A 56,607-nucleotide genomic window follows, 5' to 3' on the forward strand; every position below is an offset into this window, starting at 1 on the left:
ACATTAACCTGTCTTGCTAACAACACATGCTCCCTTGTCTGTGGCATAGGCCCATCTGTCGCTGCCACAACAAGAATAGCTCCATCCATCTGCGCCGCACCTGTTATCATGTTCTTTATATAATCCGCATGCCCTGGACAATCTATATGCGCATAGTGCCTCTTCTCCGTCTCATACTCAACATGCGCAAGCTGTATAGTTATACCTCTTGCCTTCTCCTCAGGTGCCTTATCTATATTCTCAAATGGTATCCACTCTGCCCACCCCTTCGTAGATAATACCCTTGTCATTGCACTTGTTAATGTGGTCTTACCATGATCAATATGCCCTATCGTCCCTACATTTAAATGCGGCTTCCTCCTCTCAAATTTCTGCTTAGCCATTTCCCCTTCCTCCTAATAGCAATTTTTTAATTTTCAAATTTTTTATAAATCCAAAATGGAGCCCACGACCGGACTCGAACCGGTGACCACTTCCTTACCAAGGAAGTGCTCTACCTCCTGAGCTACGTGGGCTTCTTAAAAACAAAAGCGGGCGACGGGACTCGAACCCGCAACCCTCAGCTTGGAAGGCTGATGCTCTACCACTTGAGCTACGCCCGCTTCTTTGTCTAAAATTTAAAAATGGAGGGGGGAGGATTTGAACCTCCGAAGGCAAAAGCCACCGGGTTTACAGCCCGGCCCCTTTGGCCGCTCGGGTACCCCTCCAGTTTTCTTATAAAATTAACTTAAATTTAATTTTTGTCAAGAGACCTTAAATTATTTTGACATCTTTTGAACAACATCCTTAAAGTATAAATCAAACACTACAGCTGTAGTTCTAAATGCTAAATGAGCAAATTTGGAATAAACAACTCCTAAAAATAACATAAAAACTATAACTAAATGTGCAAGATAAACCAAAGAAGTTATATTTTTCAAACCAGGAATAGAACGGATAATTTCTATACCAAAACCTGTTAAACCTAAAAACAAAATCAAATAAATTAAAAAGCTATCAGGATAGCTTGTTCTTAAACTCTTTTCTGCCTCAGCCTGACTCCTACCAACCATTATATCAATAATTCCATAAAGAAGTAAAATACCTCCAATATTACCCAACCATTTTACAGGATGAGTTAAAGGATTCCAAGGAGTATGAAATCCTAAAATATCAGCCATTACAAATACTATAGCTGTAGTTAAAGCTAATATAATAAAAGAATAAAGCAAAAATTTATGAGGATTTGCTCTCCAATTATTAGCATTACATTTCACAAATCTACTGTGAGATAAAATTTCACTAATAGCTGGAATAAAATAAGTTTTTAATATAGTCCACATTCCATATCTGTAAGCCTGAGGAATTTTATAAGTTTCTACATAAGCATTCCACATTCTGTTAATAGCTGAAAATAAAATAATAACTACAAAAGCTGCTAAAGGCAAAAATACCACATCTATCATTAATACTCTGGCAGGCAAGTGGAAAATCCATATATCATAGTGAGGTCCACCATAAGGAAAAGAGTTAGCATCAAAAAGATTGGGCATTCCTTGAAAAGTAGCTATCATACCAAGAAAAATGAAAAATAAAGCTATAAGTGGCAAAACAATCAATCCTAAGGGTCTGTTATAAAAAGTATGCAAGAACTTAAAAGGCACAGCTTCTTTTATAACTAAAAGCCTTAAAGCTGCCATAACATCACCAGGATTAGCTCCTCTTGGACAATACTTACTACAATCTCCACACTGATGACATAACCATACCGCAGGATCATTTAGTAATTTGTCCTTAAAACCCCATTGTGCTAAAATCATCTGTTTTCTGGGAAAAGGAGCTTCATCAGAAGATAAAGGACAAACTGTAGCACAAGTAGCACACTGATAACATTTCTTTAAAGTGTCACCACCTACTTCTTGTATCTCTTTAATAACATTTAAATTAGGATCTACCTTTATAGCCATAGTTCTCCTCCCTTTACCATCCTTTAAATGGATTTTCTTCAAACCCTTTTATTTCTTCATTAAATTCTTTCATTTTATTAACAGCTTCGTCAACTTCATCTATAGCTACTGTATGTAATGTAACTCTTTCTGACTCTAATGCAAGTTGTTGTAATGTCTCAGCTACATTTTCCATACGTCTGTTAGCCAATTCACTACCTTTTATAAAATGACACTGATAATTTTCTCCAAATTTACAACCCAATAAAAGAATACCATCATACCCTTTACTCATAGCATCTTTTACAAAAGAAACATTAACTGATCCTAAACATCTTACAGGTATAATTCTAAAACTAACAGGAAGGCTCTTCTTTTGATAAGCAGCCATATCTAATGCTGGTAAAGCATCATTTTCACATACAAAAGCCATCAGTCTATATAATCCATAGCCTTGTTCAGGCATCTCAGTAGCTTTTATCATATTGGTTATCATATCTATAGAGTAGTCTTTAAAACTAATAATTCTCTGAGGACAAGCACCAAAACAAGTTCCACATCTTCTACATCTGGTTACAAATTGAATTGGAAAGCCCTTTTCATCTTCATTTAAAGCACCAAAAGGACATTCTTCTGTACATCTCTTACACTGAGTACACATTTTTAAATCAAATTCTGGATAAGCATAATCCCAGGTTCTTGGATGTACAGCATGTCCTTCTTCAATAGCAACCAAGCATTGTATAGCCTTAAGAGTAGCACCACGAGCATCTTCTATGGCCTGCTGTATAGTCATAGGCTGATGAATAGCTCCCGCTGCATAGATTCCTGTTCTTCTTGTTTCATAAGGAAAACATATAAAATTAGAATCTGCATACCCGTAAAAGAGATTTAATTCCTCTTCTGGAAGACCTGGTCCCTGTCTGTATTCTAAATTAAGAACAGGTTCTTCTGCAGTAACAGGCACCATTCCTGTAGCAAGAACAACCACATCAACTTCAATTTCTAATCTCTCTCCTAATAAAGTCTCATCTACTACAACTTTTACTTTGCCATTTTCTCCTTCAGAAACACTTACCACCTTGCCTTTAGTTAAAAATATTCCTGGATCATCCTGTAAAGTTTTATAGAAGTTCTCAAAAATTCCCATGGTTCTCATATGATCATAAATTATAAAAGCCTTTGCTTCAGGATCAGCTTCCCTAATATATTTTGCCTGTTTTAAAGATGCTAAACAACAAAAACCAGAACAATAAGGCAAATGATTCTCATCACGCTGACCTGCACATTGAATAAAAAGAACACTCTTAATAGGTGCCCCATCAGAAGGTCTTACTAATTTATCCTCTTTTGCCATCTGTTCAAATTGAACATTAGTAACCACATTCTTAATTGTTCCATATCCTAAATCAGAAAGCTTACTTGCATCATAAGGCTTAAAACCAGCAGCTAAAACTATAGCTCCTATTTTCTCTTCTATCTCTTTACCACCCTGTTTAATTTTCACATTAAATAAACCTGGAGCTCCAGAAATTTGAGCTACTGTAGCTCCTTTATATACCTTTATTTTGTCATTGCTTTCTACTTGAGAAATTAGATCATTTACAATAGGGGGAACTATGTTTTTATAAGGAGGTTTTATTTCACAATGAGCTTTCATTTTAGCCACAAAACCACCGAGTTCTTTTTCTTTTTCAACCAAAACCACATCATGTCCAGCTTTAGCAGCTTCTAAAGCTGCAGTAAGACCTGCTACACCTCCACCAATTACTAATATGGTCTTAGAAATCTCCTCTTCAGGTTTATAAGGTTGTGGAAAATTATAGCTCTGAAGTTTAGCTACACCCATTCTAACATAATCCTTAGCTAAAGCCATAAGCTCATCTTTAAAAGTTACACCTTCTACATATTCAGCAGAATCATCTAAAACTTCTCCTTCTTCTCCTAAAGGAAATCTACTCCAAACAACTCCCTCTCTTAAACTTGTTCTATCTACAGCAACATTATCAAAATTAAAAACATCATAATTCACTCTTTGTGAACAGGCACAAATTGAAACAGCTTCCAAACCATCTTCTTTAATTTTCTGTTCTATAAATGCTCTTCCCTCTTTAGAACATAAAGCCTCTCTACTATATACTACCGCAGCTCCCTGCTCCTTAGCTGCATTTTCCAATTCTGCTATATCTAAACGCTCTCCTATATTACATGAGGTACATATAAATACACCTATTTTCTGCATTTTTTACCCCCTTTTTATAATTTGAATAGCTTTCAAAGCTGCCCCTGTTGCTGTCTCATTAGAAGTCATAACATCTAAAGGCATTTTAGCACATCCACATCCAATAATTCCTTCTTCATAGAAAACAAATCCGTTCTCATCCACTTTCAGACCAGGTATTTCCATTCCGGCAATACTTGGTTGCATACCAAGAGCTAATACTACCATATTAACTCTTTCATTTATTTTTTTACCAGAAAGAGTATCTTCTGCTGTAACTATTAAATCCTTAGTCTCTGGATCTTCTTCAATTTTAGCAACTTTTCCTTTTATAAAAGTGATTCTTGCTTCTTCTTGAGCTCTTCTCAAAAATTTTTCATATCTTCCAGGTGTTCTAATATCAATATAAAAAATCAAAGCTTCAGCTTCAGGATCTTGTTCTGCTAAATAAAGACTATGCTTTAAAGATGCCAAACAGCAAATATAAGAACAATAAGGTAAATGATTCTCATCACGAGATCCTGCACACTGAACAAAAGCAACCTTTTTAGGAGGTGTATTATCAGATGGTCTTAAAATTTTTCCTCCTGTAGGCCCCCAAGGAGAAGCTAACCTTTCCATCTGCATATTAGTAATTACATTAGTAAACTTTCCATAACCTAAATTATCAAGTTTGGTTGCATCATAAGGTTTCCATCCTGTTGCCCAGATAATAGCTCCAACCTCAAATTCTTTTATTTCTTCTTTCATGTCGGGATCTATAGCATTATATTTACAAGCTGCCATTATTCTTTCCAAATCTCCGGGAGCTAATGCATCCTTGTCAAGAACATATTTCATTGGAAATGCCATAGGATAAGGTAAATAAATAGCTTTGGTTTTTCTTAATCCAAAATCAAAATCACTCACCCTTTCTCCTTCACAAACTTTTTCACATTCTCCACAAGCAGTACAATTATCATTTACATAACGAGGTCTGATCTTGACTTTAACTTTATAATTTCCAGGCTCTCCAGAAATTTCCATTACCTCAGCCATAGTATAAACTTTGATACGAGGATTGGATTTAATTCTTCTAAAATTTATCTCCAAACCACATGTAGGAGGACATAACTTAGGAAAATAATAACGAAGCTGAGCAACTCTACCTCCTAAACTCGGCTCTTTCTCTATCAAAATAACTTCTGCCCCTACTTCAGCAGCCTCAACAGCTGCTGTAATCCCACTAATGCCTCCACCTACTACTAATATAGGTAATTGTCCCATAATCCCCTCCCTAAGACACTTTTTCAGAATAAATCTCCTTTTCCATAAGGAGATTTATTCTGAAAAAAATAAAAAAGAGGGGGCTATTAGCCCCCTCTTAAATATTATTATTTAAATTTACGGTCCAAGTGGATCAGGAATGATCTGAACATAAGGATATGTTTCTAAAGTCCACTCCTTGGTCTCAGGATCACAATGGGAAAGAGTAAAACATTTCCATTCATCATCTTTAAGTTCAGGAAAGTCTGTTCTATAGAAGTATCCAGGATAACGGGTTTCTTCACGGAAGAGAATATGCAAGAGATGAGCTTCAGCAGTCCATACACGATGAATATTTTCCCAAGCTCTCATAAGTTCATGAAGATCTCTGGCTGCAGCCATCTGCATATCTTCTTTCAACATTCTAAGAAGTTCCAATCCTCTTTCAAGCATTACCTTGTTGGTTTTATAGAAAGTAGAAGTTCCAGCTACATATTCATCCATAAGTTTCATAAGTCTTGCCTGAATATGACGAGGAATTAGATAATTGGGGTTGATTTCATAATGTGTAGAAGCATTCTTGAATTGTTCAAATCTATACCAAGGTGCATAAATTTCCTTCTTTAAATCTTCAGCATTTTCCTTAGGAGTAGGAGTATAATCTTTGTTATCAAGACAGAATTTAACCATAGCTTTTGCAGCAATTCTTCCTTCTACGTGAGAACCAGAAGAGAATTTATGTCCAGAAGCTCCTACAGTATCACCAGCGCAGAAAAGACCTTTTACTGTTGTCATTCTGTTATAAAGACCTATCTCTTTCCAAGGAGCTTTATATTCTTCAGGTACCCAATCTTCATCAGGGCCACATACCCAAGCTCCAGCACATCCAGCATGAGATCCAAGGAGATAAGGTTCAGTAGGCATAATTTCAGAAGGAACTTTTTCAGGTTCAATATTTAAACAAGCCCAAAGTCCAGCCTGAGTTACACACATATCTAAGAAGTCTTCCCAAGCTTCAGCAATAAGATGCTTGAACTCTTTTTTATCCATATTCTTTGCTGCTTCCTGAAGTGCCCATTCAGTATGGATATAAATAGGACCACGACCAGCTTCCATTTCAATAAGCATAGCGTGGTTTCTTAAACAGGTTCCAATAACAGAAGCTTCACTATAAGGAGCAAATTTCTTAAGTTCATCTTTATGTTTAGCAATATAATCTTCACCAAAAGCATTGCTTGCTCTGGCTTTAAAGAGCAAGAACCAAGCACCAACTGGACCATAACCATCTTTAAAACGTGCAGGGATAAATCTGTTTTCCATAAGAACAAGTTTAGCACCAGTCATAGCACACATAGCATAACCGGTTCCAGGATTCCATACAGGATACCAAGCACGTCCTTTACCTTCATCAATGGATCTTGGACGGAAAATATTAACAGCACCACCTGTAGAAAGTAAAGTAGCTTTAGCTTTTATAATGAAAATCTTATTCTCTCTAACAGAAAATCCTACTGCTCCAGCACAACGATTGGGCTCATTAGCATCAAGTAAAGGCCTCACAATAAAACATCTTTCAATGTATTCAGCATTTTCATAGGATTCAATAGCATTCTTAGCAGCTTCAGCTACAATTACCTTATAAGATTCTCCATTGATCATGATCTGCCAGCGTCCAGAACGAACAGGTTGAGCACCTCCCTTCAAAGTCAAACCTTTAGCCTTAGCCTCAGCTCCATCCAAGGTTTTTCCTGTATTAGGATCTTTTTTCCAGATAGGAAGACCCCATTCTTCAAAACAATGCACTGTATCATCAACATGACGACCAACATCAAATACAAGATCTTCACGAACAATTCCCATTAAGTCGCAACGAACCATTCTTACATAGTCATCAGGCTTATTTTCTCCAATATAAGTGTTAATAGCAGAAAGACCCATAGCAACAGCACCAGATCTTTCCATAGCAGCTTTATCACAAAGCAAAATTCTTAAACCATGAGGCTTAGCCCAACGAACAGCTTCTACCGCTGCTCCACAAGCAGCCATTCCACCACCAACAATTAAAATATCTGTTTCTTTTTCTACAATTTCAGGCTCTGCACATGGCAAACCAGAATTATAAAACCAAATCTTAGGCATAACTGCCACCTCCTTTTAAAATTTTAAAATTTTTTTCATTATTACACCAACCATTTAATTACACTATTTAAAACTTAGCAGTTTTACCAAGAGCAGCAACTTCAAACTTCTTGTTCAATACTGCTTCAGGTTTAGCAGGTTCTACACCATCTGCAGCCTCAGTAAAAAGCTGGTTGTTATTAATTAAAGATGGATCAGGATCAGGTTTCCCAACTGTAGGATCAGCAGAACCCTCAGGTGTAGTTCTAATCGGGAACTTAAATCTTACAACAACACCATTTCTAAACTTGATAGTCCACATAATGTCTGTGGTTCCACGCATAGGCTGGCAAGTTCCATTCAAAGGAGCAAAATCAGCATAATGTCTAACTGAAATAGCCCCCTGAGGACAACTCTTTACACAGCTATAACACTCCCAGCACTGATCAGGTTCCTGGTTATAAGCCTTCATAGCTTCAGGATCAAGAATCATAAGGTCATTAGGACAAATGTACATACATACAGTTCTGTCACCACCCTTACAACCATCACACTTTTCAGGGTTTACATAACTTGGCATAGCCAACCTCCTTTTTTGATTTTTATTCTACTATTTAAAAAATTTTTAAGATATTTATATAATTTTCAACCAATAAGTCAATTTCTATTTTAACTTATTTATCTTTAAATTATCCGAAATTATCAAATTTTTTCTCATTTTTTCTTTCATTTTTACATTTTTAAATTCTTAAAGGGGGAAACACCCCCTTTAAGAATTAATCAATATCACTAATATCAATATCAGGAGCAGGTAAAAATTCTGCTTCTTTAGCTGCAGCTTCTTTAATTTCGTCAATTCTACTAAGAACTCCTTTTACAACCTCCTCTCCTAATGTTTTCTGCTTAGCGATTTCCTCAAAAAGAGCTCTTTTAAAAGCTACAGGAGTATCTGTAATACAGGCACGTGAATCAATACGAGCAGTTTCAAAAGCTTTTAAAATTTCATCTTTCAACTCCTCACCAATCTTTACTCTTAAAACCTTTAACTCTCCACCAAACACAGCTTCAATTTGAGATTCAACCGGACTCCCTTTTATTTTGTTCAATCTATTTTCGTCTAAAAATACTTCTAAAATGTATTCCATGTTATCACCTCCTATATTTTTAAAAATTTGTTAGTCTAAATCAGGTAAATCAACTTCTAATTCTTGTTCTTTATAAAGGACGTATTTTTCATTTACAAATGGATAGTTAAATTTTCTCCACCATTTTACAATCACTTTAAATATCTCAGGTCTCATAATAATTGCTGGGGGCTGAACTCCTTCAGCTACCAATCCTCTAATTAAACTACCACTGAGTTTCTGCTTTTCTTTGTCATGACCACAGCTTTCACTATAAGCCATTTCCTTACAATGTGGACAATACCAAAATTCTCTCATATTTTGTGGTCTGATCTGCAATCCTCCTTCTACTTCATTGATAGGTTTGTCAAAACCATAGCTGGGAATACCTTTTAACCAAAGAATCTGTGTAGCAAATTTATCATAATATTCTCCTACTGCAGCGTGATCACGGCCAAACATATGATGAGTACAACCCATATTCTGTCTAATAATTCCATGAAGAATACTTTCTAAAGGATTACCATATCTCATATCCCAAAGAGTAAAGCTAACCAAATGACGAGTAGGCTTAATATATCCAGCTTTATTCACCATTTCATGAGCTTCTAAGATTGCTTCATCAGGATAATCTCCTCTTCTTTTAACACCAATAATAGCATTAACTAAAATTCCATGACAAGGCTCTACATCACCAGTAAAAGCTGCAGCTTTCATAAGCATCTCATGTCCAACATGAGGGACATTTCTGGTCTGGTGAGCAATAACTGTTCTCCAATTTCTTTCTTCAAAAATTTCCCTTGCTTTTCTTGGAGGAATCCAGAATCTATCAAATGGTGGCTTAAATACAGGTTCATTAATAATAGTATATTTACCAGCCAAAATGATAGGTTGATAACTTCTATAAATAACCCAACCAGGATGTTTATCATCAAATTTTTCTCTTACTACTTCAGGATTAGTTTCAGGAGTTCCAAAAGTTCTATTAGCTAATTCTTCAGGATCAATCTCATAAATTTCTTCTATATCTAACATGGCAAAAGGCTTTCCTTTAAGTCTAAGAATAAGTCTATCCCCCTCAGAAACTCCAAGCTGCTGAAAATCTTCTTTGGAAATATCAAATAAAATAGGATAAGGGAATACCCAGCCGCTTAATAATCTCCTCTTGGAAAGCACAGACTCTAACTCTGCAGAAGTCATGGAACCTTCTACAGGACTAAAAAATCCATAACATACAGACATAATCTCACGGTAAACATTTCTTACAGGAACTCCTCTTTTGTAATGAAGAGTGGGTTTGATGTCATAAAATTTACAATACTTTGTACAAGCTTTCAAATACTTCTTAGCAACCTTCCTATCCTTGATAACTCTTTCTACTAACTTCCCGCCATGAGGCATAGGTCTTTTAAAATACAACTCAGACATAGGGAACCTCCTTTAACATAATTTGTTTTACCTATTATTTATTTATTTTCAAATTATTAAACAATTAACCTCTAAAGTCAAAACCTATTAAAAAGTTTTATTTATAATTAAAAGCAAATAATGAGGGAAAAATAAGTTTTATACCTATTTTTTGTAAAAATTTTTTTAATTTTTTTATTTTTTATTGATTTATCTCTCTATAATTTTTATACTTTTCAAAATAAAAATTTTATTTTATAATGCAAAAAGAGGATTTTAAAAAATGAAAGTAATAACACCCTTAGAGTATTTAAAAACTGAACTTGAAAATATTGAAAAATATTTACAAACTTACTTAGACGCTCAGCATCCCTTTATTAACCAAGTTAGTGAGTATATAATTTTTTCTGGTGGAAAAAGAATTAGACCTTTATTAACTGTTCTTTCTGCTAAACTATTCAATGATAATTCTGATCTTACAAGTGTTTATAAAATTTCTATTCTTTTTGAGTATTTACACGCTGCTACTCTGCTTCATGATGATGTAGTAGATGAAGCCCAATTTAGAAGAGGAAGAAAAGCAGCAAGAAATCTCTGGGGTAATCAAGCTACTATTTTGGTAGGAGATTATCTTTATGCAAAGTCTCTTAAAATTGCAAGTTCTTTAAGAAATCCTGAAATTATGGAAGTTATTACTAACACCACTCTTCTTATGAGTGAAGGAGAAGTTTTGCAGCTTTTAAATCTGGATAACACCGAGCTTACAGAAAAAGACTATGAAGATGTCATTTTTAGAAAAACAGCTGTATTAATCTCTGCCTGCTGTGAAACCGGGGCAATTTTGGGAGGAGCAAATTCTGAACAAAGACTTTCTCTTAAAAACTTCGGCAAATATTTAGGTTTAGCCTTTCAAATTGTGGATGATCTCCTTGATTATCTTAGCACTGAAACAGGTAAAGATTTAGGAAAAGATTTTCAAGAAGGGAAAATAACTTTACCTGTTATTTATGCCCTTGAAAATGCTCCACCTTCTGAAAAAGAAAGACTTTTATATCTTCTTAAAACTCCTGAAACCACAAAAAAAGATTTTGAAGAAGCCAAAGCTATTATAGAAAAAAATCAGGGATTTCAAAAAGCTAAATTAAAAGCTAAAGAATATATTAATTTAGCTAAAAGTTCATTAAATAATCTACCCGCTAATTTCTATAAAGACCTTCTTTTATTTATTACAGATTATCTTTTAGAAAGAAAAAAATAATATGAGGTATAATTTAAAACTTTTGGTATTTGATTGTGATGGTGTGCTTTTTGACTCTAAATTAGCCAATACTTATTTTTACAATTATATCTTAGAAAAGATCGGAAGAAAACCCATGACTGAAGAAGAAATAGAGTTTATTCATATGCATTCTGTAAATGAATGCATAGAATTCTTGCTAAGAAATCATCCTGAAAAATTAGAATTAGCTAAAAAAATTCAAAAAGAAACTCCTTATACTCTATTTTTTAAATATATGGTTATGGAAGAAGGGTTAAAAGAATTCTTAGAATGGGCTAAAAACTATTTTTTTATTGCTCTTTGCACCAATAGAACTACCTCCACCTACCCTTTAATAAAACACTTCCAATTAGAAAAATATTTTGATTTTATAATGAGCGCAGATAAAATACCCAAAAATAATCCTTCTGCTCTTTCTACTATTTTAGAGTATTTTAAAGTTGAACCAGAAGAAGCTCTTTATATAGGAGATTCTAAAGTAGACGAAGCCTTATGTAAAAACTGTAAAGTAAAACTGGTAGCTTTTAAAAATCCTAAACTATCAGCTGATTTTTATGTAAATAGCTATAAAGAATTAAAAGAATTTATTGAAAAATCTTTCTCTTTCTCCAGAAAAGCATAAACTTTTCTAAAAATCTTAAAACCTTCCATTTTGAAATTTTTTAATTCCTCTTCTGGAAGAATTATATATAAGTTTTTTATAGCTCTTGTAAATGCTACATAAAGCAGATTAAAAATCTCAAGTTTTTGTTTAGCCTTATCTAAATACCATCCTATAATAGCCTCTTCTGGAAGTTCTTCCTTTTTGCCTTTATAGATCTTTCCATTATAAAATATCAAACCCAAATCAGCAGTATATTCCTTTTCTTCCCAGGTTAAAGGTAAAATAACATGTTTAAATTCTAATCCTTTAGCAAGATGAATGGTTAAAATTTTTATAGCCTCCTTATCTTTTGGAATTTCTAATTCATCTTCAGAATACTTTTCCCAATATTCTAAAAAGTCTTCTAAATCTCCACCCTTAGAAGATAAATCAAGTATTATACTCAAAAATTTGTATAAATAAGAAACTTCTTCTTTCTCTTTTAATCTAAAAACATTGGAAATATACTGACAAAGCTCATAAAAAGATAGAATTTTGCTTTTATTTAATAAATCCTCTATATAAACTTTCCAGAAGTCTTTAAATTCGGTTTTAACAAAATCTATCAAATTCAGATTAATTCCTCTTAATTTTGCTTCACAATAGCTCTTAAAAATATCCTCACCTTTTTGAGTAAATCCTCCATTTAAAAATCCTGCTAAAGCTATGTTATCTTCGGGATAGTTCAAAAATTTTAGCAAAGAAACAAAAGAATTTACAAGTTTAGATTCTTTCAATTTTAAAAAAGAGGTTCCTATTACTTTAAATCCTTGAGTTAATAAAAATGAGGAAAGTTCAGTAATTTCTTCATTTTTTCTGACTAAAATTGCTACATCCTCAAAATTTTCTCTATTTTTTAGTTCTTCTAATATGTTTAAAATTTCATCTTTTATCAAATCATTTAATCTGATTTTATTATACTTTTTAGAATCTGAAGAATTTATGGAATCTAATTTTATAAATCTTAAATTAACCTCTCCATCAAGATTTTGAGTTGGTTCTTGCTGAATATGTCTAAAATTTCTATCAAATTCTTCCAAAACTTTTTGTAAAACCTCTTCTTTTCTTTCAAATTTATCATTTTTACCAAAAATAATCTCAGCTAAAATTTCCTTTTTAAGTTCTTTGTTATTTTTAAGCACTGAGAAGAAAAGATTGTTGAAATTTACAAGATTGGAACAACTTCTATAATTTTTATTTAAAACTTCAACCTTCACAGAATAATTGGAAAATTTATTAAGAATTTCTTGCAAAAGAAAAGGATCACCGCCTCTCCATTGGAAAATAGATTGCTTAGGATCTCCTGCACATATTAAAAATTTATTTCTGCTTATCAGATCTTCCACAATAGGCAAAATAGCCTCCCACTGTAGTCTATCTGTATCCTGAAATTCATCTATAATTATTCCCTCTAAACTACCGAGTTTTACATAAATCCAAGGAATAAATCCATCTTGAGAAGAAATAAACTCAGATAATTTTTCCTTCCAAAGACCTATAAATAAAGTTTTTTCTTTATAAAAAATCTCTTCCAATTTATCTTTTACCAAAGAATAAAGGGTTAAATAATAGTCCTTGGAGTATTGAGATAAATCTTCCTGATTTACAAATTGGGCTATTTCTTTTAGATCTCTTTCTTTATAAATATTTATAGCTTCTATAAGTTCTTTTTTGTAAGTGATCTTATGTAAAATTGTTTCTAAGGATTTAACAAGCTTATTTTTGATATCTATTTTTAATTGCTTCTGGGTTTTTAAAAGATGCTCTACAAAACTTTCTAAAAAAAGAAACAGATTTTTATTTTGATAAGCCTCTTCAAAGACTCTTTCCAGAGCTTTTTCTATAAGGGATTCATCTATATATCTTTTTATTTGAAAATCAGAAATAAGATTCAATTCATAAGCCAATGCCTTATAAAGATTTAAAAGAAAACTATCTATGGTTTTTACCTGAAAATTATCGTAATTTAAGAAAATTTCTTCTAAAAGTGCTTCTGCTTCTTTTTCACTGAAGTTAAGCTCCTTTTTTAAGGCTTTACCTCTTTCTGTATTCTTTATAATTTCTTTTAAAAATTGAATTACTCTTTCTTTCATTTCAAAAGCAGCTTTATTAGTAAAGGTAATGGCTAAAAGATTTTTAAGATTGTTATTTGAAAGATCTTTTAAAAGTTTAAGATAATTAAGGGATAATTGATAGGTCTTACCGCTTCCAGCACTGGCATTATAAATAACTATATTGGCAGACATTAATTTTAATTGTATTATAATCCTATGGATCTTCAAGGTGGAAATAGATTCTTCTTTGATTTTGAAGGAGATGAAGGATTTCTTTCTGAAGAAGAGAGTCATCATTTATTAAAGGTCTTGAGAAAAAAGAAAAGAGATAAAATAAAATTAATAAACGGTAAAGGATTTGAATTTGAAGGAGAAATCACAGATATTTTTAAAAAAGGAAAAGTTTGGCAGGCTAAAGTAAAAATCTGCTCTGTTTTAAGAACAGAAAAACCTCATTTGAAAAAAATTTTAGCTTTTATACCTATTCTAAAAGGTGATAAAACAGAATTTTTAGTAGAAAAAGGAACTGAATTAGGAATTGGTAAATTTATACCTTTTTATAGTGACTTTTCCGTAGTAAAACCCTCAGAAAAATTGCAAGAACGTTTGAGGAAAAAAGCTATAAATGCTTTAAAACAATCTGGAAGACTTTTTTTACCTGAAATTTCTCCTGTGGTTAATCTTACAGAATTTTTATTAAAGAATGACTTTAATGATAGTTTAAAATTTTTTGGTTCTTCAGGAAAAAAAACGAGTTTAAAAGATTTAATGCAAAAATTGGAAAAAGCTCAGGAAATAATTTTAATATCAGGACCAGAAGGTGGCTTTAGTAAAAAAGAGGAAGAGCTTTTACTAAAAAAAACATTTTATCCTATTACTATTTCACCTTATATTCTAAAAGCAGAAACAGCTTCTTTAAGCCTTATGAGTATTTTTAGTTTCCTGGTTTTTGGAATTTAAAAAATTTTACTTGAAAATTTATAAAAGTATGATTTTATTATAAGAGTATAAATTTCAAAAAGAGGGGTTTTATGGGCGGACGTTCTCGTAAATCTATTTTAAAACAAAAGTTAGCTAAATATTATAGAGAAAGAGAAAATCCGTTAGCTTTATTAGCTCTTCAAGATGAGATTATAAAATTAAATCGAGAAAAATTAAATGCTTTAGAAAAAAATCTGGATTATTTAAGAAGTTTGGCAATTTCTGAAGAAGAAGAACAACCTATTAGTGTTTCTAAACTTAGTATTAGAAGATTTACAAATGAACCTGAAAAGAAGTTTGCTACCAGAGCTTTTTATGAGGCTTTATATCCTATTACTTTAGAATATAGATTTATGCCTCTTCAAGCCATTTTTATATGGTATCTTAGAGCTTTAGAAATGATTTATGGAGAAAAAATTCCCAAAATCCATTTAAATAGACTTCAGAAATGGATTAAATACTGGCTTTCAAGTCTTACTCCGGAACAGGAATTACAACTTAAAAGTGCTATTATCTCATGGATTTTAAATAGATTTACTTAAAAAATGTTTTTTATATTTTTATTCATCTTTTTTATATTAAATCCTTATTTAAGTTTTGCTTATGAAGTTTTTTCTATTTCTGTTCCTGATAATTATGGTTTGACAGGTAAAGAGAAAGTTTTTTACATAGGGGCTGGAGAACCAGCCTTTGGTCTTATTTATGACCTAAAACCCCCTGAAAAAGTTTTTCTCCTTTCTCCTAATGGAACCTTTAATAAATTAACTCTTCTTAGAGAGGAATTTATTGATAAAGCTCTGAATACTAAAAGAATAGGGTATAAAATAAAGATTATTCCTAAAATAAAAGGCGATTATTATATTTGTATTGAAAGTGATTATACCCTTACCAGAGATGGTATTTTAAATAAATTCCTGGTAAAAACCCCTTTTCATGTTGGAATTGAAAAGGGGTGGGATAATTCCTGTGGTTTTGATTTAGAAATAAAGCCTTATACCAGACCTTATGGTTTTAGAAAAAATGGAATTTTCTGGGGACAGGTATTTTATAAAAATAAACCATTAGAAAATGGAACTGTAGAAGCTGAAAGATTTAGTCCTGTCTTTTTAAGACTTGAAGATCTTCCTAAGGATTCTTATGGAGAAATAAATTATCCTTATCTTAAAAAGACTGTTAAAATTACCAAAAATGGCTTTTTTATAATGTCCTTAGAAGAACCTGGATGGTGGATCCTTACAGTAAAAGTTAAAAATGGTAAAAAATTTTATGCTAATAATATATACCCTGTAGAATTAATTCATCATTTTTGGATATATGTATTTGGCTATAAAAAAGAAATCCCTATTTATGAATACTTTCCCATCCCTAAATAATTTGCATTTTAAAAATTTTTGGTTTAAATTAAAAATCCAAATCAAAAACATGTAACTAAATTGCAAATTTCAAAGTTTAGATGACTTTTGATTTTCTTCTTCTTAATCCCTGGATTTATGATTTTGCAGCTTATGATTTCTGGCTTAAACCTTATGGACTTCTTTTTATCGGAGGCAAACTAAGAAAACTTGGATATTCTATTTATTATTTAGACCTTTTAGATCCTTTTCATCCAGAACTTCCTAAAAAACCTAAAAGAAAAAGTTTTGGGACAGGACATTTTTACAAAGAATTCTTCCCAAAGCCTGTTTATTTTCAAGATGTTCCAAGAAAGTTTTATCGCTATGGACTACCTCTTAAGATTTTAAAAAACATTCTAAAATCTATAAAATTTAAAGCTATTCTTATAACCTGCACCCTTACTTACTGGTATCCAGGACTTATAGCACTTATAAAGTTTTTAACTTCTCATTATCCTGAAACCCCTATTTATATAGGAGGCATTTATGCCAAACTCTGTTATAATCACTTAAAAAGTTTGATAGAAAATCATTACTCTGATTATCCTATCTTTATTGTAACAGAGCATCATGAGGATTTTCTAAATCAACTATTAAAATTGTATCCTCCTTCTAAAGAACCCCATAAGCATGACTATCCCATTTTTGATTTACAGAGCTGTATCCCTTATGTAATAATAATGACAAGTTTAGGATGCCCTTTTAATTGTCCCTATTGTGCTTCTAAAAGACTTTATCCTAAATTTGAACCAAGAAATCCTGAAGAAATTTTTAAGGAGATTTTATTCTGGCATAAAACTTATAAAGTAGTTGATTTCGCCTTTTATGATGATGCCCTTTTATTTAACTTTGAGAATCATCTCAGATTAATTCTTGAAAATATTATAAACCATAATTTAATCCTTCGTTTTCATACTCCTAATGCTATTCATGCCAGATTTGTTAATAAAGAGGTAGCTCATCTTTTAAAAAAGGCAGGTTTTAAAACTATTAGAATTGGGCTTGAAAGGGTGGAAAACCGTTTTGATAACAAAGTAAGCATTGAAGAATTTTTGCAAGCTGTAGCTTATTTAAAAGAAGCTGGCTTTAAAGAAAAGGAATTAGGGGCGTATTTTCTTTATGGTATTCCAGAGGAAAATTTTGAAGAGGTGAAAAAAGGACTTTTATTTTTGGCAGAAAAGAGAGTTCCTCCTTATTTAGCTGAATTTTCTCCAATTCCAGGGACTCCTTTTTTTGAAAAAGCCAAAATTACTTCCCGTTATCCTATAGATGAAGATCCTATTTTCCATAACAATACTATTTTCCCTGCTTTAAAAAGACCTGACTGGCAAAAAATACAAGAAATTAAAGCCTTGGCAAGAAAAATACGCCATTCTTTGTGTAATTAAAGCTTCATCCAGAGAAAAGCCCATTCTTTTTCGCTTTGTTTTTTTACTAATTGATATCCTAAATTTCTATAAAGTTTTTCTATTTTCTCTGCATCCTCATTTAAAATACCTGTTAAAAATACATGAGTTCTATCTTTTTTAGAATGCTTTTTTATTGAGGAAGCTAAATTTTTAAGCTCCCTATATCCTATATTTGCTAAAATAAGATCAAACTTCTCTTCAGGAATCTCTTTTTGAATGAAAAATTTTTCCTGCACCTGATTTAATTTTACATTATATTTACATGCTTTTATAGCTTCTTCATCTATATCCACAGCCCATATTTTGCAATTTGATATAAGTTTAGCACAGGCTATTCCAAGAATACCTGTTCCACATCCCAAATCCAGTATTTTTAAAAATCCTTTACCAAATTTTTCTGCATAATTTTCTATATTTTCAAGCATCATCTGGGTTGTGGGATGATGTCCGGTTCCAAAAGCTTGAGCAGGTTCTATAATTATAACTATTTCTTCAGAATAAGACTCATATTTTTCCCAAGGAGGAATAACTACCAGATTTTTCCCTAATTTAATAGGTCTAAAATTGGCTTTCCAAACCTCTGCCCAATTTTCTTCTTTAATAAGTCTATATTCTACCTCTATATCTAAATGTTTTGCTAAAAATTTTTCCAAATTATCTATTTCAGGGTCTCTTTCTTTTGCATAAATCTTAAAAATTATCATATTTTTTTCCTCTGTGATTTCCCAACCCTGAGTAAAATGTTCATATAAAAATTCTTCTATTAATTCTCCTAAATTATTTTTATTAGGTACCTTTAAAACAATTTCATAATACAATTTTCTCCTCCTGCAAAATTAGTAAACTTAAAATTATTTTTTTCAAAAAATGTATTATAATGTCTTTTTTAAATTATTTTAGCGGATTTTTAAATTAAAAAATGTCTGAAAAATTTAATAAAAAACTTTTTTATATAAGCTTTATTTATTTCTTTTCAGGGCTTCCTTTTGGTTTTTTTTATACTTTTATACCTGTCTTTTTAAGAACCAAGGGGGTATCTCTTGCCACTATAGGTTTTTTTTCTATAGCAGGACTTCCTTGGAGTTTAAGACTTCTTTTTGCTCCTCTTATAGACAGATATTTTTATAAAAATTTTTGGATGGGAATTTCTTTAATAGGAATTTCTTTAAATATTTTAGCCCTTTCTTTTTTTTCTCCTGCTGAGCATTTATTCTTCCTTTTTCTCTTGGGGTTAACCTTTTTTTCTACTTTATTTGATACCTCAGCTGATGGTTTTGTAGTAGAATGGATACCTCCCAAATTCTTTGGAAAAGCCAATGGTTTTCGTATTTCTGCCTATAGAGTATCTCTCATTATTTGTGGAGGAGGTGCTGTTGCTCTGAGTCATTATTTAGGATTTAAACCCATTTTTTATATAATCAGTATTACTGCTTTTTTAGCTGGTATTTTTTTAATTTTAAACAGTTTTTTAAAAACCCAAGCTAATAAAGGTGATCTTTCTTTAAAAGCTCAATTTATAGAACCTTTTAAAGAGATTTTAAAAAGAGAAAAGGCTTTTTACCTTCTTCTTTTTGTGTTTACTTATAAAATAGGAGATGCCCTTCTTGGAGCCATGGTTTATCCTTTTTGGGTAGATAAAGGATTTAGCAGGCTTGAAATAGGATTTATATCTGGAATGATAGGAAGTGTGTTAACAATTTTAGGTTCTCTTTTAGGAGGTTATCTTTCAAGTCTCTGGAGTATAAGGAAGTCTCTTTTTATCCTCGGATTTTTGCAATCTTTATCCAACTTAGGCTATGCTTTGGCGTCTCTGCCTCAATTTCCTAAGGAAACAGTTTATTTTGCTTCTTTTTTTGAAAGCTTTACAGGTGGACTTGGCACTGCTGCTTTTTTAACTTTTTTAACTGGTCTTTGTAAAAAAGAATTTTCCTCTACTCAATATGCGGTTTTTTCTACTCTTTTCAGCTTATCTCTTACCTTATCAAGAAGTTTAGCAGGATTAGGAGCTACTTACTTGGGATATACCTGGTTTTTTACCTTTACTTTTTTTGTTTCTTTACCAGCTTTTTTACTTATACCTATAATTACCAAGAATCAATAATTTTCATCAGTCCAGAATTCTTTTTTAAATCTTACAACCCTGTTTCTTCCAAGTTCTTTAGCTTTATAAAGGGCAACATCTGCATATTTTATTGCTTCCCATATAGCCGAGGTATCTACAGGAAATTCTGATACTCCTATAGAAATAGTCCTTTTTATTACACCTTGAGGTATTTTAAAATCGGTAGTTTCTATAATTTTTCTCAATTTTTCAGCTATTTTTACACTTTCTCCTTCTTTAACATCTACTAAAAGTATTAAAAATTCTTCTCCTCCAAATCTAACCACTATATCTGATTTTCTTACATTAGAAGCTAAAAGCCTGGCAGTTTCTTTTAAAATTATATCTCCTGCATCATGCCCATATTTATCGTTTACAGACTTAAAATAATCCAAATCACACATAAGAATACCCAAGGTTGTTCGTCTTCTTAAAACCTGAGCCACTAAATTTTCTAAAGTAGCTTCCAGAAAATGTCTGTTGTATAACCCTGTGAGTGCATCTTTGAAACTTTGTTCTTTCAAACTCTGAGCATATCTTTTAGCTTCTATTACAGGAATAGCTTCTTTTATAAATGCTTTAACCTTCCTTAGTTTTTCTTTTAACTGATTTTTCTCTTCTAAGGACTTGTTCTTGGGAATGTGAATTTCTATTATACCTATACATTGTCCTCCATACATCATGGGAATACAATAATAATCAAATTCATCTTTAAATGGAAAAATCTTGCAAATATCAGGAAATTCTAAAGAGGTTACTGTTTGTCCTGTCCTTTTGGCTCTACATCTATTAGCATTAAAAAGCTTTTCTGAGGGATAATCCAGATCTTCACGAGAAACATATACAGGTCGCATAGTATTTTGAGAATTGGAAACCTCGTAAATAATAACTGAATCAATATTTAATATATGTTGCAAATAATAACCCAATCTTTCATAAACCAGATCTGGAGTTTCATCATTTTCAATAGTATGCTTAAACAAAGCAAGTGTTCTAAAATTTTTAATAATCTCATTCACCTTGGTTATTAATTTCCCTATTTCATCTTGAGCTGGATATTCAAATATACAAGATTGAGCATCTTCTATCCAAAAATCTTCTTTTTCTTCCATCAAATTGTCCAGTCTCTCTGAAATCCTGTCTAAGGGTTTTTTCACCATATAATAAAATGCCCAAGTTCCCCATGTTAAAAATACAATCATTACAAAAAACATAATATATTTTAGATAGTTTAATATCTTTCTATACTTTTCTATACGTTTCTCAAAAGTGATTCTTCTATTGTTGAAAAATTTATTTATTTCTAAAAAATCCTTTTCTAAAGTTTTTAAATCATTTAAATCATAGGAAGATGTTTTTTGAGATAAGATGTTCCTTATTTCTCTAATATGAGATTCAAGCTGAGGATATTCATAAATAGCTTTATCCAAAACTGGTAAAAATTTTTTTAAATTCTCTTTAAGAGTAAAAAAATTACGGGAAGTTTTTTGTTGATTAATATAAATTAAAGCCTTAGTTGTTAAAAGTTCGTATTCGTAGGGAACTTGTTTTTGTAAATTTGTAGTTTTATAAAGTAAAAAATAAAAATAAAAAGCAATAAAAAGATTTATAAAAAAACAGGATCCAATAATAAACCCTACTTTCCAGTACAAAGATAAATTTAAAAACCAGCGATATATAGGATATATTTTAAATTTAAGTCTTGTCCAAGTTTTTGAAAAATCTTTAATTATATTTTTTTCCATAATTTTGGCATTTTAAAGCTATAATTTAAAAATTTCAAGAAGCATAACGTATTTTTTTTATTTTATATATTTCACCATTTTTTTAAACTCTTCTGTTCCTGCTCTTTCCAATACCTGGAAAATCAAGGTTTCTGTATCAGCTACCACTCCTCCTGCTAAAGATACAAGCATAAGCCCGGTTTCCCAATTTTGTTTTTTTCTACTACAAACAGCATCCTTGGGAAGATAAACTATATAATCTTTATTTAATAAATCTAAGGCAGTTTGATAAACGCAGATATGTGTTTCTATACCTGTTAAAATTACTTTTTTTCTGTTATTTTTCTCCAACTTTTCCATAAATTTAGGCTCTAAACAGGAATTAAAAGTTATTTTTTCTATGGGTTCATATTCGGGTAAAACTCTTTTGATTTCTTCAACAGTTTGACCTAATCCTTTGGGATACTGCTCTGTAAGCAAAATAGGAATATTGTAAATTTTGCAAAGTTCTATAAGAATAATATTGTTTTGTATTACTATTTTCGCTATATCTTCAGGCATAGCTTTTACAAGTTTTTCTTGAATATCTATTATAACCAAAATTACTTCTTCAGGTTTTAAAAAGTATTTAAATGGCTCCATAAATTCCTCCTCTTTATTTAAAAGTCTCTTCTTTTAATTTGGGTGCAAGTTCTTTTAAAGCTTTTTTAATCAATGTATCCAAAGTATCATCTTCGGTAAAGACTTTGTATAAAATTTTTTCAATCTCTCTACTATTAAAACCTAAACTAATAAGACAACCCTTAGCCTCTTCCAAAAGCATTTCTTTTTCAACAGGCAAGGTTATCCCTTTGAAAGGAGTTTTTATAAAAAGATTTTTAAGTTCTAAATAGAGTTTTTCTGCTCTTTTAGGGCCTATTCCTGGAACCTTAGCCAGTTCTTGAATATTTTTTTCCAGAATCAATCTTCTTAAAGTTTCAGGAGAAAAAACAGAAAGCATATTTAAAGCAAGCTTAGGTCCTATTTTGGAAATAGTATTTAGTTTAAGAAATAATTCTCTTTCTTCTTTTTCTAAGAAGCCATAAAGTTCTATATATTCATTTTTTCTTATTATGGGAACTATATAAAGCTCTATTTCCTTTTCTAAAAAATTATTTCTTATTAATTCTACTATATTTAAAGGAAGTAAAATTTCCCATGTTAAAAAACTCTGAGTTTGAAGAAGAAGTTTGTTAGGAGGATTTACCGCTCTAACATAGCCTTTAATAGCATAAAACATTTTAACCTCTCAACTCTAAAGCTAAAAGCAAAGCCAGGGCTAAGGCATCTATCTTATGATCATCCTCTTTTTGTAAAGTTTCCACTTCAAGGATTCCATTTTTAAAAAACAGATTAAAAACTCTGGAAATAGCATCTTTTTTAGCTTTTCCATTTTGAGTAAAAATTTTTTTAATCTCAGAAGGGTGATAAATTTTAACCGGTATTTTATATAAACCTGCAATCAGCAAAACTATAGCCTGAGCCTGTGCCAGTTTGGCTGAAGCAGTGGGATAAGTTTTAGCAAAAACCTCCTCTAAAGCTATATAATCAGGCTGATAATTTTCTATTATATTTTTTAAACCATTATACAAATAAACTAACTTATCACTTATATTTTTCAAATTTTTTGTATTAAAGGTTTGCCAATCTTTTAATTTATAAAAACTTTTTTCTACTTCTAAAAATGCATAAGCCAGATTGTTAAGACCTGGATCTATGCCTAAAATTTTCATTTATTTAAATTTTCCATTATATTTTCAGGGATATCAAAATTAGCATAAACTTGTTGCACATCATCATGTTCTTCTAAAGCTTCCATTAATTTTAAAAGTGTACCTGCTGTGGATTCATCCTGCACAGGAACGGTTGTCTTAGGAACCATGGTAACCTTAGCAGAAATTATTTTAATTCCAGCATCCTCTAAGGATTTTTTAATTTCTTCAAATTGAGAAGGTTCAGTGATTATTTCTATTTCACTTTCATATTCTTTAGTATCTTCAGCACCTTTTTCTATAGCAATTTCCAAAACTTTTTCTTCATCTTCCTTAGGAACCACTATAAGACCCTTCTGTTCAAAAATCCAGGCTACTGCACCTGGTTCAGCCAGGTTTCCACCGTGTTTACTAAAAAGGTGTCTTAATTCAGAAACTGTTCTTCTTCTGTTATCTGTAATGGCCTTAATTAAAATAGCTACTCCACCAGGACCATATCCTTCAAAAGTAGCTTCTTCATAATGAGTTCCTTCTTCTAAACCAAGAGCTTTTTTAATAGCCCTTTCTATATTTTCCTTAGGCATATTAACCGCACGAGCTGATTGAATGGCAGCTCTAAGTCTGGGGTTTAGTTCTGGATCTCCACCACCTCCTGTTCTAACAGCTACTATAATTTCTCTAATAAGCTTAGTAAAAAGCTGACCTCTTTTAGCATCTTGAGCTGCTTTTTTTCTTTTAATTTGTGCCCAATGGGAATGTCCTGCCATAAAATCACCCCTTTATAAAAATTTTTATTTTCTGAGAATTTTCTATAAGTATAATAGGTCTTGCTAAAATTTCAAATTTTATTAAAATATTAAAATGTATATTGTAAAATAGCCGAGGTGGCGGAACTGGAAGACGCGGCGGACTCAAAATCCGCTGGGGGATGACCCCGTGCGGGTTCGACTCCCGCCCTCGGCACCAGAAACAATCAGTATATTCAATCTTAAGAGTAAATTTTTATTCTCTAAATTCTATTATTTTTCTAACTTATATTATGGTACTTCCTTGCTTCTGAAAGCCATTCCATAAATAAAGCAAGAAAAACTGCCATAAAAAGAGAAGAAATAAATGTTACAGCAATTATGAGAACTCTTTTAGGCTTGTAAGGTTTATCAGGGATAATAGGATCATTCAGGGGCACAAGAACCTTCCTTACAAACTCCTTTTCCAATTTTAACCGCTCAATTCTTGCCTGTAAATCTATAATTTTCTCTTCAATTTCCACAGGATTAAAGCCAAGATACAGCTCTCTTTTATTCTCAAACTTATTATATAAAATTGTTCGTAATTTTTTTAGCTTCTCAATATTTCCTTCTATATTTTTTATACGTGTGTCTATCTCTCTCAACCGTTGATTTGTAACCATTTGAGTATATGGATTTTCCTTTATGTAAGATAGTACACTATTTATAACTTGTGGAATCAAAGTTCTATCATAGGTATATACTTCAAGAGAAAAAACATTTTTAGATTTATTTCTTCTATCAACCTTTAATTTTATCTCTTTTATCTTTTTAACATTTTCCAAAGATAGTTTCAACTCTTTACTAATTTCTTCGTATTCTTTATCTTTTAAAAGATTGTTTAAATAATTTACCATTGCCTTTATCTCTTCAAAACTAATACTTCCAGATCTTCTAAGAGCTATCTCTGATTTATATACAGGAGAAAGAAAAAAACTTATTATTCCAGCCAAAAATGTCACAATTACAACAAATCCCACTATGAATTTAAAATGTTTTTTAAGCTTTAAATATATTTCATAAAGATCTATTTCATCTTCCATGTAGGTTTCAAATTTGTTCTTCTCCTGCACCACTTATTCTCCTTAAAAAAATTAAATATTTTTTTATATTGGTTTTTTATACATCCATTCAAGAATCTTTTAAGTTAATTGTTTTTAAATATAACACATATTATTCATAAAACAAAATGCCACACCAAGATGTGCTTACAAATTTAAAATGTCACACTTGATTACTATTTTAGAATGTCACATTTGGAGTAAATTCTTCCTCCTAAAAAATGAATTAGCAGGAGGGGAAGTAAAAATGGAAATAGGACTGTCCCATTGAAACAAATGTTTCATTTAAAATTCCAGACACAATTCTCTTGACAACTGCCTTATAAGGGGGCTTGTTCCCCAGGAGGTTACTCCAATTTTTACCTTACACAAGATATTGTACACTACTTACTTAATAAGCTCCTTCTCTTTTCAAAACTACTTTGATAGTTTTAAAAAGTATAATTATATCAAGCCAGAGGGACCAATTAAGAACATACCAGGTATCAAGTTTTACACGAAAATTATAATCCGTATTACTTCTACCACTAACCTGCCACAAACCAGTAATACCAGGTTTAACCATATAATAAAATTCCGCGAATTCTTTATAATATTTATCCAGCTCTTCTTTAACCACAGGCCTTGGACCAACAAAACTCATATCTCCTATTAACACATTAATCACCTGGGGTAGCTCATCTAAGGAAGTTTTTCTTAAAAATTTTCCAACCCGAGTTACTCTCGGATCGTTTTTTAATTTAAAATAAGTTTCCCATTCTTTTTTTGCTTGTGGATCAGTTTCCAAAATTTTTTTTAATCTTTCTTCTGCATCTACATACATAGTTCTAAATTTTATTACTTTAATTTCTTTGCCACCTTTACCAATTCTTCTATGAACAAAAAACACAGGCCCTTCAGAGTCAAGTTTTATTAAAATACCTATTGCTAAACAAAAAGGAATAAAAATAGGCAAAATTAACAACCCCAAAGTTAAGTCAAAAATTCTTTTAATCATCTGATTTAATTTTGATTGTAAATTGTTATTTATTTTCAACAAAAACAATTGTTCCATAAAAAGATAGTAAATTTTGCTATTCATTAAGGCTATCCCTTTTAATTCTGGCACAACGAAAACCTCTTTTACATACCTTTGAACGAAGTTAACGAGCTTACAGAGATCTTCTTTAGAAAGCGAGGGAATGGCAATTATTACTTTTTGAACCTTGTCTTTTTCAATTATTTGCGGCAATTCTCTTATTTTTCCTAAAATTTTATAAACTTTATCGTTTACTTTTACATCTCTTTCTCCATTTTCCACTTTATCGTCAATAAAACCCACCAATTGATAGCCTAAATACCGATCTCCTTCTATCTCTCGAGCAACAGCTTTTCCAGCATTTCCAGCACCAATTATTAAAATTTCTTCTCTCCCAATTTTTAACTTACTCAACAGGATTTTTTCAATGTACCTAAAAAATGGAAATACAAATAATGCATAAAACCAAAGAAAAACTAATACCAATCTTGAAATTTTATCTGACATTTTTCCCAAAGATACTATAGCAAAGGTAACGATAGCTGCAATGGTTGTTGCCTTAACTATCTGACGCGCCTCTTCCCAAAAAGGTAATCGCTTAGTATAAAGTCCTTCATATCCTATAAAAAAAATATAAATTAATGGGATCCACCAAAGCTTTACGAAGTAAAACAGATGTAATGTAAAACTAACTTTAATATATTTTGATAAAGATAAATCTAAAACTTTCCTGGTGTAATAAGCCAAAAGAAGAGAAATATAGAAAGCCAAAGTATCAATTATTAAAAGGAGTAAACTCATTATCCCTCTCCTTTACTCACTTTCTCTAGGACTGTCCATCCATTTGTGTAAATTTTATTATAGCCTATCTTCAAATAAAATCACTATCTGGCTGTAGATATGTGGCCAATCCTTAATCTTGGTCCATTTACGTTCCAGCTCCATAGCTGCCATATATCTTCTGCTGCTTTCCTAAATTTGCTATTTACACTCTCTATAATATTTGTAGTATACATAACCCGCCTTATCTCTAACGGATATCTGAAAAATGCTGTAAGTGTATTCCAGTTTGTCTCCCAACTCTTTACCACATGTGAATAAGGAACAGGAAAAAAAATTGTGTAAAGGGGGAAGAAAGAGTAAATTGAATAAAAAAATTAAAAAAATAAAGTTTTAATAACGGGGGTTAAAAATACCTAAAAAATACTCCTATCCTTTCTCCGAAGACTGGTTAGAAGAAATTGTTAAATCTATTCAACAGCAAAAATCTCAAGGACTTAAGCCCATCCTTCTTTATCTCCTTCAGTGCCTTCTAAACTCCATCATGCTTAAAGAAAAAGAACTTTTCCTTAAATCTCACCTAGAAAACTCCTCAAATGGCTTCTACCACAGAAACCTTTACCTCTCCTTCGGTAACCTTAATCTTGAAATCTCTCGTGTCAGATTCGGCAACTCCTTCCGACCCTCTATCCTTCCCCAGGTTTTGAATTTATATTTTTTGATAATACTTTTCAACCTCTTGCCCAGAGGGTATAATTAGTGAAACACTATGCCTGAATCTCTTTTCTCATTCAAGAAACATCTTCAATAATTTATTAACTTCATTTCTCGCTTAATATCACTATCTATAAATAAACAAATCTTCTCAATCATACCAACATAAGGCAAAAATTTCGTCATATAAATACTCAGTTAATAACTTTTTCCGTCTATTTTAAGACTTCTTAGCTCCTGTCTTTTGATTATGAAAAAAAGAATATAGGTATTCATTTTCCATAATCTTATGAGGTTTAACTTAGGGCAAATATTCGCAAAGGAGCTTTATTTTTTCTTTTAAAAATCCGAAGTTTTGTTATAATATTTTACGTGTAAGAGTTTAGGCATAAGTAAAAAAGATTAGCAAGGGTTTAGACATTAAAATAACGGAGCGGAAAGAAGAATTAAGAACATTTGTTGATTTATGAGAATGTTTCAAGAGGGTATTGAAATTTTGATCAGAAATCGGGGTAGCTCTGGAACGAAAATTATAGAAAAAATAAAGACCAAATTATCTGGAGATATACATTTCAAAGAACTTGTCCAGGGTGGGTTAACTTTTCTTATTTTACGAATTCTTGGAATGGGGGTAGCTTATGCTTTTACTTTAACAGTAACAAGAAATCTTGGGGCTTCTGCCTGGGGTATATTTGCTTTAAATTTTACCGTTCTCCAGATAACATCTGTAATAGGAAGGCTTGGACTTGATACGGCACTCCTAAGATTTATAGCCGAGTATAACGCTCAAGGTAAAGGAAAAACCGCAAAATATGTATACTTTAAATCAATAAGCCTGGTTATTCCATTTTCCTTAACCCTTTCGGTAACTCTTTATTTTTTAGCACCTATATTGGCTGAAAGTGTTTTTAATAAGAAGTATTTAAATCCTTATATAAGACTGATGGCTTTTGGAGTCTTACCTTTCACATTGCTTTTTATAAACTCTGAGAGCTTGAGGGCGTTTAAGAAAATAAAAGAGTACACTACTTTTCAAAATTTATTTCCTTTCTTGGTAGCTCTATTTGTAGTTTGGACAAGTTTTACATTTCTAAACTTTAAGAAGACTGAACTTGTTCTGATTGCTTTTATACTTGGTATAGTTACATCCCTTATTTTTAGCTCAGTATTCCTCTGGAAGGAATTAAAGAAACTCAGCGGAAAGAAGGAAAATATTAACATAAGATATATACTTTCAGTTTCTTTTCCTATGCTCATGTCAAGCTCTTTAGCTTTTATAATGGCCTGGACAGATACTATAATGCTGGGTATTTTTAGAACAGAAGAGGAAGTGGGAATTTACAATGTAGCTGTTAGACTGTCCATGATTACAAGCTTTACTCTTGTAGCTATAAACTCCATTGCCGCTCCCAAATTTGCCGAGTTTTGGGGGAAGAAAGACATCAAAGGTCTTGCAAGAGTTGCCCAGCAATCAACAAAGCTGATATTTTGGACTTCTTTTCCGGTATTACTAATTTTTTTAATCTTTCCGAAACCGATACTTTACATATTTGGAGAGGAATTTAAAACTGGAGCATTAGCATTGATGATTTTAACAATTGGACAATTTGTAAATGCAGCTGCCGGGAGTGTAGGGTATATACTACAGATGACGGGTCATCAAAAATTTCATCAAAATGTTGTGCTGATAGGAACATTGTTGAATATACTACTAAATTGGATGCTTATTCCAGCATATGGAATTGTGGGTGCAGCTATTGCAAGTGCTATAAGTATGATTTTTTGGAATATAGTTTTTAGTGTAAAGGTTGCTTCTATATTGAACAAATCAATTTTTTATATCCCTTTTTATAGGGAAAAGTTCGATGACCAGTATAGTTGAAAAACAAACAAAAGCAATTCAAAATAATGGAAGGGTTAAAGTAATCTATATTGCTGGTGAAGGGAGAAGTGGAAGTACTTTACTAGAAAGAATATTAGGACAACATCCCAAAATATTTGCTGCTGGGGAACTTAAACATATATGGGAGAGAAGCTTTATAGAGAATCAACTTTGTAGTTGCGGAAAAAGCTTTTACGATTGTGATTTTTGGAAGCTTGTGAGAAAGAGATTCCATGAATATTATGGTGAAATTGATTATAAAAGCGTCATAGAAGCTTTTAAAAAGACCTGCAGAATTAGGCATTACTTGTTTAGAAAAAATCTCAACAATAAACATTCAAAATTTATAAATGGAGTTTATCTGGCATTGTATAAAGCTATATCAGATGTTTCAGGGAAGGAGTTTGTTATAGATGCTTCTAAACACCCTGTATTTGCTCATATATTGGCTCAAAATCCAGCAATAAAGTTATATGTAATCCATTTAATAAGAGATCCCCGAGCAGTAGCATATTCGTGGCAAAAGAAAAAGATTAGACCCGAAATAACAGATAGGGTTGAGTATATGCCCAGGTATTCTATAGTTAGAAGTGCGGTTTCATGGGGTATTGTTAATAAAATAAGTTATAATCTTTCAGAGTTTGATAATATCAAATATATCTTAATTAAATATAAAGATTTAATTTTTGATCCTAAAAATACATTATTGAAACTTTATAAGTTTTTAAACATTAAAGAAAATTTTGAGAGTTTATTTTTAGATGAAAAAACGATCTTTTTCTCGAAAAATCATACAGTAGCAGGGAATCCAATAAGATTTAAGGTAGGAAGAATACAATTAGAAATGGATAATGAATGGAAAGAAAAAATGCCGAGATATAAACAGCTTTTAGTATATTTATTAGTAGGGTTAATGTTTTCTCCCTGAATCAAAAAATTTTTATGAGATATTATGCAATTATTTGTAATTTTGATTAGCCTTTTTTATATTTTATATCCTTATCAAGATATATACATTTTAGCTAAACATATAAAACTATATTATTTAGTTTATGTTATATTGGGATACTTCATTTTGCTATTAACGATTTCAAATATAAAAATTTTTTTATTAGCAAAAAAATATTTTCAATTTTCAATTATTTATTTTTTGTTAATGATCTGGTTTATGCTTAGTATTACTTGGAGTGTAGATCCAAATAGGTCTATTTTTGTTTGGATAAAATATTTTATCTATTTTACAATAGGTTTTATCTTATTTATATTGTTGAGTATTAACTTTACGAAAACTATTGCTATTATTGCGAAATCAACATTTGTTTCGTCTATAATTATTTCTTTTGCTTATCTTTTAAAATTTGCTAAGTATGGAATTTTAATTTTAACTTCAGGAAAGGCTACAATGGCCAATATTGCTTCAATTGCATCTATAAATGTGGGTTTTGGTGGAGGAAGAAATCTTTTAGCATCTTGGATAACTTTTTCTCTCACATTTGCATTTCCTATATTGTACACTCAGGTATCAAAAAAAATTAAAATCGTGTTATTATTTGGAGTATTAGTCAATTTTATTGTAATTATACTTACTCTTTCTAGAACTTCTCAGTTAGCATTGTTAATATTTGCATTGTTACTAATTTTTTATAACGAAAAAAATATTTTAAAAAATTTATCTATAAAGATGCTATCTAGTTTATTTGGTTTGCTAATTATTATTATCTTCAATCCTATCAATTTAAGAAATTTTCTATTCAACAGATTTATCCTTGCTATAAAATCATTAGCAGGAGAGATAGAAGATTATGGAGTACTTGGAAGAATAGAGTTATGGACTTATGCAATTAAAAGCATAGAAGAAAAATTTTTTACAGGAACAGGAATCGGGACTTTGTATGGAGGATTGAATGAAATAGGAGGTGTTCAAAACTATCATAATGTATTTTTGCAATTTTTTGCTCAAATAGGATTTATAGGATTTATATTATTTGTAATTTGGACATTATGGCTATTTATTATGGCTTATAAACTTCATAAATTTTACTTTTTTAATTTTAGATTAAAGCTTATAGCTTACATAATATTGCTTAATTTTATTGTATATTATTTTAAATCATTGTTAATGTTTCAATATTTTGACTTAGAGATTTGGACAATTATACCAACTATTTTCGCACTTTATTATTTGAAAGAAAAAGTTCAAAATGAAAAGTATATGTGTTCTAATTCCTCATTTTAATGATATAGAAGGATTAGAAAAATCATTAGCTTCCATATCTGATTTAGAACCAGTAGATGTTGTAATTGTAGATGATGGAAGTAAGATCAAGCCTAATTTAGAGAATTTGCGAAATAAGTATAAACAAATAAATAATATCTACATATTAAACAACAAAAAAAATAGAGGGATAGAATACGTTTTAAATCAAGGTTTGCAATTTATCAAAGAAAGAAGATACAAATATGTAGCAAGGCTTGACTGTAGGGATATTTGTCATCCCGAGAGGTTTAAGATACAAAAGCAGCTTTTAGAAGAGAATCCAGATATATATCTTGTAGGAACATGGGTTGAGTTTGTTAATAAAAATGGTAAAAGAATTTTTTTCTTTACCCCCCCCACCGAACATGAGGAAATTAAAAAGAAAATGTTTATAAATAATATGTTTATCCATCCTTCAGTGATGTTTAGAACACAAGCAATTGATATTATTGGGTACTATCCAACAGATAGAAAAAATGCAGAAGATTATGCTTATTTTTTTAGATTTGTAAGGAATTTTAAAACAGCAAATATAGACAAGATTCTTTTAAAATGTGAGGTTAATCCTGCAGGACTTTCATTAAGTAAAAGGAGACTTCAGATAAAGAGTAGAATCAAAGTAATACTGGATAATTTTGATTTGTCTTTTTACGCTTTTTATGGGCTGTTTAGAAATTTGTTACTTTTGTTTATTCCGTATAAATTAGTAGAACTTTTAAAGAGGCAAAAATGAAAATCGTTCATATTGTTGAACCATTTGCTGGTGGTACTTATGATTTTTTAGTAGATTTAACTAATAATCTTTCTGAATATAGACATATAATTATTCATGGTAAACGGGAAAATACACCTGAAAATTTTGAAAAAGATTTCCCTCCGGGAACAGAATTTATATATTGGCAAAATGCTACAAGAGAAATAAACCCTAAAAAAGATTTAAATGCCTTATTTGAATTATTGAGTATTTTAAAGAAAATAAACGATATAGATATAATACATCTACATTCTTCCAAAGCAGGTTTTTTGGGGAGGCTTGTTGCAAGGATTTTGGGTTTATCAGATAAGATTATTTATACATCTCATGGAGTTTCTTTTCTTAGGAAAGATGTTTCTAAATTAAAACAGAGAATGTTTGTATATCTTGAAAAATTTGCTACAAAATTAGGTGGTAGAGTTGTTGCATGTTCAAGGTCAGAGGCAGAAGAGTTCAGAAAATACGGGATAAATGCAGAATACATTTACAATGGAGTTGATTGCGGATTTGTAAACTATAGAAGAGATCAAAATAAAAATATAATTATAATAGGAACCATCGGAAGAATAACCTATCAAAAAAATCCAATTTTATTTAATGAGATTGCTGAATATTTTTCTAATAAAAAGAATGTTAAATTTTTATGGATTGGAGACGGGGAATCAAAAGAAGAATTAAAATCCAAAAATATAGAAATAACTGGTTGGCTACCTAAAGAAAAGGTTAGCAATTATTTGAATAGCATTGATATTTATCTCTCAACATCACTATGGGAAGGATTGCCTTTATCAGTATTACAAGCAATGTGTAAAGGAAAACCTTTGGTTCTTTCTGATTGTGTTGGGAATAGAGATTTAGTTAAAAATAATGTTAACGGTTTTCTATATAAGACGAAAGAAGAAGCTATTAAAAATCTTGAAAAACTAATTTGTGATAGTACCCTTAGGTTAAAATTTGGACAGGCATCTTTAAATATTGTTAAAAAAGATTTTTCTGTTAAAAATACAGTAAGTAGGTATAAAGAGCTATATAAAAAGGTTAAAAATAGTAAAGATAGTTAACCAAAGAAAATTGAATTATCGTGATATTTCGTTAATTATGTCTTAAAAATATTTTATCATACTATCCCTTGTAACCAATAGATCAAAAAGTTTGCCGAAACAGATAAATTGAAAATTTGGATGTTGTTTGGAAGGAAGAAGTCTCTCCTATAGGACTGTACACCTATTTGTGTAAATTTTATTATAGCCTATCCTCAAATAAAATCACTATCTGGCTGTAGACATGTGGCCAATCCTTAATCTTGGTCCATTTACGTTCCAGCTCCATAGCTGCTATATATCTGCTGTTGCTTTCCTAAATTTGCTATTCACACTCTCTATTGTGTTCTTCGTATACATTGAAAGTGCTCTCTTGTTTGTGCAATTTTTTATAATCTACCTCACAAAGTAAAGCTATATGTGTATCCACAAATGCTCAACATTTAATAAGCTAACAACATTTATTCCCAAACTTCAATCCTATAATATATAGCCTTCACCTATCCTCATACTACCTCCTTTATCGCCCTCCATAAAAGCCTGCTCTGGGGTCTAACTGTCCCCTCCATCGGATTGTAAAAAAGTACATTTTCCTCTATCCAAAAAAGTAGCTTATCAAAATGTTCTTCAAACTGATTCTTTGTTGTCTCCCAATGCTCCTTAAAATTTAAAAGAAGGCTCCAGATCTCTTTGCCATCCTCTCTTTTTTTGAGTTTCTTAAGCTTAATCCACTCAAGCCTTGCCCTTTCATTCTTAAGCATCCTCTTTAAAGCCTCTTCCTCCTTATAGCTCCTTTTCTTCTCCTCAAACAAACTTACCATATCCCCTATCTTCCCACCTATATAATCCCACACAAGCTCTTTATTTCCAAAACCAAATTCTTCATACACCCTAAAAGCCTCCTCCTTCCCCAAATCATCCACAAGAATGTACTTTGCCCTACCCTCAAGCCGAGCATTACTATACACATCCTCTATAAACAAACAATCACTCGTCGCACACAAACAGTGACATAAATGCGTTTCCTTTGTCATTCCTACTAAAAAATTAAACAACTCATGAATCACAGGTTTCCCTACAGTGTTTATCACCTCCTTTATACTCTGCATCTCATCAAGCACAAACACAGGCACATCTCCACACTCTCTTATACCCTCAAATATTCCCTCTAAATACTTAAATATATTCTCCACCTTTTTCTCACCAAAAATTACATCAAATATCCTTTCAGGAATAGGTATCCCCTTAAATCTTTTCACCGCCCGTGCGCTCTCCTTAAAAAACTCCGTTATTATCTCCCGTATATCTTCCTGATACTCACCCCTCCTTATATCAAAAAGCACCTGTAATAAATTGTTAATATCTGCTACATACCTCCACCTAAAATTTATGTAAAACACCCTATAATTTTCAGGGAGTTCCTCAAATACCTTTATAAGAAGGGCTGTTTTTCCACTATTTATCGGCCCATACACAAAATAAACAAAATTCGGCTCCCCGCTCAAAACTGCTTTCATCTCCTTTATATATCTCTCTCGATTGTAAAATGGCATGACTTTACTCCTCTAAATTCTTTTTAATAAGTTACACCCTTTCAAGTAAAAGTTCTATCCCTTTTTCGTATATCCGGCTATTCCCTGTCACCCTTAGTTCAAGAGGATAGTAAAATAAAATCTCCCTCTCCGCCCACTTCTGTAGAAATTTCCTCTTATCCTCTTTTAATCCTCTAATACTATAATAGCCTTTTTCTACTATTTCTTTTACCACTTTTCTAAAAAATTCGTCTATCTCCGTATATGCAAGCCATGCTTCATGCTCTAAAAACTCTTTCAAATTCACTCCTTTTTTACACACCTCTAAAACCTTTAAAATATCCGCTATACACCCTCCATAATAATCCCATATTAATTCTATCTCCTTTTCGCTAAATCCTTCAATCTTTAACCACTCCTCTACTTTTCCTTTTGATAAATGATCAATCTTGTAAAATGAAGAAGTCTTCTTAAGCTTCGCACCATTATATATCCTCTCTATAAACACTGTGTTTAAGGTTAGGATCACTGTCTTTATCCACATCTAAAACAACTTCTTCCCTTTAAATAGTTTTTCTATTCCTTGGTAATATTATTTTAACCAGCTTCTACACTCTTTTCAACTAAAATTTTAGGACTGTCCATCCATTTGTGTAAATTTTATTATACTTTATCTTCAAATAAAATCACTATCTGGCTGTAGATATGTGGCCAATCCTTAATCTTAATCCATTTACGTTCCAGCTCCATAGCTGCCATATATCTTCTGCTGCTTTCCTAAATTTGCTATTTACACTCTCGAATTGTACTAAAATTTTAAATAAAGCATTTAGAGTGCCCAAAATTTGGGGGTATTGTACCACTATCAGCTACCAGTACAAACAGAATAAGTTTTACTTATAAATTTTAAACCTTTTTAAATTTAAAATCTTCCAGTAAAGATAAGTATATAAAACTACAAAAATAAAAGAGCATAAAATTAAAATCTTGGTATTATCCCAAAAAATAAGAGCTGGAACCACTCCAAATGCATTTAATACCCAGAGAAAAACAGAAGTAGTAGGATTCCTATATTCTGGCTTATCTACCCCAAGTAGCTTTTTTATTAAAATTTTGTAAAAAATAGTATGTAAATGAATTCCATCAGGTTCCATAGCAGATCGTTTTGCTAATATTTTTCTTCTATATATAGAAAATATAGTCTCATATACAGGATAAATATTTACTAAAAGTGCAAACCAGGCCGAAACCTCGGAATGCTTTTTTACAAGTAAAATACTGCATATTCCTATCAAAAATCCTGTAAAATAAGCTCCTCCATCTCCTAAAAATATTAATCCAAAAGGATAATTTAACAGAAAAAAACCAAGTAATGCAAAAGTTGAAACAACACAAATACTGGTTATTTCATAATCTCCTAATTTATAAGCCACATAAGCTATAGCCATAAAAATCATCATAGCTACCATACTGGCAAGTCCATTGAAACCATCTATAATATTTATAGCATTAGAAATTCCTACCAGAGCAAAAACAGTAAACAAAAAAGAAAGAGCCGAAATCTGAATAAATTTATCTATAAAAGGTATGTCAAGCCGTGTGATAGATATATTAATTACTAAATAAGCTAAAATCGCAGAAAAAGTTATTAAAAGTATCCTTATTCTGGGCTTGAGCTTTCCTGTAAGGTCTTCCAAAAATCCAGCTAAAAATGCAGGAAGAGAAATTAAAATTAAATAAGCAAAATTAGAAGAGAAATGTTCTGCCCTTAAATATGCTGCAAGTAAAGCTATAGAAACTCCTATAAAAATTGCAAAACCACCAATTCTGGGAGTTGGGACAACATGAAAAGTCTGAGGACCAATATGCAAATGATCTGTTATTAAAATCTTTATTTTTTTAGAAAAATGAATAATAAGAACATTTAGAAAAAATGACAGGAAAAAAGCTATAGCAGCGTATTTAATCATAAATTATCTCTATTTTTAATACATTCCCAATTCCAGGCTGTTTTTATTATAAACTCAAGATTATCATATTTTGGCTTCCAGCTGAATTTTTTCTTTATTTTTGAGTTATCTGCAATAAGAACCGCAGGATCTCCAGGTCTTCTCGGTGCTTCCACCACTTTAAAGTTTATTCCTGTTACTTTTTTTACAGTTTCTATAACCTCTCTAACAGAAAAGCCTCTTCCATATCCACAATTCAAAACTTCACTCTCTCCACCATCAAGAAGATATTCAAGTGCTATAAGATGAGCTTCTGCTATATCCATTACATGTATATAATCTCTTACACATGTCCCATCAGGAGTAGGATAATCAGTTCCGTATATTTCAAGTTTTTCAAATTCTCCTTTTGCTGTTTTTAATGCTCTTATTATCAGATGAGTGGGCTCTGGATAGGCAAATCCTATTTTTCCTTCAGGATCTGCCCCTGCAACATTAAAATATCTTAAAGACACATATTTAAAACCATTTCCAGAATTTGTTAAATTTCTAAGAATCCTCTCTACAGTTGCTTTTGTTTCTCCATAGGGATTTATTGGATTTAAAGGTTCTGTTTCTGGAATGGGTATTTTTTCAGGAACACCGTAAACTGCAGCAGATGAGGAAAATATAAAATTTTTAACTCCAACTTCTTCCATAACTTCAAGAAGATTTAAGGTATTTACCACATTATTTCTATAATATTTTAAAGGGTCTCTAACACTTTCAGGAACAACAATAGAAGCTGCAAAGTGCATAACTGCATCTGGCTTGAATTCTTTGAAAACTTTTCTCAGCGTTTCTTTATCTGCAAGATCAGCTTTTATTAATTTACCATAAAGTACCGCCCATTCATGCCCTGTTGAAAGATTGTCATAAGTAAGAATGTCATATCCTTTTTCTCCTAAAAGTTTAACTACATGAGAACCAATATATCCTGCTCCACCTGTAACTAAAATCTTAGCCATAGTTTTTATACCTTCTCTTTTAATTTAAAAATTATTCATGTCTCCCATAAATATCATCAATTCTTATTATATCATTTTTTTTCTAAATATTCTACGCTTTGCACCTCAATTATTTCTGAAGGAATCTTACCTGGATTCTCAAAGCGATGCGAAACTGTATAGCTCCCCCAGGGTCTAAGAAACTGTTTTATACTTAAGCACACTTGGATGTCCGTCTTTCTTAAGCAAATTCACTTGATTTTATTTAATTCTCTCTTGTTAAGTGTGCCATAATATAATTCCATTAGTGTAATAGCACTTAATGCTATATTTGTCCTTTCTAATTTATCAAAAATCTTTTTTGTAGTTTCGTTGCCCTTTAAGTATTCTATAATTACATCTGTATCACATAAAATTTTTACATTCTCCATGCTTTTTCTCTTAATCTTTCTTTAGTAATATCTCTATCTTTCCAAATACCAAAAATTTCCTCCAATTTGTGTCCTTTTTTAGATTTTTGAGATTCTCGTATTTTAACGAAAGGTAATCGTTTTAAAAAGCTTATTAAAGCTCTTCCTTCTTTATTATTTTCAACTTCTAAAATAACTCGCATAATTTTCTCCTTTTTTATCTCTTAAGTTTTAAATTTCTTGCTATCTTCATTTTAGCATATTCTTTAAACTTTTCTACCGTCAAAACTCAGCAGCAGGCGGGAAGGTCGTCTGCTGAAGGGGATTGTTAGAGGTTATTTCTATTATATATCTTTATCCCTTTAATTCGTTTAAATGTGCTTCATTCAATGTTATTATTGGGAACTTCATTTCTAAAGCTGTTGCTCCTATAAAAATATCTCTAAACTCTATTAGTTGATTATTAAGCTTCAGTTCTTTATAAATCTCAGCAGAACATTGAGCTATCTCATTTGTAAACGGTATTATTTCCAATCACTTCAGTAATTTTTCTAAATCTTCCTTGTGCCTCTTGGTGATAGCTCCGGCGTATAACTCAAACACAGTTATAGTTGAAATAAAACAATTAAAATCTAACTCTTTTAGTTTCCATAAATAACTATTTTGTTTCTTTTGTTTCCGCAAAAATTCTATTATTATGCTGGTATCAACTAGGAAGTATTATTTAAATTGTTTCTATTTTCAATTTATCTATTCTTACTTCAACCTCATTTTCTAAATGATCCCATACTGAAATACTTAAAAAATCTTTTTTCCAATCCTCAGATCTTTTTTCTTTAATTTTTTTCTTTAATATTTTCACTATCTTTTCTTCAAGCTCTAATAATTCTTCTATAGTAAGATTTGACAGTCTTTGTTCTATGTTATTTAAGGATAATCCAAGCATAATTTTTTCTCCAAAGCTTTTTGATTTTCATTTTAAGACTTTTTGATAATTTTTCAATCTAACGCCAAAACTCAGCAGCAGGCGGGAAGGTCGTCTGCTGGAGAGGGTTGTTAAAGGTTAATCTGTTTCAAATTCTTCTCTTGGTAGCCCGGACTGTCTTATAATAGACATTAACGTCCCTTTTTTAATTTCTTTATGGTCTGGGACAGGAACTGTAATAGTACTTTTTCCAATTTGTTTTTGCATTACTATATGACTTCCCTTTTTTCTTACCTCTTTAAACCCATATTTTTGAAGTATCTTACAAACTTCTCTGCCAGAAAGGACTTTCAGCTTCGACAATTGATACCTCAAAAGGAGATATATATATTTCCTCTTTTAATCTTTCTTTTATTTCTTCAGGTGATGCACACTCAAAAAAAAGAGTTACAGCTTCTTCTAAATTCTTTTTTGCTTCTTCAATTGTATAACCCTGACTTGCTATATCCAATTCAGGACATAACGCTACAAACATATCATCTTCTTTTTGAATTATAGCTGTAAGTTTATATTTCATACTTAAATAATAAACTACAAATTCCTTATTTTACAAGTATTTTTTAATGAATTTTTTTAACGCTCAAACTCAACAATGGCGTGTGACACCGTCCGCTGAAGTGGGTTGTTAGGATTATAAAAGTTGCAAAAATTCTTCCATACTTAATCCTGCCTGTTTTAGTATATGAGACAAAGTTGATCTTTTAATCGGTTTGTGGGCAGGTACTATTAATATAATTTAAACTGGGAATTTTACTCATAAAGTTAACTCAATTATTTCGGCTTTTTTTTCTGCAAAAGGAATTAAATCATCTTCTACTGGTTCAAGATATAACTCTATTGCTTCTTTGATGTTTTTAATAGCCTCTTCTACAGTATCACCTTCACTAATACATCCTGGCAAACTCGGAACATATACAGTATATCCACCATCTTCACTTGGTTCTAAAACGATTTTAAGTTTCATTTTTTTACCTCGACTGGGTTATGTGCTTATTTAAAATTCTAATCTTTTTTAAAAATTTTTCAATCTAACGCCTAAGCTCAGTAGCGGGCAATTATCCCGTCTGCTGAAGAGGGTTGTTAGAGTAAATTTTCTTTTCCTTTATCAATAATTTCAAATAATTGCTTTACAATTTTAGGATGTAATGTCTTTCCGCTATGGAAAGGTAAAACAAAGCGTTTATTTCCTTTTATATAAATTCTATGACTTCCTTTGCTTCTAATTAATTTAAAACCAGCCTGTAATAATAACTTTTCGGCTTCAACAGCAGTTAATCTTGGTAGTTTAGGCAACTTTTACCTCTAAAGAAGTGGTTAAAATCTCCTTGTTTAATAAAACTTTCTTTTCTTCTTCGTCTAAAGTTTCTAAATATAATTCTACAGCTTCTTTGATATTTTGTAGAACTTCATCTAAAGTATCTCCCTGTGTATGACAGCCTTTTAGTTCAGGACAGTAAGCATAGTATCCAAACTCATCTTTTTCTATTATTACCGTAACTTTCATTTTCTTCCCTCACAAATTTAATTTTTTCTAACGTCAAAACTCAGCGGCAACGTGTAACGCCGTCCGCTGAAGTGGGTTGTTAGGTTTTTATAATCTTTTCATATTCTGAATGTTTTCCTATCCAAAACCAAATAATACCTTCATCAATTTCTATACCGATAGCTCTATATTTTTTGCCCACTTGAACTGACCAATATCTACCGACCTTCTTTAAATGTAATGAGGGATAATATGGGTTTTCCTTTAAAAGTTCGAAGTTTTTATCTGCTAATTTTTTTATATTTTCAGGCAATTTTTCGTATTCTTCCCAAAAAGACGGACTTGCATAATGTTTTAGAGCTCCCGACATTTACCTGCTTGGAAATCTTTAATAGCTTGTTCTGCTAATTTATCCAGTTTGCCTAATCTAACATCTCTCTCAAATTCTTGATCCCAAAGTTTTTGTTCGTAATCCTCTATCCATTTTAAAAGAATTTTTAAATCTTTTTCTGGTAATTTTTTAATATTTTCAATTATTTCATAAACTTGCATAGGATACTCCTTAAAATTTTTTATTTTTTATTTTAAAACTTTTCAGAATTTTTTCAATCTAACGGCTAAGCTCAGCGGCGGACGGATACGCCGGTCCGCTGAAATGAGTTGTTAGGTTCTAAATCTTTTCTCAATTTTTTTAGGATCTTGCCTACAATCTAAAATTGCATATACTATAACTTCATCCTTTTCAAGTTTATAATATATTGCATAAGGAAACCTTTTGGATAACATTCTATAGAATCCCCAAAACTTTTGATGAACTCCTGCATATAAATGTAGAGATTCAATGTCAGAAAATAATGAATTTAAGAAATAATCACCTAATCCTTCCTTTTGTTTTTCATAAAAAGCATAACCTTCCAATAAATCCTGTTTAGCAGATTCAAGAATTTTTATTTTCATCAACAATTTTCAAAATGTCTTTTTTAGCTTCCTGCCAGCTTAAAATTTTTTCTTTATTTTCTTTTACTCTTTTTTCTCTTACTAATAATTCATCTTTATGCCAGTCTGGTGATGGAACATCTTTTTCTGTTTTTAATAAATCATTCCATATAAATTCTATTAGTTTAAGTTTGTCTTCAACTGTTAAATTGTTAAGTTGAATCTGCATTTTACCTCCTGAGTTAAATTTTGTACTTATTTATGTGCTTATTTAAAATTCTAATCTTTTTCAAAAATTTTTCAATCTAACGCCTAAGCTCAGTAGCGGGCAATTATCCCGTCTGCTGAAGAGGGTTGTTAGATATATTTCCACTCTTTAAATTTCGGCTTTAGATCTTTACGATCTTTAAAAGCTAAGAAATAAAGATATTCAGGAGCTAAATCTGCTCCATTTTCCCATACAATAGTTCCTAATTCTTCATCTACTTTAAATTTCATAAAATTTTTTTTGTCTTTTAAACTTTCAAAAATTTTGCCTTTTAAAGTGTTAAATAAATCTACAACTCCTTCACTTCCATCACTAAAAGTTACTTTTAGTTTATAATCTCCGATATATTTGGCTTTTTTTATTTTTATAAACATACTCTTACTCCAAAGGTGGTATAGGATCCGGAGGATCTCCCTTCTGCATTTTTTCCCAATTTTTTAATAACTCCTCTTTATGTAATTCATACCACTCTAAAACTAATCGTAAAGCTCTTTTGGGAAACTTTCCTTCTACAACTCCAGAGTTAATATCTACAATAATTTCGTATTCACCATATTTAGCGTGAAAGTGGGGTGGTAAGTGATCTTTGTAATACATCATAATAAGAATTCCAAGAAATCTGCTTATTATTGGTATACTTGATTTAAATTATTTTAGAATGCTTTAAAAATTTTTCAATCTAACGCTCAAGCTCAGTGACGGACAATTATCCCGTCTGCTGAAGAGGGTTGTTAGGATTAGATTATATTCTTCTTATCTCCTCTCGTAACTGTTTTAACTCTTCTAAAACTTCTATATCTAAACTGCTCTCTTCTAAAAATTTCTCTGCTAACTTAATAGCTTCTTCTATCAAAAATAGTGCCTCTTCTAATCTTCCTTTCCTCATATAAACTCTTGCTAAACCTTCATATCCATCATGATGTTCAGGTTGAGATAATATTAATTCCTTAAATTTCTTTTCAGCTTTTTCTAATTCTCCTCTTTCAAGGAATTTTATTCCTTCATTATACCAATCCCAGTCATCTTCTTCATGGGCTTTAATATATGGAATTTCTTGCCGTAACTTTTTTAAAAACTTTTCAAGAGTCATCTTTTGTAATATCTTTTTTATTTTTTTCTAACACCCAAGCTCAGCAGCGGCGTGTAATGCCGTCTGCTGAAGTGGGTTGTTAGTTTTCATGGAAAATATTTATAAATCTCTTTCCGAGGTAAAATTCGAACAAAAATTAAAATATTACCTTCAATTTCTAATCCTATCCTATAATCTCCTATCCTTATTCTCCAAAAATTCTTCCCACTTCGCAATTTCTTCAGATCTCCTCTGAACTCTTTCAATTCTTTAATTTTTTCTAACTCTTCAATTAGCTTTTTAATCTCTTCTAAAATATCTTTATCTTTTATTTTCTTTAAGTCTCTTTTAAAACTATTTTCAAACTTTAAGTCCATTTTCGATTATATCCATAATCTCATTTTTACTAACAAATTCATTTTTTCTTCCCTCTTCAATAGCTTTACTTAGGGCAATATCTTCTATAACTTCCTCTATAATCTCTTTTAGCATTTCCCGCTTTTCTGTAAAAATCTTAAAAATTATTTCTTCTAACAGTTGCTTAAGTTCCTGCTCTTTTAAAATTATTTCCATCTTGTTCCCCTATAAATTTAGTTTCAATTTTAATTTTGACACTTTTCAAAAATTTTTCAACCTAACGCCTAAACTCAGCAGCAGCGTGTAACGCCGTCCGCTGGAGGGGTTTGTTAGAAATTAGTGGCATATCCCTCCCGGTAGGGCGCTGTCAACCGTCCCAATGTAGCGATGCTTATTTGTTAGCATTAATTACAAGCTCTTTCCGTGTGTTCTTACCATAAGGCTATATACCATCGTAATTCAAAAATCAAGACCTACCCGCAACTGTTTTATTCAATTTCTTGCAAGTCCTTTACAACAATCACATCTGTAAATTTTTTAAAATCTTTTAAATTTTCTGTATAAAGAATTGATATTCCATTCTCTAACATAGTAGCTATTATTACGACATCCCAAAAATTTACACCTTTTATACCTTTCTTAGAAGAAAGGATGAGGCTTCTTCTCAAAGCAAGTTCTGTGACAGGAAGGACAATGAATATACCAGAGAATAACATTTGTTCAATTTCTTCCTTTGCTTCTTTTGGAGTTAATGGTGCTTTTATACCTCTAAAGATTCGCGTAAGAGAAACATAAAACTCACCCACAATTTGGGTTGAAATAAATCCCTGAAGTTCCTTTCTCTTGATTTTCTCTATCAACCGAAGAGCCTTTTTATGATTTGTCCTTGTTGTATCAATTGAAGAAACAAGAACATTTGTATCCAAAAATATCTTATTCATAAAGGTCTTTTCTTGTAAATTCTCTTATCCCTAAAGCCCTTGGTCTTGGCCACTGTGTAGTTTTCTTTTGAATCCCTATTGTCTCTTGGAGCGCCCTTCTAATCAATTCTGTAACCGTGATATTCTTTCTTTTTGCCTCCTCTACTAAAGCGATTTTTTCCCTTAAAGGAATTCGTATGGTAATAGTAACCTTCGGTTCTATTTCCTCGTTAATCTTTGCTCTTGTTTTCATTTTTTTTTACCTCCTAAAAATTGCACTTTTAGTATAATACAATTTTACATAAAATCAAGCTTTTAAATCTATAAAAATATAAAAAAAGAAAAATAGGGTCAGATCTTAAATTGTGAATTTTGTTCTTATCTCTTTATTTTATTTTTATTGCTTTACTTCCTTAAGAGCATAATCATGAAACCAAATACTATAAAATAAATTAAAACCTGACCTCCAACTGTTGACCCGAAACTTTTTATCTTTTTTTTCATCTATTTTTATACCAAAAATGGATTGATTATCAATTTTTGGTATTTTCATTGTTTCTTCCGTAAACATCATCAAAACGCACTATATCATCTTCTTCTAAATACTCCCCACTTTGAACTTCAATTATTTCAAGAGGAATCCTACCTGGATTTTCAATGCGATGCAGAGTAGTTGGGGGAACAAATACAGATTCATTTTCATGCACAAAAATCTCTTTATCTCCAACAGTTACTTTAGCAGTTCCTCTTACCACAATCCAGTGTTCAGAACGATGATAATGCATCTGTAAACTAAGTTTAGCACCTGGATTTACCACAACCTTTTTTATTTTATATCTTGCTCCTTCTTCTAAAACTGTATAGCTTCCCCAGGGTCTAAAAACTGTTTTATGCTCAAGCACACTTGGATGTCCGTCTTTCTTAAGCAAATTCACTATATCCTTTACCCTCTGAGACATATCCTTTTTAAGGATTAAAATAGCATCATCTGTATCAATAATTGCTAAATCTTCCACTCCGCAAGCTACAACAAGTCTTTTATTACCAAGTATAAGAGAATTTTTAGTATCTACCGAAATAACCTCTCCAGTTTTTACATTTTGAGCCTCATCTTTATCCAAAGCTTCATAAACTGCAGCCCATGAACCAATATCACTCCAGTAAATATCAAGTGGTAAAACTACAGCTTTATTTGTTTTTTCCATTACTGCATAATCTATGGAAATTTCAGGGAGTTCTGAAAATTTTTTAACTGTTTCTTCAAAACTCAGATCAAAAATTTTGGCAATTTCAAGCTCAAATTTAGCAAATTCTTCCTGCATAGTTTTTATACCAAAACAAAACATTCCTGAATTCCAAAAATAATTTCCTTCAGAAAGGTATTTTTTTGCAGTCCTTAAATCTGGTTTTTCTGTAAACTTTTCCACAGGGAAAGCATTTAATTCCTTAATTTCATCAATTTGTTCATTATTTTTAGCCTTAATATAGCCATATCCTGTCTCTGGTTTCTCGGGTTTTATTCCAAAAGTAACTATATAGCCTTTTTTAGCCAATGTTTCTGCTTTTTCAAGATATTTTAAAAATTTGTCCTCAGGTTTTATAATGTGGTCTGAAGGTGACACAAAAAGAACATCTTCTTGATTTGATTCCATTTTTTCTAAAGCAAATTTCATAGCAAGTGCAATAGCAGGAGCAGTATTTTTTATAGCAGGCTCAAGAACAATATTCTTTTCAGGGATATTAAAACCTGCGTTTTTGAGTTCTGCTAAAACCAAAAATTTGTAATCTTTATTGGTCATAATAATTATATCTTCAGAGTTAACTACTTTTAAAAATCTTTCTACTGTTTTCTGAAGAAGTGATTTATTTCCATTTAATTTTAAAAACTGTTTAGGAAAAGTTCTTCTTGAAAGAGGCCAGAGCCTTGTTCCAGAGCCACCTGCAAGGATTACTGCTTTCATTTTTTATCCTCCAAAAAGTTTATTATAAATTTCTAAAATCTTTAAAATTTCTTTTTCTATAGTAAATTTTTCTTCAAATCTTTTTAGAGCATTATTAGACATTTTAATATAAATTTCTGGATTTTCACAAATAAATCTAATTGCATCTGCCAGAGCTTTAGGATTTTTAGGTTCTACATTTAAACCGGTAACACCATCTTGATTTACCCAGCTAACTCCTGAACCTTTTATATTTGTAGCAACTACCGGTTTTCCAAAGCTCATAGCTTCAACTATTACCAATCCAAAAGCTTCTGATTTTTCAATAGACGGAAGACAAAATAGATCACATGCTTTATAATAACTTCCTAAATGACTTTGAGGAATTTTACCTACAAAAAAAACTTTGTTTAAAAGGTTATTGTTCATTATCAATTTTTCATATTTTTCTCTCAGTTCGCCATCTCCACCTATGATTATAACATAGTTATCTGGTAAATATTTAGATGATTCTATAAGATATTCAAAACCTTTATAATATATAAATCTACCAAGAGAAAAAATAATTTTTTTGTTTTTAAATTTTTTTTTAATTTCTCTTATTTTTTCTTCGTCTACTTTCAAATCCTCTTTTTTTATACCAAGAGGTATAGCTATACATTTATTTTTAAAATCTTTTAACTGTTCTGATTCTTCTATATATTTTGGGGAAGTTCCTATAATTACATCTGCTTTTTTTAACATCCAGTTAAGTAAAGGCCTGTAAAATTTCAATGCAAATTTTTGCTTAATAATATCGCTATGCCAATGTATCACTATCCTCTGCTTTTTGGGATTTACAAGAAATAGAGCCAAATTTGCCATAGGATCTGGATGATGGAGATGAATTATATCATAATTTTCAATTATTTCTTTAAGTTTAAAAATTATTTGAGGAGTTATCGAGGTTGAAACAATTTTCCCATAGCTTTTTGTTCTGTAAACTATATATTTATAACTTCCTCTGTCTATTATTTCTTTTTTATACTCGCGCTTACTGTTAGAACAAAGCACATCACATTTTATTCCTCTTTTATTTAATTCTTCTGTTATATTATAAATTGCGGTTTCTATACCACCAATATCTGGTGGATAAAATTTGCCGAATTGAAGAATTTTCATGATTTAGTTACTTCATAAAATAATTCGATATATTGAGCAATTATTTTATCTTTAGAATACAACTTTAATCTCTTTTTACCTTCTTCTAATAATGTTTTTCTTTTTTTTTCATTTACTAACACATCAACTATCTTATCTGCCATATTATCCACAGAATAAGGATTAAAACAAGCAATATTTTCTCCTAAAATTTCTTTTAATACAGGAATGTTTGAAGTAATGGCAGGGCAACCACAAGCTATAGCTTCAAGTGGTGGAAGACCAAAACCTTCATAAAAAGAAGGAAAAATAAAAAGTTTAGCATACTTATACAAATTGATAATTTCTTCATCACTAGGAGAAATAATTTCTATTATTTTTTCTTCTAAATTCAGTTTATTCTTTAATAAATCAATTTCATCTATTTTACTATCTTTTTTACCTGCTATAACAAGCTTCAAATTAGGAAAAATATTTTTAACTTGATCGAAGACAAGAATCAGGCGGAATAAATTTTTGTGTTTTTTTCTATTACCTACAAATAAAATATACTCATCTTTGATCAATCTTTCTTTATTATGATGATTTTTAATTCTTAAAAATTTTTCATCTACAAATTCATAAATTACCTTGATTTTAGCATTACAAGCAGGGCAAATATTACCAATTTCTTCCTTACTACTTTCTGAAATTGCTATTATTCTCTTTGCTTTTTTAATCGCTCTTTTAAAATACCACTCAAATACTTTTCTTTTAAAATAACTCCTATCCCAGAATTCTGTAAATGGTCTTAAATCATGAATGGTTACAACAAGGTTCTCAGGGACATAAATTGGAAGATTTATGTGCGGGAAATGGAACACAGAGATTTCTTTTTCAAGCTTTTTTAATATCTTGCCTTGCTCCCAAAAACCTTTAACCGAAAATTTCCTGTAGTTTACATAAATTGGCAGTATATTTTTGGAATATTGTTTAAAATCGTGCTCAAAATCCTTTTTGAATTCCATAGAAACACAAGTATAAATCTTCATTCCCTTTTGTGCCAATTCCTTAACCAAAGACTCGTAATACCTGCCTATCCCAGTACCTTTATAAAAAAGCCCGTCAATGTAAAGTTTATTCGGAATATAACTCATAATTTCCTCCTAAGTATCCTCTATAGGGAAGGAAGATTTTATAACCAAAGGGGGATATGTGATTTAATCCGTAAATAAATTGTAAAAAGTAAAAACAGACCATGATTAAAAATACAATATTTTTCGGTTCAATTTTCTTGATAATGGAAGGAATAGTTAAAAGTTGAAAAATTTGAAAATAAAAAACACTCCTTGTCAACAGGCTCAAGAAAGAAAATAGATTAATAAAAATTACCCCATAAACAAATAAACCAATCAAATTTTTATACTTAGTTTCTTTAATATCAACTTTTTTTAATCTAAAGATCGCTAAAATATGTAACATACTTAACATATTATAGATTATACACTTTATCCAACTGATTGGCTCTACACTTTGAAAGTATCCAGCATATTTTAGTAAAAAAGACAATCTAATTAATGAAACCAACCTTAAATATAAATCGGTAAGTATTTTTGTTACTAGTTCTTGTGTCAGCAAAATGGTTAAAGAAAATATGTATAATGCTAAAATAACATATCGACTCTTAAGGAATGTTGTTTTGTAAAACAATAGTAAAAAAAGAAAAACAAAAATTACTAAAAAATACATAAAAAAAGATATAGCAAAAAAAATTATATACATCCTTATATTACGCTCAAAAATCAATTTCAGGGCACCGTATAAAAATACCAGAAAGGCCAGAACTTATCTAAGCTCAACTCCAAAAGCATTTAAAAAAAGAAAAAGTACACATATAAATATAAACATCGAAAAGGCATAATTAACAGAATATCTTTTAATTATCAAATATAGAAAACTAGTTATTAATAAAGCATACCACAAAAAAATAATTAAACAATTTTTTTCAAAAAGGCCAAAAAATTTTGAACTTATAATAAAAAATAGTGCAATTGCAACGATATATCCATTGTTTTATATCCCGAAACATACCGCAATAATTTTTTAAATCCCAACTGAAAGGTGGTTTTAAACCTATAAATAAAGTCAATGTTACAACTATTAAAAAGCCTGATATCCATTTAATCTGACGAGTTCCTTTCTCAAACAGAATAGATTAGAGAAAGAATTGTTAATAGAAGTAAAAAATAAGGAATATATAAGCCTAACTCAAATTCTATAGATCGCATTTTTGCTTTTATTTAATAAAGATTTTATAATTTTAAGTTTTTTTAAAAAACATTATAAATTTAAGCATTTTTAACTAACAAAATTTTATAAAGTCTTATATAGGCATTTAAAATCTTTTCTTTCTTGAAATTTTCAGAATATTTTAAACAATTAGGAGACAATTTTAAAACTAATTCAGGTTCATCAATAAACATTTTTATATATTTTAACAAATCATCTTCTTTATCAGCATTGAAAATAAATCCTGTTTCTCCATGTCTAATAATCTCGGGTATTCCCCCCCGATTAGAACCAATCACTGGCAATCCATGAGAATTCGCCTCTATTACAATTCTACCAAATGGTTCATTCCATAATGAGGGAACAATAACCACATCTACTTTTGGATAAATATTTTCTGGTTTTACAAAGCCCAAAAATTTTATATTTTTACTAATACTTTCTTTATAATTTCCTCTTCCTCCCACCCATAATTCCCAATTATTATTTACTTTTTCTAATTTTGAAAACGTATTCATTAAAAAGTAAAAACCTTTATGTCTAAAAACACCACCCAAATATAGAAATCTTAAAGGCTTATTAACATATGTCTTGGGTGAAGAAAGAGGTTCAGAAAACAATGGATTGGGAATTACTACTTTTTTTGTGTCTTTAAATAAGCCATATTCTAAATGTTTTTTTAAAACATAATTACTTATCCCTACAACAACATTGATTTTCTTAGAAAGACGCTTCTTAGTTAAAGTTAATATTTTACATTCTAAACATTGTTTTTTACATAACTTATGCTTTTTAAACATTACTCCTCGAGCACATATAAGCTGATAATCACGTAAAGTGTGCACTAAAGGAATCTTTATTTTTTTTGTTTTTCCCCAAATTATTGGTGATAAACCATAGATGTTATTTGTATGTACTATATCTGGTTTTTCTGTGTTTAGTATATTATTGAAAGCTTTCCCAATCCAAGGATTATACAAATCAATCAAATGATTTAATGGTTTTAACACATTATCTAAAAAATTTCTTTTCTTAAATCTAAAGTATACATTTCTATGATAAAGATAGTAAATTTTAACACCATTATGATATTTTATAGAATCTTTATAGGAATGGATACAAACAACTACAACCTTAAATCCTCTATTAGCAAGCCCTTCAGCAAGCAACTGTGTGGATTTCTCAGCCCCACCCGTTGAATTTGGATAGTATAAACTGTTTACTAATAATATTTTCATTTTTTATTTAAATTATTTCTTCATTCTAACAGATCTATCGGCTTCTTCATTTTTTTCTTAAGTCCATCTTAACTACTTTTAAAACAAGACTTATTAGGTCTAATTTATAATAATCCCAAATTAATACTCTTAAACTTTCATTTTTTTTTTTGAAATTTTTCAAATTACTTTTCTGTTTTATCTATAAAACCATCATCAACTACAATAACCTCAAAATCTTGATATGTCTGATTTAATACACTTTGAATAACCCGCCCTATTAAATGCGCTCGGTTATAAGTTGGTATTATTACGCTAACAGTTGGATTTTTTTCTGGCATAGTCTTATTCCCTCCTTCTCAATATAAAGAATCTATGATAAGGATTTTCAAATATTCTATAAGTTTTCTCAATCTTAAATCCTGCTTTTTGAATCTCATTAATGATTTTATTTAATGGATACTCTGCTTTTCCTATTTCCCAATAATGCTCGCCATCAAATTTATGAGTCGGGGGTTTAAATCTTGGTAGCGGGATTAGTCTTTTAAATATTCCGATCTTTGGAATGTGTATATAAATGCGATAAACTCTACTTGCATCTGGCAATGACAAAATTGCATAAGACTTAGAAACTCGGAATATTTCAGAAAGAGCTTTAGAAAAATTTTCAAAAGGCAGGTGCTCTAAAACCTCATAACACGCCACAACATCAAATAATTCATCTGAGAATGGCATATTTAAAACACTACCAACTACATCAGGATTTAATTTTTTATCTATATCTAAAGTTAAAATATTTACTTTCCTTTCTTTTAAATATTTTGAGACAAATCCATTCCCAATACCTATTTCGAGCACTGTTTTAGGATTTAATTTAATGATTTCGTTAATCTGATGCCAGTAGCTAATGAAGCGTTCTTTGGAATCATAAGACTCATTGAAATAATGATTTGGTTCCACTTGTGGTTTCATTTTTTAACCACCACCCATGTAACAATCGGATATTTTTTCTCATTATAAGTAATAATTAAACGCCGTATGCTCCATTTAGTTTCGGGAATTTTCATGAATCTAAATTTATTACTTATGAAGCAGAGTAAAATCGCAATGCGATTTTCCCAACCTTCACACTGAAGTATTTCAGAAAAATCCTTACAAAGGTATCTTAAAGCATCAGGTGAAAAACGCCAATAACCTTTTGGACAATAATGGATATAATTTATAAAGCATGTGGTATGTATCGCTATCCCACCCTTTTTTAGAATCCAATATGACTCCTCTATCGTTTTTTTTGGGTTTTTAAGATGTTTAATTATTTGATCATTTATTACGAAATCAAAACTTATTATCTTCATATGGTAACTTTGTATATCTACTTCAGGATAACGAACATCTAAAACTTCAGCATTTTTACCAATTAATGAACGAAAATCCTCGATACCACTTATACCTAAAATTTTCCTATTTATTACTTCATTAAAGCATCCCTTGATTCTTTTATCCATATAATATCTTGTTAAGTGTGCCATGTTTTTTTAAGTACCTCTAAGCAAGTGTATACTTTCTTTTATAAGCGCTTGCATTCCATAGTTAAAGAACTTATCTAATAAATAGATTATAATAAGATATATTAAAATTTCCATACAACTCAATATAATAAATCCCCATATTTCACTATTTATAATATTTTTTAATCCTGATACAACTGATATTGATATAGCACTACCTAAAAAAGATGGTAACATCGCATTGACAAAATCTTTCATTTCACATTTTGTGATTTTTATAACTTTGAAACAAAACCCAATATTTGAAACAAAAATGCTTAAAAATACCACAATTGATGCTCCTAATATTCCCCATTTAATAGTAAACGGATAAATTAAAGCAGCTAACACTGATAAACGAACTATTTGCCATTGTGTATCTATTTTTGGTTTTCCAACAGCATGAAATATAGGACCTGTTGTCGCTGCTATCGATCTTACTAAACCAGCAAAGACCAATACCTGCATTGCAGGTACCATTAGCATCCATTTTTCTCCTAAGAATATTTTAGTGAAATCAGGAGCTAAAACAAAAATTAACCCAGCAATGGGAAAAGATAAAAATGCTGTAATCTGCAAAACTTTTAAATATGCTTCTCTCAACTTCGGAATGTTATCTTGAAGTTTTGAATAAGCAGGAAATGTCACCTGTGAAATTACATGGGTTATCTCCGTTGCTGGTATATTTGAAATTCTATAAGCCATTTGATAAAAACCTAATGCAGTGGCACCGAGCAGCTTCCCAACAAAAATATCGTCTCCTTGAGTAAGTAAAAAAACTAAAATACTTGAGCCCAAAACCCATTTACCAAATCTAAATAATTCTTTTGCTTTTCTTAAATCAAAAATTAAATGAGGTCTATAAGAATGTATTAAGTAGCTTACCACAAATCTTACAAAATTTCCAGCAAGTAAGCCAAATACAAGAGCCCAGACACTTTTTAGTATCAAAGCAGCCGAAATTGCTACAATAAAATCGGCTAATGTTCCGCTAATCTGATATATAAATTGTTTGTTAAATTCAAGCTCTTTCTGAAAATAAACAACTCCAATATTGGTAAATGCCTGAAAAAGCACCGCAAATCCAATAACCTGAATTATAGGTTTTGCTTCTGGTACATTAAAAAAACTTGCTACGTAAGGTGCTATAAAAAAAAGGATTGTAAATAGGATAAATCCTCGTAGAATCAGCACACTCCAAGCAGAATCAAGATAAGGTTTTATATCTTCTTTCTTTTGAATCAATGCCTGTTGAAAACCTGTTTGCGAGAAAGTATCTAAGGTTGCCATTGTCAGAAGAGCAATACCCATCAAACCAAAATCATTTGGCGAAAGAATGCGAGCTAAGATTACAAGCCTTACAAAATTAAACAGTTGCTGGGTTATCCTGAGTAAAAATACCCAAAAACCTCCTCTAACTACACGCTGTGAAAGGTTTTTACCTGAATCATTAAAATTGCCTATTAGCTTTTTTATTTTCATATTTTGGTTCTCAAGCGAAAAGATCTATGATAATCCAAAACTAATACCACCATCACTGAGCTAAAAATCTCTGAAACCTTTTCTTTATTATCCCTATAAATAGATATTTCTCTTGTAGCAGACAGGTTAAAGCCATAATCAGTCAGGATATTAAAATATTGAATAAAGCTTTGGGCAAAGGCAATCAAACCAAACTTTTCTGGTCCTAAAATCCTGACCAAATAGGGTAGGGTGATTAAAGGTAAGATATAATTTGCGCCCTGCAAAACTGACAAAGAAAGAAAATTTTCAAGCAACCGCTTTCTATCTTCTGATTGAAATTTTTGCTCGATTTTGTTTAGCACTAACATTACCCATAAGCCATCGTTTTACCATCTCTTAACAGTTATTAACAAACTCCCTTAATTCTTCTTCCCACTCCTTTATTTCAATATAAAAACATATCCTACAATCATTCCAAGAATTCGTAAAATAAAAAGGTTAAGCTACCTTGTATGAGTTCTTTGAAATGAATGTCTTCAGCTATTTTTAGCTTTATTCTGTCTATCATTAATTTAATCAAGATTAGAACCAACCTTTTATTTTAAGATAATTATAAATCTCTTGAACAGCTTTTTCTATTGAAATTTTATGACTTTCAATAATTAAGTCTGGATTTTCTGGCTCTTCATAGGGTGCAGAAATTCCTGTATATTCTTTTATCAATCCTTCACGAGCTTTTTTATACATTCCCTTTGGATCCCTCTTTTCACAAACCTCTACAGGACATTTCATATAAACTTCTATAAAGTCTTCTCTCCCTATAATTTGTTTTATAAATTCTCTATCCTTTTTATGAGGAGATACAAAAGCACAGAGAACTATCAAACCTGCATCTACAAAAAGCTTTGCTACTTCTGCAATTCTTCTCAAATTTTCTTTCCTATCTTCAGAAGAAAACCCCAGATCTGAATTTAATCCATGTCTAATATTATCTCCATCAAAAACATAAACCTTTATCCCTTTTTCAAAAAGAACTTTTTCAAGGGTATGAGCAATAGTTGATTTTCCAGAAGAAGGAAGCCCTGTAAACCAGACTACACCACTTTTATGCCCATAAACCCTATTTCTGTCCTCTCTTTTTACAAAACCATCAAACCAAACTATGTTATTATTCTTATCTTTCATTTTTTTTTAAATTCTAAAAAGTTTTATTATAAATTTACCTTATTTAAAAACTTGTGCAACTCTTAAACTCCCGTGATTTTAGAAGTTTCTCTTTTTACTCCAATAAGTAAACACAATAAGAATTCCTATTAAAGTAAAAATTGCTGAAAGAAGAGCAGTAAAAATGAATGTTTGTCTATCTATTTTCTTTTGCAAATTGTCAAATCGTTTTACAAGAACCTCTTGATTTTTCTCAATCTTGATAAGTTTTTCAGTTGTTTTATTATTTTTAAGCTCTGATGAAACGTTTACAGCATTCGTAAATTTTGGAAATAAACAAATGCTGAATATAAATACAATTAGTAAAATTAAAATATTCTTTAACCTGTTCATTTTAATCTCCTATAATTTTGAAATTGTTTTACACATAATTGTAGAATCTATTTTAACAATTTACAAGAGACTAATTGCAAAAATAAAAAGATGATTAAAAATAATCCTAAAAATTTTAAAAAATTGAAATATTTTCAAAAAATTAAAATGAAAAATAAAGAAAAACATCTTTTAAAAGTAACTGATGAAGATGCGGGAAAAAGACTTGATGTATTTATTAAAGAAAAACTTACTGAACTCAGCAGAAATAGAATCAAAAATCTTATAGAAGAAAAATTTATTCTTGTTAATCAAAAAGATTCTAAACCAAGTTATAAAGTGAAAATTGGAGATGAAATTAAAGTTGAGATTCCACCTGAAAGTGAATTAGAAATAAAACCCAAGGAGGTTCCTTTTGAAATTATATATGAAGATGATGATATTGCGGTTATAAATAAACCTGCAGGAATAGTGGTTCATCCTGCTCCCGGACATCATAATGATACTCTGGTGCATGGATTACTTTTAAAACTTAAAAATCTCTCAGGTATAGGTGGTAAAATAAGACCGGGTATAGTTCATCGTTTAGATAAAGATACCTCTGGAATTATGTTAGTTGCTAAAAATGACTTTTCTCATAAAAAGTTGGTAGAAGCTTTTAAAGAAAGAAAAATAAGTAAAACTTATCTGGCTATAGTTTATAAAAACCTGGAAAACAAAAAAGGTAAAATAGAAAGTTTTATAGGAAGACATCCTGTGCATAGAAAAAAAATGGCTGTTTTAAAGGAAGGAAGGTTAGCTATAACCCTTTATGAAGTAAAAGAATTCTTATACAAAGCTACAGTAGTTTTTGCTAAACCTGTTACAGGAAGAACTCACCAGCTTAGAGTTCATTTTTCTCATATAGGACATCCTATTCTTGGAGACCCT

General features: G+C 30.7%; 66 protein-coding genes, 4 tRNA genes and 5 pseudogenes (1 of these 75 only partly in view). 14 read left to right on the forward strand and 61 right to left on the reverse strand.

Going from position 1 to position 56,607, the window contains the following annotated elements:
* The 11 genes from CC87_RS08605 to sat all read right to left on the reverse strand — a co-directional run.
* On the reverse strand, positions 1-383 hold a 383-nt coding region (locus CC87_RS08605), incomplete at its 3' end, for a GTP-binding protein (RefSeq protein WP_038054945.1).
* Positions 384-439: 56 nt separating this feature from the next.
* Positions 440-515: transfer RNA gene (locus CC87_RS03735), tRNA-Thr, on the reverse strand.
* Positions 516-529: 14 nt separating this feature from the next.
* Positions 530-602: transfer RNA gene (locus CC87_RS03740), tRNA-Gly, on the reverse strand.
* A 22-nt stretch (positions 603-624) separates the two neighbouring features.
* A tRNA-Tyr gene (locus CC87_RS03745) sits at positions 625-707 on the reverse strand.
* A gap of 51 nt (positions 708-758) precedes the next feature.
* Positions 759-1,946 (reverse strand): quinone-interacting membrane-bound oxidoreductase complex subunit QmoC, encoded by a 1,188-nt coding sequence (gene qmoC / locus CC87_RS03750; protein WP_156955573.1) that lies wholly within the window; start codon positions 1,944-1,946, stop codon positions 759-761.
* 13 nt (positions 1,947-1,959) lie between these two features.
* Positions 1,960-4,167, reverse strand: a complete 2,208-nt coding sequence (locus CC87_RS03755) for an FAD-dependent oxidoreductase (protein ID WP_038056349.1) — start codon at positions 4,165-4,167, stop codon at positions 1,960-1,962.
* Between the two features lie 3 nt (positions 4,168-4,170).
* Entirely contained in the window at positions 4,171-5,412 is a 1,242-nt protein-coding gene (locus CC87_RS03760) for a CoB--CoM heterodisulfide reductase iron-sulfur subunit A family protein (RefSeq protein ID WP_038056351.1), read from the reverse strand.
* A gap of 117 nt (positions 5,413-5,529) precedes the next feature.
* Positions 5,530-7,530 (reverse strand): adenylyl-sulfate reductase subunit alpha, encoded by a 2,001-nt coding sequence (aprA, locus tag CC87_RS03765; RefSeq protein WP_038056353.1) that lies wholly within the window; start codon positions 7,528-7,530, stop codon positions 5,530-5,532.
* A gap of 67 nt (positions 7,531-7,597) precedes the next feature.
* Positions 7,598-8,089, reverse strand: a complete 492-nt coding sequence (aprB, locus tag CC87_RS03770; RefSeq protein WP_038056356.1) for an adenylyl-sulfate reductase subunit beta — start codon at positions 8,087-8,089, stop codon at positions 7,598-7,600.
* 196 nt (positions 8,090-8,285) lie between these two features.
* Positions 8,286-8,654, reverse strand: coding sequence for a DUF6955 family protein (locus tag CC87_RS03775; protein ID WP_038056358.1), 369 nt, complete (start codon positions 8,652-8,654; stop codon positions 8,286-8,288).
* Positions 8,655-8,684: 30 nt separating this feature from the next.
* Positions 8,685-10,061, reverse strand: a complete 1,377-nt coding sequence (gene sat / locus CC87_RS03780) for a sulfate adenylyltransferase (RefSeq protein WP_038056360.1) — start codon at positions 10,059-10,061, stop codon at positions 8,685-8,687.
* A 262-nt stretch (positions 10,062-10,323) separates the two neighbouring features.
* On the opposite strand from sat, the gene CC87_RS03785 reads away from it, so the two are divergent.
* Both CC87_RS03785 and CC87_RS03790 read left to right on the forward strand, forming a co-directional pair.
* Positions 10,324-11,298, forward strand: a complete 975-nt coding sequence (locus CC87_RS03785) for a polyprenyl synthetase family protein (protein WP_038056362.1) — start codon at positions 10,324-10,326, stop codon at positions 11,296-11,298.
* A gap of 1 nt (position 11,299) precedes the next feature.
* The gene (locus CC87_RS03790) at positions 11,300-11,941 is read left to right on the forward strand and encodes an HAD family hydrolase (protein ID WP_051920531.1); all 642 of its coding nucleotides are present in this window, start codon (positions 11,300-11,302) and stop codon (positions 11,939-11,941) included.
* Here CC87_RS03790 and CC87_RS03795 read toward each other — a convergent pair.
* Positions 11,884-14,208, reverse strand: coding sequence for a UvrD-helicase domain-containing protein (locus CC87_RS03795; protein ID WP_038056363.1), 2,325 nt, complete (start codon positions 14,206-14,208; stop codon positions 11,884-11,886). The genes CC87_RS03790 and CC87_RS03795 overlap by 58 nt on opposite strands.
* 24 nt (positions 14,209-14,232) lie before the next feature.
* Between CC87_RS03795 and CC87_RS03800 the strand changes: the two genes are divergently transcribed.
* The 4 genes from CC87_RS03800 to CC87_RS03815 all read left to right on the forward strand — a co-directional run bounded on the left by CC87_RS03800 (position 14,233) and on the right by CC87_RS03815 (position 17,779).
* The gene (locus tag CC87_RS03800) at positions 14,233-14,976 is read left to right on the forward strand and encodes an RsmE family RNA methyltransferase (protein WP_084222188.1); all 744 of its coding nucleotides are present in this window, start codon (positions 14,233-14,235) and stop codon (positions 14,974-14,976) included.
* A 71-nt stretch (positions 14,977-15,047) separates the two neighbouring features.
* Positions 15,048-15,539, forward strand: coding sequence for a hypothetical protein (locus CC87_RS03805; protein ID WP_038056367.1), 492 nt, complete (start codon positions 15,048-15,050; stop codon positions 15,537-15,539).
* A 3-nt stretch (positions 15,540-15,542) separates the two neighbouring features.
* Positions 15,543-16,370, forward strand: coding sequence for a DUF4198 domain-containing protein (locus CC87_RS03810; protein ID WP_038056369.1), 828 nt, complete (start codon positions 15,543-15,545; stop codon positions 16,368-16,370).
* Between the two features lie 80 nt (positions 16,371-16,450).
* The gene (locus CC87_RS03815) at positions 16,451-17,779 is read left to right on the forward strand and encodes a B12-binding domain-containing radical SAM protein (protein ID WP_038056371.1); all 1,329 of its coding nucleotides are present in this window, start codon (positions 16,451-16,453) and stop codon (positions 17,777-17,779) included.
* Here the strand turns inward: CC87_RS03815 and CC87_RS03820 are convergent.
* A complete protein-coding gene (locus CC87_RS03820) occupies positions 17,776-18,618 on the reverse strand; it encodes a 50S ribosomal protein L11 methyltransferase (RefSeq protein ID WP_038056373.1) in 843 nt (280 codons plus the stop codon). The two genes, CC87_RS03815 and CC87_RS03820, sit on opposite strands and share 4 nt — an antisense overlap.
* Before the next feature lie 101 nt (positions 18,619-18,719).
* On the opposite strand from CC87_RS03820, the gene CC87_RS03825 reads away from it, so the two are divergent.
* A complete protein-coding gene (locus CC87_RS03825; RefSeq protein ID WP_038056375.1) occupies positions 18,720-19,901 on the forward strand; it encodes an MFS transporter in 1,182 nt (393 codons plus the stop codon).
* On the opposite strand, the gene CC87_RS08610 is transcribed toward CC87_RS03825, so the two are convergent.
* The 5 genes from CC87_RS08610 to CC87_RS03850 are packed head-to-tail and all read right to left on the reverse strand — an operon-like array spanning position 19,895 to position 24,143.
* Complete coding sequence (locus CC87_RS08610) at positions 19,895-21,646, reverse strand: GGDEF domain-containing protein (protein ID WP_051920533.1); 1,752 nt, start codon at positions 21,644-21,646, stop codon at positions 19,895-19,897. The genes CC87_RS03825 and CC87_RS08610 overlap by 7 nt on opposite strands.
* A 57-nt stretch (positions 21,647-21,703) precedes the next feature.
* Positions 21,704-22,267, reverse strand: a complete 564-nt coding sequence (locus CC87_RS03835; RefSeq protein ID WP_038056377.1) for an isochorismatase family protein — start codon at positions 22,265-22,267, stop codon at positions 21,704-21,706.
* 13 nt (positions 22,268-22,280) lie between these two features.
* Complete coding sequence (ruvA, locus tag CC87_RS03840; protein ID WP_051920535.1) at positions 22,281-22,904, reverse strand: Holliday junction branch migration protein RuvA; 624 nt, start codon at positions 22,902-22,904, stop codon at positions 22,281-22,283.
* Between the two features lies 1 nt (position 22,905).
* A complete protein-coding gene (locus CC87_RS03845) occupies positions 22,906-23,397 on the reverse strand; it encodes a crossover junction endodeoxyribonuclease RuvC (protein ID WP_038056379.1) in 492 nt (163 codons plus the stop codon).
* Complete coding sequence (locus tag CC87_RS03850; RefSeq protein WP_038056381.1) at positions 23,394-24,143, reverse strand: YebC/PmpR family DNA-binding transcriptional regulator; 750 nt, start codon at positions 24,141-24,143, stop codon at positions 23,394-23,396. Before CC87_RS03850 ends, CC87_RS03845 begins: the two co-directional genes overlap by 4 nt.
* 111 nt (positions 24,144-24,254) lie before the next feature.
* Here CC87_RS03850 and CC87_RS03855 point away from each other — a divergent pair.
* Positions 24,255-24,342: transfer RNA gene (locus tag CC87_RS03855), tRNA-Leu, on the forward strand.
* 61 nt (positions 24,343-24,403) lie between these two features.
* On the opposite strand, the gene CC87_RS03860 is transcribed toward CC87_RS03855, so the two are convergent.
* The 3 genes from CC87_RS03860 to CC87_RS09410 all read right to left on the reverse strand — a co-directional run bounded on the left by CC87_RS03860 (position 24,404) and on the right by CC87_RS09410 (position 27,334).
* Positions 24,404-25,237, reverse strand: coding sequence for a Wzz/FepE/Etk N-terminal domain-containing protein (locus CC87_RS03860; protein ID WP_038056383.1), 834 nt, complete (start codon positions 25,235-25,237; stop codon positions 24,404-24,406).
* Between the two features lie 379 nt (positions 25,238-25,616).
* The gene (locus tag CC87_RS03865; RefSeq protein ID WP_038056385.1) at positions 25,617-27,044 is read right to left on the reverse strand and encodes a sugar transferase; all 1,428 of its coding nucleotides are present in this window, start codon (positions 27,042-27,044) and stop codon (positions 25,617-25,619) included.
* 83 nt (positions 27,045-27,127) lie between these two features.
* Entirely contained in the window at positions 27,128-27,334 is a 207-nt protein-coding gene (locus CC87_RS09410; RefSeq protein ID WP_169740258.1) for a transposase, read from the reverse strand.
* 869 nt (positions 27,335-28,203) lie between these two features.
* On the opposite strand from CC87_RS09410, the gene CC87_RS03870 reads away from it, so the two are divergent.
* The 5 genes from CC87_RS03870 (at position 28,204) to CC87_RS03890 (ending at position 33,691) form a co-directional block, all read left to right on the forward strand.
* Positions 28,204-29,619, forward strand: coding sequence for a flippase (locus tag CC87_RS03870; protein ID WP_038056387.1), 1,416 nt, complete (start codon positions 28,204-28,206; stop codon positions 29,617-29,619).
* On the forward strand, positions 29,603-30,547 hold the full coding sequence (locus tag CC87_RS03875) for a sulfotransferase family protein (RefSeq protein ID WP_038056389.1): 945 nt from the start codon (positions 29,603-29,605) through the stop codon (positions 30,545-30,547). Before CC87_RS03870 ends, CC87_RS03875 begins: the two co-directional genes overlap by 17 nt.
* Before the next feature lie 240 nt (positions 30,548-30,787).
* A complete protein-coding gene (locus tag CC87_RS03880; RefSeq protein WP_169740259.1) occupies positions 30,788-31,855 on the forward strand; it encodes an O-antigen ligase family protein in 1,068 nt (355 codons plus the stop codon).
* Positions 31,821-32,609: a glycosyltransferase gene (locus tag CC87_RS03885; RefSeq protein ID WP_038056393.1), complete on the forward strand. Its 789-nt coding sequence runs from the start codon at positions 31,821-31,823 to the stop codon at positions 32,607-32,609. Before CC87_RS03880 ends, CC87_RS03885 begins: the two co-directional genes overlap by 35 nt.
* Positions 32,606-33,691, forward strand: coding sequence for a glycosyltransferase (locus CC87_RS03890; RefSeq protein WP_038056395.1), 1,086 nt, complete (start codon positions 32,606-32,608; stop codon positions 33,689-33,691). Before CC87_RS03885 ends, CC87_RS03890 begins: the two co-directional genes overlap by 4 nt.
* A 485-nt stretch (positions 33,692-34,176) precedes the next feature.
* Here CC87_RS03890 and CC87_RS03895 read toward each other — a convergent pair whose 3' ends face one another.
* From CC87_RS03895 to CC87_RS04065, 40 genes and pseudogenes are all read right to left on the reverse strand, one after another.
* The gene (locus tag CC87_RS03895) at positions 34,177-35,223 is read right to left on the reverse strand and encodes an ATP-binding protein (protein WP_038056398.1); all 1,047 of its coding nucleotides are present in this window, start codon (positions 35,221-35,223) and stop codon (positions 34,177-34,179) included.
* 31 nt (positions 35,224-35,254) lie between these two features.
* The gene (locus tag CC87_RS03900; protein WP_038056400.1) at positions 35,255-35,746 is read right to left on the reverse strand and encodes a hypothetical protein; all 492 of its coding nucleotides are present in this window, start codon (positions 35,744-35,746) and stop codon (positions 35,255-35,257) included.
* Positions 35,747-36,095: 349 nt separating this feature from the next.
* On the reverse strand, positions 36,096-37,172 hold the full coding sequence (locus CC87_RS03905) for a glycosyltransferase family 4 protein (protein ID WP_038056402.1): 1,077 nt from the start codon (positions 37,170-37,172) through the stop codon (positions 36,096-36,098).
* Complete coding sequence (gene galE, locus CC87_RS03910; protein WP_038056405.1) at positions 37,169-38,158, reverse strand: UDP-glucose 4-epimerase GalE; 990 nt, start codon at positions 38,156-38,158, stop codon at positions 37,169-37,171. The genes CC87_RS03905 and galE overlap by 4 nt, the downstream gene beginning before the upstream one ends.
* A gap of 31 nt (positions 38,159-38,189) precedes the next feature.
* A pseudogene (locus CC87_RS09415) lies at positions 38,190-38,313 on the reverse strand (hypothetical protein); the annotation flags it as partial.
* Between the two features lie 75 nt (positions 38,314-38,388).
* Entirely contained in the window at positions 38,389-38,568 is a 180-nt protein-coding gene (locus CC87_RS03915; RefSeq protein WP_038056407.1) for a PIN domain-containing protein, read from the reverse strand.
* Entirely contained in the window at positions 38,556-38,750 is a 195-nt protein-coding gene (locus CC87_RS03920) for a hypothetical protein (protein WP_038056409.1), read from the reverse strand. Before CC87_RS03920 ends, CC87_RS03915 begins: the two co-directional genes overlap by 13 nt.
* A gap of 151 nt (positions 38,751-38,901) precedes the next feature.
* Positions 38,902-39,081, reverse strand: a complete 180-nt coding sequence (locus tag CC87_RS03925; RefSeq protein ID WP_038056411.1) for a type II toxin-antitoxin system VapC family toxin — start codon at positions 39,079-39,081, stop codon at positions 38,902-38,904.
* Positions 39,082-39,249, reverse strand: a pseudogene (locus tag CC87_RS09420) (PIN domain-containing protein); the annotation flags it as partial.
* Between the two features lie 22 nt (positions 39,250-39,271).
* Positions 39,272-39,493 carry a hypothetical protein gene (locus CC87_RS03930; protein WP_038056413.1) on the reverse strand — a complete coding sequence of 74 codons (222 nt, stop codon included), beginning with the start codon at positions 39,491-39,493 and terminating at the stop codon, positions 39,272-39,274.
* Positions 39,494-39,610: 117 nt separating this feature from the next.
* Positions 39,611-39,835 (reverse strand): type II toxin-antitoxin system HicA family toxin, encoded by a 225-nt coding sequence (locus tag CC87_RS03935; protein ID WP_038056417.1) that lies wholly within the window; start codon positions 39,833-39,835, stop codon positions 39,611-39,613.
* On the reverse strand, positions 39,795-40,049 hold the full coding sequence (locus CC87_RS03940; protein WP_051920537.1) for a type II toxin-antitoxin system HicB family antitoxin: 255 nt from the start codon (positions 40,047-40,049) through the stop codon (positions 39,795-39,797). Before CC87_RS03940 ends, CC87_RS03935 begins: the two co-directional genes overlap by 41 nt.
* A 114-nt stretch (positions 40,050-40,163) precedes the next feature.
* Positions 40,164-40,262, reverse strand: a pseudogene (locus tag CC87_RS09425) (type II toxin-antitoxin system HicA family toxin); the annotation flags it as partial.
* A 24-nt stretch (positions 40,263-40,286) separates the two neighbouring features.
* On the reverse strand, positions 40,287-40,496 hold the full coding sequence (locus CC87_RS03945) for a type II toxin-antitoxin system HicB family antitoxin (protein WP_038056419.1): 210 nt from the start codon (positions 40,494-40,496) through the stop codon (positions 40,287-40,289).
* Positions 40,497-40,612: 116 nt separating this feature from the next.
* A complete protein-coding gene (locus CC87_RS03950) occupies positions 40,613-40,825 on the reverse strand; it encodes a type II toxin-antitoxin system HicA family toxin (protein WP_038056421.1) in 213 nt (70 codons plus the stop codon).
* Positions 40,818-41,036: a type II toxin-antitoxin system HicB family antitoxin gene (locus CC87_RS03955; RefSeq protein ID WP_038056423.1), complete on the reverse strand. Its 219-nt coding sequence runs from the start codon at positions 41,034-41,036 to the stop codon at positions 40,818-40,820. Before CC87_RS03955 ends, CC87_RS03950 begins: the two co-directional genes overlap by 8 nt.
* 79 nt (positions 41,037-41,115) lie before the next feature.
* Complete coding sequence (locus tag CC87_RS03960) at positions 41,116-41,385, reverse strand: type II toxin-antitoxin system RelE family toxin (protein ID WP_038056426.1); 270 nt, start codon at positions 41,383-41,385, stop codon at positions 41,116-41,118.
* Positions 41,370-41,567, reverse strand: coding sequence for a hypothetical protein (locus CC87_RS03965; RefSeq protein WP_038056428.1), 198 nt, complete (start codon positions 41,565-41,567; stop codon positions 41,370-41,372). Before CC87_RS03965 ends, CC87_RS03960 begins: the two co-directional genes overlap by 16 nt.
* A gap of 111 nt (positions 41,568-41,678) precedes the next feature.
* On the reverse strand, positions 41,679-41,972 hold the full coding sequence (locus tag CC87_RS03970) for a type II toxin-antitoxin system RelE/ParE family toxin (protein WP_038056430.1): 294 nt from the start codon (positions 41,970-41,972) through the stop codon (positions 41,679-41,681).
* A complete protein-coding gene (locus tag CC87_RS03975; protein ID WP_038056432.1) occupies positions 41,953-42,180 on the reverse strand; it encodes an addiction module protein in 228 nt (75 codons plus the stop codon). Before CC87_RS03975 ends, CC87_RS03970 begins: the two co-directional genes overlap by 20 nt.
* Before the next feature lie 128 nt (positions 42,181-42,308).
* Positions 42,309-42,593 (reverse strand): DUF2442 domain-containing protein, encoded by a 285-nt coding sequence (locus CC87_RS03980; protein WP_038056434.1) that lies wholly within the window; start codon positions 42,591-42,593, stop codon positions 42,309-42,311.
* A 4-nt stretch (positions 42,594-42,597) separates the two neighbouring features.
* On the reverse strand, positions 42,598-42,855 hold the full coding sequence (locus tag CC87_RS03985) for a DUF4160 domain-containing protein (RefSeq protein ID WP_038056436.1): 258 nt from the start codon (positions 42,853-42,855) through the stop codon (positions 42,598-42,600).
* Between the two features lie 106 nt (positions 42,856-42,961).
* Positions 42,962-43,309: a tetratricopeptide repeat protein gene (locus CC87_RS03990; protein ID WP_038056438.1), complete on the reverse strand. Its 348-nt coding sequence runs from the start codon at positions 43,307-43,309 to the stop codon at positions 42,962-42,964.
* A gap of 86 nt (positions 43,310-43,395) precedes the next feature.
* Positions 43,396-43,665, reverse strand: a complete 270-nt coding sequence (locus CC87_RS03995; RefSeq protein WP_038056440.1) for a type II toxin-antitoxin system RelE family toxin — start codon at positions 43,663-43,665, stop codon at positions 43,396-43,398.
* The gene (locus CC87_RS04000; RefSeq protein WP_051920539.1) at positions 43,649-43,861 is read right to left on the reverse strand and encodes a hypothetical protein; all 213 of its coding nucleotides are present in this window, start codon (positions 43,859-43,861) and stop codon (positions 43,649-43,651) included. Before CC87_RS04000 ends, CC87_RS03995 begins: the two co-directional genes overlap by 17 nt.
* A gap of 272 nt (positions 43,862-44,133) precedes the next feature.
* Positions 44,134-44,586 carry a PIN domain-containing protein gene (locus CC87_RS04005; RefSeq protein ID WP_038056441.1) on the reverse strand — a complete coding sequence of 151 codons (453 nt, stop codon included), beginning with the start codon at positions 44,584-44,586 and terminating at the stop codon, positions 44,134-44,136.
* Positions 44,579-44,818: a hypothetical protein gene (locus CC87_RS04010; protein WP_038056442.1), complete on the reverse strand. Its 240-nt coding sequence runs from the start codon at positions 44,816-44,818 to the stop codon at positions 44,579-44,581. Before CC87_RS04010 ends, CC87_RS04005 begins: the two co-directional genes overlap by 8 nt.
* Positions 44,819-44,962: 144 nt before the next feature.
* Positions 44,963-45,118: a hypothetical protein gene (locus CC87_RS09015; RefSeq protein WP_156955574.1), complete on the reverse strand. Its 156-nt coding sequence runs from the start codon at positions 45,116-45,118 to the stop codon at positions 44,963-44,965.
* Positions 45,099-46,526, reverse strand: coding sequence for a mannose-1-phosphate guanylyltransferase/mannose-6-phosphate isomerase (locus tag CC87_RS04015; RefSeq protein ID WP_038056443.1), 1,428 nt, complete (start codon positions 46,524-46,526; stop codon positions 45,099-45,101). Before CC87_RS04015 ends, CC87_RS09015 begins: the two co-directional genes overlap by 20 nt.
* Positions 46,527-46,529: 3 nt before the next feature.
* The gene (locus CC87_RS04020; protein ID WP_038056444.1) at positions 46,530-47,666 is read right to left on the reverse strand and encodes a glycosyltransferase; all 1,137 of its coding nucleotides are present in this window, start codon (positions 47,664-47,666) and stop codon (positions 46,530-46,532) included.
* Entirely contained in the window at positions 47,663-48,781 is a 1,119-nt protein-coding gene (locus CC87_RS04025; protein ID WP_038056446.1) for a glycosyltransferase family 4 protein, read from the reverse strand. The genes CC87_RS04020 and CC87_RS04025 overlap by 4 nt, the downstream gene beginning before the upstream one ends.
* Positions 48,762-49,466: an EpsG family protein gene (locus CC87_RS09430; RefSeq protein WP_084222191.1), complete on the reverse strand. Its 705-nt coding sequence runs from the start codon at positions 49,464-49,466 to the stop codon at positions 48,762-48,764. The genes CC87_RS04025 and CC87_RS09430 overlap by 20 nt, the downstream gene beginning before the upstream one ends.
* Positions 49,467-49,972: 506 nt before the next feature.
* The gene (locus CC87_RS04035) at positions 49,973-51,151 is read right to left on the reverse strand and encodes a glycosyltransferase family 4 protein (RefSeq protein WP_038056449.1); all 1,179 of its coding nucleotides are present in this window, start codon (positions 51,149-51,151) and stop codon (positions 49,973-49,975) included.
* Between the two features lie 170 nt (positions 51,152-51,321).
* Positions 51,322-51,471, reverse strand: a pseudogene (locus CC87_RS08870) (glycosyltransferase family 2 protein); the annotation flags it as partial.
* 4 nt (positions 51,472-51,475) lie between these two features.
* Positions 51,476-52,102 carry a class I SAM-dependent methyltransferase gene (locus CC87_RS04040; protein ID WP_038056451.1) on the reverse strand — a complete coding sequence of 209 codons (627 nt, stop codon included), beginning with the start codon at positions 52,100-52,102 and terminating at the stop codon, positions 51,476-51,478.
* Positions 52,099-52,659 (reverse strand): methyltransferase domain-containing protein, encoded by a 561-nt coding sequence (locus tag CC87_RS08615; RefSeq protein ID WP_051920543.1) that lies wholly within the window; start codon positions 52,657-52,659, stop codon positions 52,099-52,101. The genes CC87_RS04040 and CC87_RS08615 overlap by 4 nt, the downstream gene beginning before the upstream one ends.
* Before the next feature lie 6 nt (positions 52,660-52,665).
* Entirely contained in the window at positions 52,666-54,159 is a 1,494-nt protein-coding gene (locus CC87_RS04050; RefSeq protein WP_051920546.1) for a lipopolysaccharide biosynthesis protein, read from the reverse strand.
* A gap of 44 nt (positions 54,160-54,203) precedes the next feature.
* Positions 54,204-54,509: pseudogene (locus tag CC87_RS04055) on the reverse strand (oligosaccharide flippase family protein); the annotation flags it as partial.
* A 214-nt stretch (positions 54,510-54,723) separates the two neighbouring features.
* Complete coding sequence (cysC, locus tag CC87_RS04060; protein WP_038056453.1) at positions 54,724-55,326, reverse strand: adenylyl-sulfate kinase; 603 nt, start codon at positions 55,324-55,326, stop codon at positions 54,724-54,726.
* Between the two features lie 78 nt (positions 55,327-55,404).
* Positions 55,405-55,698 (reverse strand): SH3 domain-containing protein, encoded by a 294-nt coding sequence (locus CC87_RS04065; protein WP_038056455.1) that lies wholly within the window; start codon positions 55,696-55,698, stop codon positions 55,405-55,407.
* Between the two features lie 147 nt (positions 55,699-55,845).
* On the opposite strand from CC87_RS04065, the gene CC87_RS04070 reads away from it, so the two are divergent.
* A protein-coding gene (locus CC87_RS04070; protein WP_038056685.1) for an RluA family pseudouridine synthase crosses the window boundary here: on the forward strand, positions 55,846-56,607 show its 5' portion. The gene runs 162 nt beyond the window's last position; 762 of the gene's 924 nt are visible here — the first part of the coding sequence; its start codon is at positions 55,846-55,848; its stop codon lies off the right edge, out of view.

The sequence above is a fragment of the Thermodesulfobacterium hydrogeniphilum genome (assembly GCF_000746255.1).
Classification (GTDB): Bacteria; Desulfobacterota; Thermodesulfobacteria; order Thermodesulfobacteriales; family Thermodesulfobacteriaceae; genus Thermodesulfobacterium; species Thermodesulfobacterium hydrogeniphilum.

Bases quoted from the DNA above. Each gene is read 5' to 3' on its own strand.
- qmoC (WP_156955573.1), bottom strand. From the start codon at position 1,946: ATGGCTATAAAGGTAGATCCTAATTTAAATGTTATTAAAGAGATACAA.
- CC87_RS03755 (WP_038056349.1), bottom strand. From the start codon at position 4,167: ATGCAGAAAATAGGTGTATTTATATGTACCTCATGTAATATAGGAGAG.
- CC87_RS03760 (WP_038056351.1), bottom strand. From the start codon at position 5,412: ATGGGACAATTACCTATATTAGTAGTAGGTGGAGGCATTAGTGGGATT.
- aprA (WP_038056353.1), bottom strand. From the start codon at position 7,530: ATGCCTAAGATTTGGTTTTATAATTCTGGTTTGCCATGTGCAGAGCCT.
- aprB (WP_038056356.1), bottom strand. From the start codon at position 8,089: ATGCCAAGTTATGTAAACCCTGAAAAGTGTGATGGTTGTAAGGGTGGT.
- CC87_RS03775 (WP_038056358.1), bottom strand. From the start codon at position 8,654: ATGGAATACATTTTAGAAGTATTTTTAGACGAAAATAGATTGAACAAA.
- sat (WP_038056360.1), bottom strand. From the start codon at position 10,061: ATGTCTGAGTTGTATTTTAAAAGACCTATGCCTCATGGCGGGAAGTTA.
- CC87_RS03785 (WP_038056362.1), top strand. From the start codon at position 10,324: ATGAAAGTAATAACACCCTTAGAGTATTTAAAAACTGAACTTGAAAAT.
- CC87_RS03790 (WP_051920531.1), top strand. From the start codon at position 11,300: ATGAGGTATAATTTAAAACTTTTGGTATTTGATTGTGATGGTGTGCTT.
- CC87_RS03795 (WP_038056363.1), bottom strand. From the start codon at position 14,208: ATGTCTGCCAATATAGTTATTTATAATGCCAGTGCTGGAAGCGGTAAG.
- CC87_RS03800 (WP_084222188.1), top strand. From the start codon at position 14,233: ATGGATCTTCAAGGTGGAAATAGATTCTTCTTTGATTTTGAAGGAGAT.
- CC87_RS03805 (WP_038056367.1), top strand. From the start codon at position 15,048: ATGGGCGGACGTTCTCGTAAATCTATTTTAAAACAAAAGTTAGCTAAA.
- CC87_RS03810 (WP_038056369.1), top strand. From the start codon at position 15,543: ATGTTTTTTATATTTTTATTCATCTTTTTTATATTAAATCCTTATTTA.
- CC87_RS03815 (WP_038056371.1), top strand. From the start codon at position 16,451: ATGACTTTTGATTTTCTTCTTCTTAATCCCTGGATTTATGATTTTGCA.
- CC87_RS03825 (WP_038056375.1), top strand. From the start codon at position 18,720: ATGTCTGAAAAATTTAATAAAAAACTTTTTTATATAAGCTTTATTTAT.
- CC87_RS08610 (WP_051920533.1), bottom strand. From the start codon at position 21,646: ATGGAAAAAAATATAATTAAAGATTTTTCAAAAACTTGGACAAGACTT.
- CC87_RS03835 (WP_038056377.1), bottom strand. From the start codon at position 22,267: ATGGAGCCATTTAAATACTTTTTAAAACCTGAAGAAGTAATTTTGGTT.
- ruvA (WP_051920535.1), bottom strand. From the start codon at position 22,904: ATGTTTTATGCTATTAAAGGCTATGTTAGAGCGGTAAATCCTCCTAAC.
- CC87_RS03845 (WP_038056379.1), bottom strand. From the start codon at position 23,397: ATGAAAATTTTAGGCATAGATCCAGGTCTTAACAATCTGGCTTATGCA.
- CC87_RS03850 (WP_038056381.1), bottom strand. From the start codon at position 24,143: ATGGCAGGACATTCCCATTGGGCACAAATTAAAAGAAAAAAAGCAGCT.
- CC87_RS03865 (WP_038056385.1), bottom strand. From the start codon at position 27,044: ATGAGTTTACTCCTTTTAATAATTGATACTTTGGCTTTCTATATTTCT.
- CC87_RS03870 (WP_038056387.1), top strand. From the start codon at position 28,204: ATGAGAATGTTTCAAGAGGGTATTGAAATTTTGATCAGAAATCGGGGT.
- CC87_RS03875 (WP_038056389.1), top strand. From the start codon at position 29,603: ATGACCAGTATAGTTGAAAAACAAACAAAAGCAATTCAAAATAATGGA.
- CC87_RS03880 (WP_169740259.1), top strand. From the start codon at position 30,788: ATGCTTAGTATTACTTGGAGTGTAGATCCAAATAGGTCTATTTTTGTT.
- CC87_RS03885 (WP_038056393.1), top strand. From the start codon at position 31,821: ATGAAAAGTATATGTGTTCTAATTCCTCATTTTAATGATATAGAAGGA.
- CC87_RS03890 (WP_038056395.1), top strand. From the start codon at position 32,606: ATGAAAATCGTTCATATTGTTGAACCATTTGCTGGTGGTACTTATGAT.
- CC87_RS03895 (WP_038056398.1), bottom strand. From the start codon at position 35,223: ATGCCATTTTACAATCGAGAGAGATATATAAAGGAGATGAAAGCAGTT.
- CC87_RS03900 (WP_038056400.1), bottom strand. From the start codon at position 35,746: ATGTGGATAAAGACAGTGATCCTAACCTTAAACACAGTGTTTATAGAG.
- CC87_RS03905 (WP_038056402.1), bottom strand. From the start codon at position 37,172: ATGATTAAATACGCTGCTATAGCTTTTTTCCTGTCATTTTTTCTAAAT.
- galE (WP_038056405.1), bottom strand. From the start codon at position 38,158: ATGGCTAAGATTTTAGTTACAGGTGGAGCAGGATATATTGGTTCTCAT.
- CC87_RS03915 (WP_038056407.1), bottom strand. From the start codon at position 38,568: ATGGAGAATGTAAAAATTTTATGTGATACAGATGTAATTATAGAATAC.
- CC87_RS03920 (WP_038056409.1), bottom strand. From the start codon at position 38,750: ATGCGAGTTATTTTAGAAGTTGAAAATAATAAAGAAGGAAGAGCTTTA.
- CC87_RS03930 (WP_038056413.1), bottom strand. From the start codon at position 39,493: ATGCTTGGATTATCCTTAAATAACATAGAACAAAGACTGTCAAATCTT.
- CC87_RS03940 (WP_051920537.1), bottom strand. From the start codon at position 40,049: ATGAAATATAAACTTACAGCTATAATTCAAAAAGAAGATGATATGTTT.
- CC87_RS03945 (WP_038056419.1), bottom strand. From the start codon at position 40,496: ATGAAACTTAAAATCGTTTTAGAACCAAGTGAAGATGGTGGATATACT.
- CC87_RS03955 (WP_038056423.1), bottom strand. From the start codon at position 41,036: ATGAAAGTTACGGTAATAATAGAAAAAGATGAGTTTGGATACTATGCT.
- CC87_RS03960 (WP_038056426.1), bottom strand. From the start codon at position 41,385: ATGTCGGGAGCTCTAAAACATTATGCAAGTCCGTCTTTTTGGGAAGAA.
- CC87_RS03965 (WP_038056428.1), bottom strand. From the start codon at position 41,567: ATGCAAGTTTATGAAATAATTGAAAATATTAAAAAATTACCAGAAAAA.
- CC87_RS03970 (WP_038056430.1), bottom strand. From the start codon at position 41,972: ATGAAAATAAAAATTCTTGAATCTGCTAAACAGGATTTATTGGAAGGT.
- CC87_RS03975 (WP_038056432.1), bottom strand. From the start codon at position 42,180: ATGCAGATTCAACTTAACAATTTAACAGTTGAAGACAAACTTAAACTA.
- CC87_RS03980 (WP_038056434.1), bottom strand. From the start codon at position 42,593: ATGTTTATAAAAATAAAAAAAGCCAAATATATCGGAGATTATAAACTA.
- CC87_RS03990 (WP_038056438.1), bottom strand. From the start codon at position 43,309: ATGACTCTTGAAAAGTTTTTAAAAAAGTTACGGCAAGAAATTCCATAT.
- CC87_RS03995 (WP_038056440.1), bottom strand. From the start codon at position 43,665: ATGGACTTAAAGTTTGAAAATAGTTTTAAAAGAGACTTAAAGAAAATA.
- CC87_RS04000 (WP_051920539.1), bottom strand. From the start codon at position 43,861: ATGGAAATAATTTTAAAAGAGCAGGAACTTAAGCAACTGTTAGAAGAA.
- CC87_RS04005 (WP_038056441.1), bottom strand. From the start codon at position 44,586: ATGAATAAGATATTTTTGGATACAAATGTTCTTGTTTCTTCAATTGAT.
- CC87_RS04010 (WP_038056442.1), bottom strand. From the start codon at position 44,818: ATGAAAACAAGAGCAAAGATTAACGAGGAAATAGAACCGAAGGTTACT.
- CC87_RS09015 (WP_156955574.1), bottom strand. From the start codon at position 45,118: ATGAAAATACCAAAAATTGATAATCAATCCATTTTTGGTATAAAAATA.
- CC87_RS04015 (WP_038056443.1), bottom strand. From the start codon at position 46,526: ATGAAAGCAGTAATCCTTGCAGGTGGCTCTGGAACAAGGCTCTGGCCT.
- CC87_RS04020 (WP_038056444.1), bottom strand. From the start codon at position 47,666: ATGAAAATTCTTCAATTCGGCAAATTTTATCCACCAGATATTGGTGGT.
- CC87_RS04025 (WP_038056446.1), bottom strand. From the start codon at position 48,781: ATGAGTTATATTCCGAATAAACTTTACATTGACGGGCTTTTTTATAAA.
- CC87_RS04035 (WP_038056449.1), bottom strand. From the start codon at position 51,151: ATGAAAATATTATTAGTAAACAGTTTATACTATCCAAATTCAACGGGT.
- CC87_RS04040 (WP_038056451.1), bottom strand. From the start codon at position 52,102: ATGAAACCACAAGTGGAACCAAATCATTATTTCAATGAGTCTTATGAT.
- CC87_RS08615 (WP_051920543.1), bottom strand. From the start codon at position 52,659: ATGGCACACTTAACAAGATATTATATGGATAAAAGAATCAAGGGATGC.
- CC87_RS04050 (WP_051920546.1), bottom strand. From the start codon at position 54,159: ATGAAAATAAAAAAGCTAATAGGCAATTTTAATGATTCAGGTAAAAAC.
- cysC (WP_038056453.1), bottom strand. From the start codon at position 55,326: ATGAAAGATAAGAATAATAACATAGTTTGGTTTGATGGTTTTGTAAAA.
- CC87_RS04065 (WP_038056455.1), bottom strand. From the start codon at position 55,698: ATGAACAGGTTAAAGAATATTTTAATTTTACTAATTGTATTTATATTC.